Origin of the sequence: uncultured Thiothrix sp. (assembly GCF_937876535.1) — a bacterium.
GTDB lineage: Bacteria > Pseudomonadota > Gammaproteobacteria > Thiotrichales > Thiotrichaceae > Thiolinea.
Genome location: NZ_CALFHZ010000002.1, coordinates 55,508 through 113,178, shown reverse-complemented (window position 1 = coordinate 113,178; position 57,671 = coordinate 55,508). Strand labels below are relative to the sequence as shown.

58 protein-coding genes (2 of these 58 running past the window's edge) are annotated in these 57,671 nt (G+C 44.6%); 28 read left to right on the top strand and 30 right to left on the bottom strand.

Annotated features, from left to right (window positions below; translation table 11 throughout):
- Positions 1-948, top strand: partial view of a BamA/TamA family outer membrane protein gene (locus Q0230_RS00655; protein ID WP_298607113.1) — the 3' portion only. 687 nt of this gene lie to the left of the window's left edge; 948 of the gene's 1,635 nt are visible here — the last part of the coding sequence; its start codon lies beyond the left edge, outside the window; it ends in the stop codon at positions 946-948.
- A gap of 77 nt (positions 949-1,025) precedes the next feature.
- On the opposite strand, the gene Q0230_RS00650 is transcribed toward Q0230_RS00655, so the two are convergent.
- From Q0230_RS00650 to Q0230_RS00635, 4 genes are all read right to left on the bottom strand, one after another.
- Complete coding sequence (locus Q0230_RS00650; RefSeq protein WP_298607111.1) at positions 1,026-2,129, bottom strand: response regulator; 1,104 nt, start codon at positions 2,127-2,129, stop codon at positions 1,026-1,028.
- Positions 2,126-4,006, bottom strand: a complete 1,881-nt coding sequence (locus Q0230_RS00645; protein WP_298607109.1) for a DAHL domain-containing protein — start codon at positions 4,004-4,006, stop codon at positions 2,126-2,128. The genes Q0230_RS00650 and Q0230_RS00645 overlap by 4 nt, the downstream gene beginning before the upstream one ends.
- Positions 4,003-5,019: a cytochrome c peroxidase gene (locus tag Q0230_RS00640; RefSeq protein WP_298607107.1), complete on the bottom strand. Its 1,017-nt coding sequence runs from the start codon at positions 5,017-5,019 to the stop codon at positions 4,003-4,005. Before Q0230_RS00640 ends, Q0230_RS00645 begins: the two co-directional genes overlap by 4 nt.
- Positions 5,020-5,195: 176 nt before the next feature.
- Positions 5,196-5,699, bottom strand: coding sequence for a helix-turn-helix transcriptional regulator (locus tag Q0230_RS00635; RefSeq protein ID WP_298607104.1), 504 nt, complete (start codon positions 5,697-5,699; stop codon positions 5,196-5,198).
- Positions 5,700-5,773: 74 nt separating this feature from the next.
- Here Q0230_RS00635 and Q0230_RS00630 point away from each other — a divergent pair, with 74 nt between their 5' ends.
- The 4 genes from Q0230_RS00630 to Q0230_RS00615 all read left to right on the top strand — a co-directional run bounded on the left by Q0230_RS00630 (position 5,774) and on the right by Q0230_RS00615 (position 9,822).
- Complete coding sequence (locus Q0230_RS00630; protein ID WP_298607101.1) at positions 5,774-6,610, top strand: DUF6502 family protein; 837 nt, start codon at positions 5,774-5,776, stop codon at positions 6,608-6,610.
- On the top strand, positions 6,600-8,054 hold the full coding sequence (locus tag Q0230_RS00625) for a DUF5666 domain-containing protein (protein WP_298607098.1): 1,455 nt from the start codon (positions 6,600-6,602) through the stop codon (positions 8,052-8,054). The genes Q0230_RS00630 and Q0230_RS00625 overlap by 11 nt, the downstream gene beginning before the upstream one ends.
- Before the next feature lie 84 nt (positions 8,055-8,138).
- The gene (locus Q0230_RS00620) at positions 8,139-8,531 is read left to right on the top strand and encodes a c-type cytochrome (RefSeq protein ID WP_298607096.1); all 393 of its coding nucleotides are present in this window, start codon (positions 8,139-8,141) and stop codon (positions 8,529-8,531) included.
- Entirely contained in the window at positions 8,506-9,822 is a 1,317-nt protein-coding gene (locus Q0230_RS00615) for an FAD/NAD(P)-binding oxidoreductase (RefSeq protein WP_298607092.1), read from the top strand. The genes Q0230_RS00620 and Q0230_RS00615 overlap by 26 nt, the downstream gene beginning before the upstream one ends.
- Positions 9,823-9,895: 73 nt before the next feature.
- Here Q0230_RS00615 and Q0230_RS00610 read toward each other — a convergent pair whose 3' ends face one another.
- Positions 9,896-10,651: a zinc permease gene (locus Q0230_RS00610; RefSeq protein ID WP_298607088.1), complete on the bottom strand. Its 756-nt coding sequence runs from the start codon at positions 10,649-10,651 to the stop codon at positions 9,896-9,898.
- Between the two features lie 33 nt (positions 10,652-10,684).
- Positions 10,685-11,356 carry a cytochrome b/b6 domain-containing protein gene (locus Q0230_RS00605; protein ID WP_298607083.1) on the bottom strand — a complete coding sequence of 224 codons (672 nt, stop codon included), beginning with the start codon at positions 11,354-11,356 and terminating at the stop codon, positions 10,685-10,687.
- A gap of 218 nt (positions 11,357-11,574) precedes the next feature.
- Between Q0230_RS00605 and ccsB the strand changes: the two genes are divergently transcribed.
- From ccsB to Q0230_RS00570, 7 genes are all read left to right on the top strand, one after another.
- Positions 11,575-12,753, top strand: a complete 1,179-nt coding sequence (gene ccsB, locus Q0230_RS00600) for a c-type cytochrome biogenesis protein CcsB (RefSeq protein ID WP_298607080.1) — start codon at positions 11,575-11,577, stop codon at positions 12,751-12,753.
- 47 nt (positions 12,754-12,800) lie between these two features.
- On the top strand, positions 12,801-13,898 hold the full coding sequence (locus Q0230_RS00595) for a cytochrome-c peroxidase (RefSeq protein WP_298607077.1): 1,098 nt from the start codon (positions 12,801-12,803) through the stop codon (positions 13,896-13,898).
- Positions 13,899-14,015: 117 nt separating this feature from the next.
- Positions 14,016-14,435, top strand: coding sequence for a DUF1924 domain-containing protein (locus Q0230_RS00590; RefSeq protein ID WP_298607074.1), 420 nt, complete (start codon positions 14,016-14,018; stop codon positions 14,433-14,435).
- Between the two features lie 10 nt (positions 14,436-14,445).
- Entirely contained in the window at positions 14,446-14,979 is a 534-nt protein-coding gene (locus Q0230_RS00585; protein ID WP_298607072.1) for a diheme cytochrome c, read from the top strand.
- Between the two features lie 9 nt (positions 14,980-14,988).
- Complete coding sequence (locus Q0230_RS00580; RefSeq protein ID WP_298607070.1) at positions 14,989-15,609, top strand: cytochrome b/b6 domain-containing protein; 621 nt, start codon at positions 14,989-14,991, stop codon at positions 15,607-15,609.
- Between the two features lie 4 nt (positions 15,610-15,613).
- Entirely contained in the window at positions 15,614-16,282 is a 669-nt protein-coding gene (locus Q0230_RS00575; protein WP_298607068.1) for a response regulator transcription factor, read from the top strand.
- A gap of 1 nt (position 16,283) precedes the next feature.
- Positions 16,284-17,615 carry an ATP-binding protein gene (locus Q0230_RS00570; RefSeq protein WP_298607066.1) on the top strand — a complete coding sequence of 444 codons (1,332 nt, stop codon included), beginning with the start codon at positions 16,284-16,286 and terminating at the stop codon, positions 17,613-17,615.
- Here Q0230_RS00570 and Q0230_RS00565 read toward each other — a convergent pair.
- A complete protein-coding gene (locus tag Q0230_RS00565) occupies positions 17,605-18,705 on the bottom strand; it encodes an Lrp/AsnC ligand binding domain-containing protein (RefSeq protein ID WP_298607064.1) in 1,101 nt (366 codons plus the stop codon). The two genes, Q0230_RS00570 and Q0230_RS00565, sit on opposite strands and share 11 nt — an antisense overlap.
- Positions 18,706-19,005: 300 nt before the next feature.
- Here Q0230_RS00565 and Q0230_RS00560 point away from each other — a divergent pair, with 300 nt between their 5' ends.
- Entirely contained in the window at positions 19,006-19,176 is a 171-nt protein-coding gene (locus tag Q0230_RS00560; RefSeq protein WP_298607062.1) for a hypothetical protein, read from the top strand.
- A gap of 67 nt (positions 19,177-19,243) precedes the next feature.
- Here the strand turns inward: Q0230_RS00560 and Q0230_RS00555 are convergent, their stop codons facing one another.
- Positions 19,244-19,945: a DUF533 domain-containing protein gene (locus tag Q0230_RS00555; RefSeq protein WP_298607060.1), complete on the bottom strand. Its 702-nt coding sequence runs from the start codon at positions 19,943-19,945 to the stop codon at positions 19,244-19,246.
- Positions 19,946-20,173: 228 nt separating this feature from the next.
- Here Q0230_RS00555 and Q0230_RS00550 point away from each other — a divergent pair, with 228 nt between their 5' ends.
- Positions 20,174-20,506 (top strand): DUF2007 domain-containing protein, encoded by a 333-nt coding sequence (locus tag Q0230_RS00550; RefSeq protein ID WP_298607058.1) that lies wholly within the window; start codon positions 20,174-20,176, stop codon positions 20,504-20,506.
- On the opposite strand, the gene Q0230_RS00545 is transcribed toward Q0230_RS00550, so the two are convergent.
- From Q0230_RS00545 to Q0230_RS00530, 4 genes are all read right to left on the bottom strand, one after another.
- The gene (locus Q0230_RS00545) at positions 20,487-21,182 is read right to left on the bottom strand and encodes a 2OG-Fe dioxygenase family protein (RefSeq protein ID WP_298607056.1); all 696 of its coding nucleotides are present in this window, start codon (positions 21,180-21,182) and stop codon (positions 20,487-20,489) included. The genes Q0230_RS00550 and Q0230_RS00545 overlap by 20 nt on opposite strands.
- Before the next feature lie 63 nt (positions 21,183-21,245).
- On the bottom strand, positions 21,246-22,241 hold the full coding sequence (gene cmoB / locus Q0230_RS00540) for a tRNA 5-methoxyuridine(34)/uridine 5-oxyacetic acid(34) synthase CmoB (protein WP_298607054.1): 996 nt from the start codon (positions 22,239-22,241) through the stop codon (positions 21,246-21,248).
- Entirely contained in the window at positions 22,238-22,975 is a 738-nt protein-coding gene (cmoA, locus tag Q0230_RS00535; protein WP_298607052.1) for a carboxy-S-adenosyl-L-methionine synthase CmoA, read from the bottom strand. Before cmoA ends, cmoB begins: the two co-directional genes overlap by 4 nt.
- 2 nt (positions 22,976-22,977) lie before the next feature.
- The gene (locus tag Q0230_RS00530) at positions 22,978-23,760 is read right to left on the bottom strand and encodes an SDR family NAD(P)-dependent oxidoreductase (protein WP_298607050.1); all 783 of its coding nucleotides are present in this window, start codon (positions 23,758-23,760) and stop codon (positions 22,978-22,980) included.
- A 179-nt stretch (positions 23,761-23,939) separates the two neighbouring features.
- On the opposite strand from Q0230_RS00530, the gene Q0230_RS00525 reads away from it, so the two are divergent.
- Positions 23,940-25,505, top strand: coding sequence for an MFS transporter (locus Q0230_RS00525; protein ID WP_298607048.1), 1,566 nt, complete (start codon positions 23,940-23,942; stop codon positions 25,503-25,505).
- 54 nt (positions 25,506-25,559) lie between these two features.
- Here the strand turns inward: Q0230_RS00525 and Q0230_RS00520 are convergent, their stop codons facing one another.
- The 5 genes from Q0230_RS00520 to alaC all read right to left on the bottom strand — a co-directional run bounded on the left by Q0230_RS00520 (position 25,560) and on the right by alaC (position 30,525).
- Positions 25,560-26,033: a phosphatidylglycerophosphatase A gene (locus Q0230_RS00520; protein ID WP_298607047.1), complete on the bottom strand. Its 474-nt coding sequence runs from the start codon at positions 26,031-26,033 to the stop codon at positions 25,560-25,562.
- 91 nt (positions 26,034-26,124) lie between these two features.
- Complete coding sequence (locus tag Q0230_RS00515) at positions 26,125-26,484, bottom strand: hypothetical protein (protein WP_298607045.1); 360 nt, start codon at positions 26,482-26,484, stop codon at positions 26,125-26,127.
- A 4-nt stretch (positions 26,485-26,488) separates the two neighbouring features.
- Entirely contained in the window at positions 26,489-27,916 is a 1,428-nt protein-coding gene (thrC, locus tag Q0230_RS00510; protein WP_298607044.1) for a threonine synthase, read from the bottom strand.
- Positions 27,917-27,985: 69 nt separating this feature from the next.
- Entirely contained in the window at positions 27,986-29,296 is a 1,311-nt protein-coding gene (locus Q0230_RS00505) for a homoserine dehydrogenase (RefSeq protein WP_298607043.1), read from the bottom strand.
- A 26-nt stretch (positions 29,297-29,322) separates the two neighbouring features.
- Complete coding sequence (gene alaC, locus Q0230_RS00500; RefSeq protein ID WP_298607132.1) at positions 29,323-30,525, bottom strand: alanine transaminase; 1,203 nt, start codon at positions 30,523-30,525, stop codon at positions 29,323-29,325.
- Between the two features lie 108 nt (positions 30,526-30,633).
- On the opposite strand from alaC, the gene Q0230_RS00495 reads away from it, so the two are divergent.
- On the top strand, positions 30,634-31,002 hold the full coding sequence (locus tag Q0230_RS00495; protein ID WP_298607042.1) for an Mth938-like domain-containing protein: 369 nt from the start codon (positions 30,634-30,636) through the stop codon (positions 31,000-31,002).
- 33 nt (positions 31,003-31,035) lie between these two features.
- On the opposite strand, the gene rpoS is transcribed toward Q0230_RS00495, so the two are convergent.
- From rpoS to Q0230_RS00470, 5 genes are all read right to left on the bottom strand, one after another.
- Entirely contained in the window at positions 31,036-32,046 is a 1,011-nt protein-coding gene (gene rpoS, locus Q0230_RS00490; RefSeq protein WP_298607040.1) for an RNA polymerase sigma factor RpoS, read from the bottom strand.
- Positions 32,047-32,620: 574 nt separating this feature from the next.
- Positions 32,621-33,091, bottom strand: a complete 471-nt coding sequence (locus Q0230_RS00485; protein ID WP_298607038.1) for a DUF3106 domain-containing protein — start codon at positions 33,089-33,091, stop codon at positions 32,621-32,623.
- Entirely contained in the window at positions 33,088-33,309 is a 222-nt protein-coding gene (locus Q0230_RS00480; protein WP_298607036.1) for a hypothetical protein, read from the bottom strand. The genes Q0230_RS00485 and Q0230_RS00480 overlap by 4 nt, the downstream gene beginning before the upstream one ends.
- Positions 33,310-33,332: 23 nt before the next feature.
- Positions 33,333-33,740, bottom strand: a complete 408-nt coding sequence (locus Q0230_RS00475) for a DUF3619 family protein (protein WP_298607034.1) — start codon at positions 33,738-33,740, stop codon at positions 33,333-33,335.
- On the bottom strand, positions 33,740-34,375 hold the full coding sequence (locus tag Q0230_RS00470; RefSeq protein ID WP_298607032.1) for an RNA polymerase sigma factor: 636 nt from the start codon (positions 34,373-34,375) through the stop codon (positions 33,740-33,742). Before Q0230_RS00470 ends, Q0230_RS00475 begins: the two co-directional genes overlap by 1 nt.
- Positions 34,376-34,500: 125 nt before the next feature.
- Here Q0230_RS00470 and Q0230_RS00465 point away from each other — a divergent pair, with 125 nt between their 5' ends.
- Positions 34,501-35,343, top strand: a complete 843-nt coding sequence (locus tag Q0230_RS00465) for a neutral zinc metallopeptidase (protein WP_298607030.1) — start codon at positions 34,501-34,503, stop codon at positions 35,341-35,343.
- 47 nt (positions 35,344-35,390) lie between these two features.
- Here Q0230_RS00465 and Q0230_RS00460 read toward each other — a convergent pair whose 3' ends face one another.
- Positions 35,391-36,758: a M17 family metallopeptidase gene (locus Q0230_RS00460; protein WP_298607029.1), complete on the bottom strand. Its 1,368-nt coding sequence runs from the start codon at positions 36,756-36,758 to the stop codon at positions 35,391-35,393.
- A gap of 141 nt (positions 36,759-36,899) precedes the next feature.
- Between Q0230_RS00460 and Q0230_RS00455 the strand changes: the two genes are divergently transcribed.
- From Q0230_RS00455 to mscL, 8 genes are all read left to right on the top strand, one after another.
- A complete protein-coding gene (locus Q0230_RS00455) occupies positions 36,900-37,583 on the top strand; it encodes an RDD family protein (protein WP_298607027.1) in 684 nt (227 codons plus the stop codon).
- A complete protein-coding gene (locus Q0230_RS00450; RefSeq protein ID WP_298607025.1) occupies positions 37,580-38,560 on the top strand; it encodes a stage II sporulation protein M in 981 nt (326 codons plus the stop codon). The genes Q0230_RS00455 and Q0230_RS00450 overlap by 4 nt, the downstream gene beginning before the upstream one ends.
- Before the next feature lie 5 nt (positions 38,561-38,565).
- Complete coding sequence (locus tag Q0230_RS00445; RefSeq protein ID WP_298607023.1) at positions 38,566-40,119, top strand: hypothetical protein; 1,554 nt, start codon at positions 38,566-38,568, stop codon at positions 40,117-40,119.
- Positions 40,116-41,300 (top strand): DUF4350 domain-containing protein, encoded by a 1,185-nt coding sequence (locus Q0230_RS00440; RefSeq protein WP_298607021.1) that lies wholly within the window; start codon positions 40,116-40,118, stop codon positions 41,298-41,300. The genes Q0230_RS00445 and Q0230_RS00440 overlap by 4 nt, the downstream gene beginning before the upstream one ends.
- Entirely contained in the window at positions 41,297-42,283 is a 987-nt protein-coding gene (locus Q0230_RS00435; protein ID WP_298607019.1) for a MoxR family ATPase, read from the top strand. The genes Q0230_RS00440 and Q0230_RS00435 overlap by 4 nt, the downstream gene beginning before the upstream one ends.
- Complete coding sequence (locus Q0230_RS00430) at positions 42,280-43,587, top strand: DUF58 domain-containing protein (protein ID WP_298607017.1); 1,308 nt, start codon at positions 42,280-42,282, stop codon at positions 43,585-43,587. The genes Q0230_RS00435 and Q0230_RS00430 overlap by 4 nt, the downstream gene beginning before the upstream one ends.
- Positions 43,588-43,773: 186 nt before the next feature.
- The gene (locus Q0230_RS00425; protein WP_298607015.1) at positions 43,774-47,109 is read left to right on the top strand and encodes a DEAD/DEAH box helicase; all 3,336 of its coding nucleotides are present in this window, start codon (positions 43,774-43,776) and stop codon (positions 47,107-47,109) included.
- Positions 47,110-47,260: 151 nt separating this feature from the next.
- Entirely contained in the window at positions 47,261-47,638 is a 378-nt protein-coding gene (gene mscL / locus Q0230_RS00420) for a large-conductance mechanosensitive channel protein MscL (RefSeq protein ID WP_298607013.1), read from the top strand.
- Between the two features lie 44 nt (positions 47,639-47,682).
- Here the strand turns inward: mscL and radC are convergent, their stop codons facing one another.
- Positions 47,683-48,354, bottom strand: a complete 672-nt coding sequence (gene radC / locus Q0230_RS00415) for a DNA repair protein RadC (RefSeq protein WP_298607131.1) — start codon at positions 48,352-48,354, stop codon at positions 47,683-47,685.
- A gap of 38 nt (positions 48,355-48,392) precedes the next feature.
- Here radC and coaBC point away from each other — a divergent pair, with 38 nt between their 5' ends.
- Genes coaBC through Q0230_RS00400 form a run of 3 tightly spaced genes read left to right on the top strand, consistent with a single transcriptional unit; the run spans position 48,393 to position 50,575 of the window.
- Positions 48,393-49,613 (top strand): bifunctional phosphopantothenoylcysteine decarboxylase/phosphopantothenate--cysteine ligase CoaBC, encoded by a 1,221-nt coding sequence (gene coaBC, locus Q0230_RS00410; RefSeq protein ID WP_298607011.1) that lies wholly within the window; start codon positions 48,393-48,395, stop codon positions 49,611-49,613.
- Positions 49,600-50,055, top strand: coding sequence for a dUTP diphosphatase (gene dut / locus Q0230_RS00405; protein ID WP_298607009.1), 456 nt, complete (start codon positions 49,600-49,602; stop codon positions 50,053-50,055). Before coaBC ends, dut begins: the two co-directional genes overlap by 14 nt.
- 43 nt (positions 50,056-50,098) lie before the next feature.
- Entirely contained in the window at positions 50,099-50,575 is a 477-nt protein-coding gene (locus tag Q0230_RS00400) for a glycine zipper 2TM domain-containing protein (protein WP_298607007.1), read from the top strand.
- A gap of 1 nt (position 50,576) precedes the next feature.
- Here the strand turns inward: Q0230_RS00400 and Q0230_RS00395 are convergent, their stop codons facing one another.
- From Q0230_RS00395 to rluD, 6 genes are all read right to left on the bottom strand, one after another.
- Positions 50,577-51,542, bottom strand: coding sequence for a hypothetical protein (locus Q0230_RS00395; protein ID WP_298607005.1), 966 nt, complete (start codon positions 51,540-51,542; stop codon positions 50,577-50,579).
- 63 nt (positions 51,543-51,605) lie between these two features.
- Entirely contained in the window at positions 51,606-52,673 is a 1,068-nt protein-coding gene (locus tag Q0230_RS00390) for a homoserine O-succinyltransferase (protein WP_298607003.1), read from the bottom strand.
- Between the two features lie 2 nt (positions 52,674-52,675).
- The gene (locus Q0230_RS00385; protein ID WP_298607001.1) at positions 52,676-53,530 is read right to left on the bottom strand and encodes an ATPase; all 855 of its coding nucleotides are present in this window, start codon (positions 53,528-53,530) and stop codon (positions 52,676-52,678) included.
- 123 nt (positions 53,531-53,653) lie between these two features.
- Positions 53,654-56,494: a 2-oxoglutarate dehydrogenase E1 component gene (locus tag Q0230_RS00380; RefSeq protein WP_367274115.1), complete on the bottom strand. Its 2,841-nt coding sequence runs from the start codon at positions 56,492-56,494 to the stop codon at positions 53,654-53,656.
- A 152-nt stretch (positions 56,495-56,646) separates the two neighbouring features.
- On the bottom strand, positions 56,647-57,378 hold the full coding sequence (pgeF, locus tag Q0230_RS00375; protein ID WP_298606997.1) for a peptidoglycan editing factor PgeF: 732 nt from the start codon (positions 57,376-57,378) through the stop codon (positions 56,647-56,649).
- Positions 57,375-57,671, bottom strand: partial view of a 23S rRNA pseudouridine(1911/1915/1917) synthase RluD gene (gene rluD, locus Q0230_RS00370; RefSeq protein ID WP_298606995.1) — the final stretch only. It continues 657 nt past the right edge of the window; only the last 297 of its 954 coding nucleotides appear in the window; its start codon lies off the right edge, out of view; its stop codon occupies positions 57,375-57,377. The genes pgeF and rluD overlap by 4 nt, the downstream gene beginning before the upstream one ends.

Sequence of the window (57,671 nt, the reverse complement as noted above, 5' to 3'; positions counted from 1 at the left end):
GCTGAGCAACGAGCTTGGGGCTTAGAAAGCCTTGCCTTGCGCCAAGAAGTCTCACACTATCGTGATGGTGAAGTCACTCATAAAATCGGTGTAGATACTAAACAGGCTTCGATCTTTTATGGCTGGGCAAAGAACAAAACACCGCAACTGACAGAGCGCTATCGCTTAGGTTGGCAGCAAGAAAGTCGCAGCTATTTCCCAACCCAATCGACCCCTGCAATCCAGCCTGAATCTAAGCAAGCTTATCCGTGGCTTAGTTATGAACTGCTTGAAGATCATTATATTAAACGTGAAAACTTCAAAACGATGGGGCGTACCGAAGATATTGCGTTGGGGCAGCAGTTTTTAGTTGAAGCAGGTTTTTTACATCCCAATTTTGGTGCTGATGATAGTTATTTAAAGCTCTTCAGTCGCTATAGCCAAGGTTATAGCCCTGCTAGTAATCAACTCAGTCTAGTCGCGGCTGATGCGACTGCATGGATAGGTGATGGTTCTTATCGTGGCTTGCGCGCTAACCTTAAAGCTGAATGGAATTTATATAATGACTCGCGTGCGAGCTGGCATTTAAGTGGCGAATACCATACGGCTGATAACCTGCAACAGGGTGAGCAACTGCTTTTAGGTGGTGATAATGGTCTACGTGGTTATCCAACTGGCTATCGTTCAGGAGAACATAGTGCTTTAGTGAGTGCTGAGCGCCGCTTTTACTTTAAGAAAAATTTATTTGGAGTAGCTAAGCTAGGAGCTGCTGCCTTTATTGATGCAGGCACTACTTGGGGCAACGGTCAGAAAGCAGCTTGGTTTGGGGATGCAGGTATTGGTTTAAGAATCATTCCAACCCGTTCCAGTAGTGGCAAGATTATTCATGTTGATTTTGCTATGCCCTTCTCTGCAAAGGGCAAAATAGACAACTACCAAATTTTGGTTGGGACTGGCTTAGAGTTCTAATTGAATAATAAAACGCTCTTTATGAATTACCTAGACAAAGGTTAGTACCAGTCTAACCTTTGTTTATTAGGTGTTATCTAATGCTTAAAGAAACTTTTAATTGAACTCAAGCGAGTTTTAATGCGGGAGCTGAGTGTTGTCAGCACCGAACTAGTTGGAGCGATTTCTTTCGCAGCTTGCACCTTGAGTAACTCTGGCTGCGCACGAAACTCACTGACTTGTTTGATAGCTGCCTCTAAATGATGGCGCAGCACTTTAGGGCGTAATGGATGGAAAATAACCCTAAACACCCGTGCTGAATTAACCAAATCAATAATAGTTTCTGAGTCACCTAAACGTGCTACAGCTAAAGATACGACATGAGGATGTTCTTTCTTTAACAAGCACAAGAACCCAAAATTATCCCGATCTACTCCATCAATGCTGGCAACAATCACGCCTACTTCATGATGCTCCATTAACGCTAAAGCATTTTCTGGTGTACGTGCCCCTAATACCTGCCCACTACCTCCTTCAATACCCAACTCTTTGAAGGTATTAAACAAGTGCAAATCTTGATCAACAAACAAGAGAGATAAATTGTCTGGCCAAACCAAGGGTTCATACCCATGCTTTTCTGCTTCAGTAGACGCTTGCTCAGTAAGCTTGGGTTCTATTTTGGGATGGGCACCATTCGCTTCCACCAAGGCTAATTTGGACAAAGGTGCTAGTTCAGCCAGCTCTAGGCCAATCTTCACTGCACTGCCCACAACCTCTTGCAGCTCCTCACTCGCCCAAGGCTTACAGATATAACGATAGACCTCCCCTTCATTAATCGAACCGACAATTGCCGCCAGATCAGCAAAACCCGTCAAAAGAATACGGACTGTATGCGGAGAAATTTCCTTGGCTTGACGCAGTAACTCAACCCCTTGCATCAGTGGCATGCGTTGGTCGCTCACCAGCAAGTGATAATGATTTTGCTTAAGCAACTCTAGTGCGTGATGGGCATCCGTGGTGACGGTTACCTCATAATCCATCCGAAATAAAGCCCGCAAGCTATTAAGAATGCGTTCTTCATCATCTACACACAGAATTTTTGGCTTAGAGACAGCATTCACTTTTTCTTGTGAAAGGCGGCGCAAACGCGCTGCCTGAACAATGCTTGATGGTGACGGTGGGGTAGCTGCTACTTGGGTCATGCTGCTTCCCCTAGACTCAATTCATTGAACTCCTGATTAGACTCAGCTTGATACTCACGCGGCAACAAGATGGTAAAACAAGTACCAACACCGAGTTTAGAATCAATACTAATCTCACCCCCATGCTCTTTAATAATGCGCTGCACAATGGATAAGCCGAGTCCTGTACCTTCCCCAACTTTTTTGGTGGTAAAGAACGGATCAAAGATCTTCGATAAATGCTCTGGAGCAATACCGCTGCCATTGTCTTTGACCTGAATCGACACACCCTGCTCAGTTGCCTGAGTAATAATAGTAACTACACCCTCTTGGTCGGAAGTTGCTTGGCAAGCATTAGTGATTAAATTGAGTAGAACCTGGTTAATTTGTGAAGGTGAACACAGAATTGATGGTAACTGACCTAATTGCTGCTCAATACGGCGATGTTTGACAATATGATGAGCAATCTTCAGAGTACTCTTCACCCCATCATTCACATTAAACTCAGCCACTCGAGCACGATCAAGACGGCTAAAGTCCTTCAAATTACTAACAATTTCCGAAATTTGTCCAATACCATGTAAACCATCGCCTAACAGACCTTTAATCTCACTAACTGCTTCGGTTTCTATAAATGAGCTAGACAAATCTTGCACAGAAGCAAATTGCTCTGCCAACTGCTGTTCATGAGCTTCCTCATCGCCTTCAATGTCTTTAGTCATTAAAGTCATCAAATTTGAGGTTGCATTCACCAGCGTATCCACATCTTTCATCCGCGCATTGAGAATTTCTAAACCGCCCTTTACATAAGCCAAAGGTGTATTAATCTCATGGGCCACCCCAGCAACCATCTGCCCCAACGATGCCATTTTTTCGGATTGTACGAGTTGCAATTGAGATTCGCGCAAATTACCTAAGGCTGTGGATAAATCACGAGTACGCTCATCAACTCTTTGCTCCAAAGAGGCATTAGCTTGGTCTAAAGAACGGTAACTACGCCAAACTGCAAACATGGCAAGTGCTAATAACAAGAGCAATGCTCCTGAGTAACTCACTAAAGCAAGACGCCATTTATCCTTTTCTTGCAGAGCCAGATTAAAGCCCTGCTCAAATTGAGCACCCAAATGATCAATACGCGCTGTAATAGGCACTTGCTCGATACTAGTCAGGACTTGATCCTCACTTTCTTTTTGCTTCAAGATAGTGCGCGCATGATTAACAATCATATTGACTTGAGTCTGAATCTGCTCAGGATACTTACTACTAGGCTCTGCAGTTAAACTGTCAAGCAAACCTGTCACCCGAGTTTTAATAGCCTCATCCGGAGCCAAGTTATACTTTAATAACTCAGTTAACATTTCATTCGCCGTCACCTCTAACTTCGTTAAGTTCGGGCTAAAGGTTTTGGGCAGTGAGGGAGTTGTAGCATTATTAGAGACTGTTGAATCAGCAGATAAATTCACTGCTTCAACTTGATCACGCAGTTGCCCAACGGCAGTAGGTAAAAAACGCAGTGAGTTTTTCAATAATGCATTCTGCATTTTGAAACGGTCAACCAAACTAATCTTTTCATTAATTGCGGTCTTTAATTCATCTGCTGCTTGCTTAATAGCAGTTACATCAGCCTGCTTAACTTCTGCCATTAAGATAGGTTGATTTTTCTGTAGCCACTGTAAAGGAGTGGTTACTTGGTCATAGTTTTTATTGATACCAATTTTTGAACGTAAGATGTCCAAGTTCCAAGTCGCGTCGACCTGTTTCAGTTCACGCAATTGGCCATTAATTTGCTGAATATTGGTGGTATCAATAGATCGAGTTTTTTGTATCAAAGCCCCTAAGATAGCAATTAAACCGGCACTCACTAGGAATAGTGGCACGTAACGTAAGGAAGGTTTCATGATTTACCTCCCAAGTTTTCTCCAGTCAGGGTATTAAGAAACTTTACAATCAAGCGTTTATCCTCGTCAGAGGCTGTCCGGCCTAATTGATGACGAAACATCACATCAACAGCAGCATTGAGGGTATCAGTCGAACCATCATGGAAATAAGGGGCAGTCAAAGCAACATTCCGTAAGGATGGAACTTTAAATACAAATTTGTCGGCCTCTTGTTTAGTCACATTGAAACGACCAAAATCTGCTTCAGTGACAGACCCGCGCTTAGCAAAATAATCATCCATGACGCCAAATTTCTGGAACATGTTTCCACCGACATTGACGCCTTGATGGCAAGCGACACAGCCATAGTCCTTAAATAGCTGATAACCTTTTAGTTCGTCCTGATCTAGAGCCTTTGCATCCCCCAATAGATGACGATCAAAACGAGAGGGGGTTAGTAAAGAACGTTCATAACTGGCTAAGGCATTTTGAATATTAGCGGCTTGCAACCCCTCTTGCGGGTAAGCAGCATTGAAGTCAGCGACTAAATTAGCGTCACTTTTTAAAATTTTTACTAAGTCATCCCAATTCATATCCAACTCATGGGGATTATGGACAACCTTATCGACTTGATCTTCTAGGCTGTCTGAACGCCCATCCCAAAACTGGTGAAAATTGAGGCCACTATTAAAGATAGTCGGTGTATTAATTGTACCTAGTTGTTGACGCACACCTATTGAATTCTTCCGCCCATCAGCACCACCTTTGTCTAAATTATGGCAGGAAATACAAGCGGTACTATTGTCCTTAGAAAAGCGGGTATCCTGAAATAAGCGTTCACCTAACTTAATTTTCTTAGGATCTAATTGTAAGGAATCAAGCGTTGGTAAAGGGCTAATCGGTTCACCAACTAAAGGAGTGCCTGCTGCAATCACCACAGCTGAACTACCAAGAACCACTGATGATAAAACTAAAGAAGTAGCAGAGACTAATAATCGCTGCCTTAGCCAGCTACAAACTAGATGAGTAGACATTTTTACCACCATTATTATTTTGCATTATTAGAAGGAAATAAGATTGTATAAAAAAGCTACTTTTTATATACAAATCATAGACAAGCGGTCAGCCTGCCTGTTATAGGCCTAGCAGAGTAAGGGATGTTGAATAAATAGGCTATTAGGAGAATGAGTGCTAAAAGGAAAAATAGTTGCTACAAAAAGTCCTCAAAGAACCAAGCTGCAAACTCATGGCGGCTGCCTAAACCAGATTTACGATAAATCGCTGTTGCTTGTTGGCGTACTGTTTTTTCCTTGGTATTGCGTACATTGGCAATTTCGTCAAAGCTCAAGCCCTTTAATAATAACGAGGCAACCTCCTTTTCACTCGGAGTAAGCTGCCAAGTTTCAAATTGCTTTTGAATCACCTGCGAATATTCTTGCCCCACTGCACTAATTTGTGCTCGTGCTTCAGACAAATTGTCCTTAGTTTCCAACAACTGGGCTTTGACTGTTTCTAGTTCACGCTGACGCTTACTAAATGCCTGCAATAAGTAGGCAATGCCTCCCACCGACATCAGTACTACTAAAGCTTCAATGGCTAAATGCCAAGCCTCTGTCCCTTCTAAATAGTCACTAATCAGATCACTGGTGGTGAGTACTGTGATTAAGATTAATAAAGCAACAAAAAATACTTCCTGACTTCGAAATTTCAACATGTTTACGCGTCCAACCATGTTATTAGACATTTATCTCATTGCATTATAGTAAATTTGGGAATAAATTCCCACAAATGAATACCACCTTGCATCAGATCGTGCTGCATATCTTGCGTCCTTTAATACGCATTTTGCATCGTAAAGGCTTAGCCTTTGGCGAGTTCAGTCTGTTAGCACGCAAAGTATATGTAGAGATTGCTGAAGAAGCGTTAACCCAGGCAGAAGAAAAGCCAACCAGTTCACGTATCGCGATCAGTACAGGATTGACTCGCAAGGAAGTTGCGCAATTACGCCAGCATGATGCTGAAACCTTGGTCGATGTGGCGCGCTATAACCGCAGTGTGCGTGTGATTGGTGGCTGGATTAATGATCCAGACTTTAATACACCAACAGGCCAACCAGCTACTTTGGTTTTACAAGGACCTTTGCCAAGCTTTGAAACCCTAGTTGGGCGCTATAGCGGTGATATGCCCTGTCGTGCCATGTTGCGCGAGCTATTACAAACCGGAGTTGTGAGTCAAGCCAGCGATGATAGCGTAACTCTATTAACTGATGCCTATATCCCGCAAGGCAGTGAAACCGAAAAGCTATCGATCCTAGCTACTGATGTGGCTCTACTAGTGAATACGATTAACCATAATCTGTTATGCGAAGCGGAGGAACGCCGCTTTCAGCGGAAAGTGAGCTACGACAATTTACCTGCAGAAGCCTTGCCGCAGTTCAAACAAATGGTGAATGAGGATGCTATGGCCTTACTCCTCAAACTAAATGCTTGGCTCGCACAGCAAGACCGTGATCATAACCCTCAGGTCAGTGGTAGTGGACGCATGCGAGCAGGCTTAGGTATTTATTATTTCGAGGAGCCTGTGCAATCCTCCTCAGCTCAACAGGATAAACAAGATGAAGTTTAAGCATCTTATCTCGATTGGCGTTTTAGCGAGTAGCCTAATTCTCGGGGCTTGTGCTGAAACACAATTAGCTGAAGGTGGCATTGGTGGTACAGGTATTTCGGTCGGCCCTATCACAGGCTTCGGGAGCATTATCCAAAATGGTGTGCGTTATGATGTGAGCCAAGCACGTTTTACCCGTGATGGTGTTACTGCTCCCGATCAAAGCCAATATCGCATTGGTGAAATCGTCAAAATTCAAGGCATCATTAACCCAGATGGGGTCACTGGCACAGCCACTCAAGTTGATTATGGCAGCCTCTTACAAGGGCAAATCACCGCTTTAGGCGCGGATGGCAAAAGCTTATATGTATTGAATCAACTAGTGCGTGTCGATAGCCTCACCCTGCTACATGGTGTCAAACTGGTTAGCGATTTAGCCGTGGGTAATATCGTCCAAATTTCCGGTGCACGCGATGCACAAGCAGTAATCCGTGCGAATAGCCTCACTTTGCAACAAAACAGTTTTCTCAGTGGTAGCTCTGTACAGTTAATTGAAGGCCGTATTACCCAAGTCGATCCTCTTACCCAAACATTTAGCGTGAATGGCCTAAAAATTGATTACAGTCGAATAGCACGTGGAGTTTTACCAGTGGTGAATCAATATGTGCGTGTCACCAGTAAACAGAGCTTACAAAATGAGCTGCTCATCGCTAGTGATTACCGCTTAGCCCAAGAGTTTGTAGAGTTTGTGCCTGGGGAAGAAGCCGAGCTAGAAGGCTTAGTGACTGCGTTCATTAGCCCTAACCGCTTTGCTATTAATGGGCAATTAGTGGTAACCACCGCCAAGACCGAGTTTGAAAATAGCCTTGCTACCGATATTAAGCTCAATGCCTTGGTTGAGGCTGAAGGTCAAATCAATAATCAAGGTGAACTCATCGCGGAAGAAATTTCGGTTCGCCAAGCCAGCCGCGGGCAAACCCTTGAACTAGAAGGCAAAATCACTGCTATTGATCCTACCACCCAAACCCTGAAGCTCCTTGGTAATACCCTAGTTGTAGATGCCTCAACGATTCTTTTACAGAAAAACGAAGACCAAGAAACCACTATGCGTTTTGCTGATTTGCAACTGAATGATCATCTAGAAATTAAAGCACGCCAACTTGGAGATGGGCGTTTACTCGCTTTACGGATTGAGCGCGATCTTGAAGACCTCAACTCACCGGATATAGAAATCAAAGGTATCGCTACTGCCATTGATCGAACTCAAGGTAGCTTAAAAATTCTAGGCCTAAGTGTGACTAGTGATACGCACACTGAATTTGAATTGAATTCAGAGGAAGTCAGCCAAGCTGCCTTTTTTGCACGCCTGGTTGCAGGAAAAAGCGTGGTGAAAGTTGAGGGTACACAATTGACGAATCAAGTTTTGAAAGCTGACTCTTTAGAACTCGATACTGAAGATGACTAGAGCGTCAGTAAAAAGCCCAGCACTGGTACTGCTGGGCTAGCTAACCTGCCCTTAGGGGCAAGCATGTAAAAAAAGGAGTGTTGAATGAAACACAATAAACTGCCCTACTTAGGTGCTTGGCTTATAGGTTTGAGCCAAAGCTTTTCTTTTAATGCGACTGCTGCCGATTATACAGGCGGCCAATTAAGCAATCCAAAAATCACTGCTGCGGGCGTGGTTGTTCCAGATGGAGCACGCTTACTGGCCTCACAGTGTTTTCAATGTCATGGCACTGATGGCAAATCCACTACAGGTATCGATAGCCTTGCAGGGGAAAGCCAAGCTGAACTCATCAACGAAATGCGCGAAATGAAAGCTAAAACCAAAGCCGATCTAATGCATTACCAAGCCAAAGCTTATACCGATGCCCAGATTCAACTCATTGCTGCGTATTTCGCTAGCGTAAGCGGTGGTGGCACTAGCCATCACGACGATTAAGCCTAAACCCCAAGCGCCTGAAGAGATCATGATTATGAACGATATTTCTCGCCGCAAGTTTTTAAAAACCTTAGGCTTAAGTTTAGGGGCAACTGCACTACCTATCAGTTTCGCCAAAGCCGCACTGCGCCCCCGCGTGATTGTGGTAGGTGGCGGCTTTGCAGGTGCCACCGCAGCCAAGTATTTACGTCTATGGTCGAATAATACCGTCGATGTCACTCTAGTAGAGCCAAATGCAGTCTACTATTCGCCCATCCTGAGTAATTTGGTCTTAAGTGGCCAGAAACAGCTAAGCCAGCTTGGTTTCAAATACGATACCCTAGCACAAAAATACGGTATTACGGTCACTCGCAGCACAGTCAATTCAATTAATAGTGCTAACCGTACTGTCAAACTAGCTAATGGCAAAACACTGGGATATGAACGCTTGATTCTTGCGCCTGGTATTCAATTCAAAGCGATTCCTGGTTTAGATGAAACTAAAATTTTACATGCTTGGCAATCAGGTAATCAGGTACAGCAGCTACGCCAGCAAATCCAAGCGATTCCTAACAGTGGAACTTATGTTTTAAGTATTCCTAAAGCACCTTATCGTTGCCCACCAGGACCTTATGAACGGGCTTGTGTCATTGCCGATTATTTAAAACGCAATAAACTTGGGGCTAAAGTCATTGTACTCGACGGGAATCCAGACATTACCGTTGAACGTGATACTTTCAATGCTGCTTTCACTAGTACTTATGCGGGCATCGTTGAATATGTACCGAATACCATCCTGCAATCTGTCGATTCTGCAAAAAAAGTGGCGATTACCAGTTTTGGCGACTATCGCGCTGATGTATTGAATGTGATTCCGCCTCATCAAGCAGGCGGCATTGTACTCAATAGTGGTTTAGCCAATAGCAGCACTGGGGATTGGGCAAATGTAAATCCATTAAGTTATGAATCTACTGCTGTTAAGGGCATTCATATTATTGGTGACTCACAAGGAACTGGACAGCCAAAAGCCGGTCATATAGCCAATGCGGAAGCGAAAGTGTGTGCAGATGCCGTGTTGCGTTTGTTATCAGGTAGCCAACCTTTTGCTGCCCCGATGACCAATTCAGCGTGTTATAGCCCCATCAGTGCGACGACAGCATCGTGGTTAACAGCAGCCTTTGCGTATGACCCAGCTAGCCAAACAATGCAATTAGTCCCTGCTTCCTATGGTGCTTCAAGTGGTGCTAGCACTTCGAATTACCGAAAAATGTTTGAGTGGGCCAATAGTCTATTCGGCGATACCTTCGCCTAAAATAAGTTATTGATCCACAAGCAGTTCGGCAGCGGCTATCCCGCTGCCTATTTTTTCAGCTTAAAGCTTAAACCTAGAGCCGTGTGCCCAAGAGCTGAATACTCCAAAACACTAGAAAACCCGCAAATAACACTAAGGTTGAAACGGGTTTTTCCTCAACTTCATGCGCTTCAATCAACAACTCTTCAGTCACTAAATACAATAAAGCCGCCGCACTAAACGCCAAAGCTGCTGCAATGACATCATGTGAAGCACCGGCTAAGAGCCAACTGCCCAATATAGCAAACACTAATACAGTCACCCCTAACGCGGCTGATAGAGCTATAATCCGCCAGCCTTTAGTATTTTCAGCCGCAAGCGATAAGCCTAAAAACAATAACTCAACGGATAAGCCCAAAGCCAAGATCAAACCGGTTTGCCCACCAGCCGCAAAGCCTGCACCGATAATAAAACCGTCAACTGCAATATCCACAAAAGTCGCGATCACCAAACCATGGGACAGATTATCACTTGCTCCATGCTCAGCCCCTGCTTCTAACTGTAGCGTCCAGAGCTTCATGGCGTACATGAATAAGCTCCCTAAAGCAAAGGCCGTGATAATCACTAAACCAGAAGCATGCTCGCCTTGAATATCCGGCAAAACCTCAACAGCTAAGGCGGCTAACACTACACCCGCTGCAAAATGTTGAATTAAGCTACGGGTTTGGCGACTGGGACTCCAAATCATCGCTAAAACCCCACCTGCTAAAGCGATCAAGGCAGGAATCAGCATAATTAAATAATCTTGGTTAACTTGCAGCCAAGAGTCTAAGTTGAAACTGGTTAGCATAGCTTGCTCACTTTATGAAAATTCCAAACTGGCTTAAACATCAGTTTCCTTATTAAGGGTTTTATTCCCAGTCACCATAGCCCGTGCCAAATTTTCTTTATGCAAATGGCTACTAACGATCACACCTAAAATATGCACAATCACTAAGAATAAAGTGAAATTAGCAAAGAATTCATGTATCTCTTTCCAAGCACTTTCATTTTCCTCACCCTCGCGCCCTTCATTCTCAGCCTGTTCACCGCCCATTCGCCGTGCTTCCGCGACTGAAATTAAACTAGGCAGTTGTAATTCGACCTTTGCTAATGGTCCTTCTTGGTGGTCATCAGCCAATACTTTTAAACCAGTGATTGTAGTTGCTAGTAAACAAGCTAATAATATCATTACCATCCAACCACCTGCTGGGTTATGCCCTAAATAATGGCGTGGATGAGTGCTTAACAGAGACTTTAAATATTCAATTACTACTTTAGGCGAGTAAATAAAATCACTAAAACGTGCACATTTACTCCCCACAAACCCCCAGATAATTCGAAACACCAATAAGCCTAAAATCAGATAACCACTGATTTCATGTACACTCCCCCACTCCTCCCACTCGTCCCCAGTTAAATAGGAAGTGGCGAAAGCAAGCACTAGAGTCCAGTGGAAGATTCTAACCAAAGGATCCCAGACCTTAAGTTGATTATTGCTGGGCTTAGTATCCATAAACTACACCTATTTTAATTAAAAATTTATCCTTAAAGGGTAGTAAAAATGACTCAAAAGCACATCGGACAAACCTCTAATTCAAGTTCCAGAAAACAAACACTTAGCGCCCCATAAGAGACTAAACAGACATTTGCCTAATTGCCTACCACTGCTGCCTTGCCTAAAAGTTTTGTAAGCAATCCCCAAATCTTAGGGGTGTAGTGGAGTTTTGAGTGATGAATAGTTTTGACAAAGCAACCAGCCCCTTGAGCTTCGAGCCAAGCCGCCATTGGTTACAAAGACTTGGCTGGCTAGATTGGCTATGGGCTGCCTTGCTTCTATGTGGTGCAGCTGTCTGGTTTTATAGACAACCGCTAGATAGTTTTGAGCTAGCCATTTTAGCAGGCACTACCCCTGCTTTAATTGGTTTAGGTTGGTTCTGGAAATCTATTCGAACTTACACTTTAGCTGTTATTAGTTTAAGCCTACTCGCCCTATTTTTATATAGCGGTCAACATGAAGTAGCTGAGGCTAATTTTTTCTTAAAATATCTACTCTCTAGCCAATCCGCAATTATGTGGATGAGCACCTTATTTGTGATGGCAACTCTCACCTATTTTCTAGGTTTATTTACTAATAGTGAAATCACTTTAAAAACTGCCAGCTATTTAACTTGGGCAGCACTCATAATGGGTTTAACTGGCCTAATGGTTCGCTGGTATGAATCTTATTTAATTGACCCAAGCTTTGGACATATTCCGGTTAGCAATTTATATGAAGTATTTATTCTTTTCTGCATTTTAACCGGCTTATTGTACTTATATTACGAGCAAGAATATCAACAACCTAGTTTAGGTGGTTTCGTTTTATTAGTGATTAGTGCGGCAGTTGGTTTTTTACTTTGGTATAGCTTTGAGCGGGGTGCTCACAAAATTTTACCTTTAGTACCTGCACTACAAAGTTATTGGATGAAAATCCATGTGCCTGCGAATTTCATTGGTTATGGCTCGTTTGCGCTCGCCGCCATGGTAAGCATTGCCTACTTAATCAAACAAGAAGCCAGCCTGCACGGATCTGGGAATTTCTTCGCTCGCGCCCTGCCTTCCTTAGATTTAATGGATGAGCTGACTTATAAGGCCATCGCTTTAGGTTTTGCGTTTTTCACGGTTGCAACCATTCTGGGAGCCATGTGGGCTGCGGAAGCTTGGGGTGGTTATTGGTCATGGGATCCGAAAGAAACTTGGGCGTTGATTGTCTGGCTGAATTATGCCGCTTGGTTGCACTTTCGCTTCTCCAAAGGCTGGCGCGGAACAGCGATGGCGTGGTGGGCGATTCTTGGCTTGTTTATCACTCTATTCGCGTTTTTAGGGGTGAATATGTTTTTGTCGGGTCTGCACTCTTATGGGCAACTTTAATATTAAAAAACAAATGGAATTTACTTTAAATATTCAAGGAGTTATCCATGAAGCTATCTTATATAATTAGCGTGTTATTAATGACAACTAGCAGTAGTTTAGTGTGGGCAACGGATGCCAGCACTCATGCACCCGCAACTGCTGCCAGTACTATGGCCGCCAGTCCCGCTGCAACTGCCGCTGGTGCTACTTTGCGTGATGAGCCAATTAAACCTATCGAGCCTTATGTGGTTAAAGACCCAGCACGAGTTGAATTGGGTAAAAAACTCTATTTTGAACCACGCCTCTCTAAATCTGGTGCTATCTCCTGCAACTCTTGTCACAACTTATCGATGGGTGGAACTGACAATATCACTAGTTCCATCGGCGATCATTGGCAACAAGGTCCGATCAATGCGCCTACGGTGTTAAATTCAAGTGCGAATGTGGCGCAATTCTGGGATGGACGCGCTAAAGACTTGAAAGAGCAAGCGGGTGGCCCTATTGCTAACCCGAAAGAAATGGCCTCTACACATGAGTTAGCAGTCAGTGTGCTTAACTCGATCCCTCAATATCAACAAGAGTTCAAGACTGTTTTTGGCAAAGAGCAGATTGATATTGCAATGGTACAAGATGCAATTGCGGCTTTTGAAGAAACTTTAGTAACCCCCGATTCTCGCTTTGATCAGTGGCTGCGTGGCAATGACACAGCGATGAATGATACTGAGCTGAAAGGCTACCAACTGTACAAAACTAGCGGTTGCTTGGCCTGCCATAATGGGGTTCCGATGGGCAGTGGTAGCTTCCAAAAAATGGGGCTAGTCACACCTTTTAAAACCGACAACCCTGCGACCGGTTTAGCAGGCGTGACTGGTAAAGAAGAAGACAAGATGAAGTTCAAAGTGCCTACTTTACGCAATGTTGAACTGACTTACCCCTACTTCCATGATGGCAGTGCTAAAACCTTAGAAGAAGCAGTGAAGGTGATGGGTAATGTACAACTAGGCCGTCAATTTACTGATGAAGAAGTGAATCAATTAGCAGCGTTCTTACGCACCTTAACCGGCAAACAACCACAGATTGCCTTGCCGATATTGCCACCCTCCAACAATAACACCCCACGTCCTGAGCCTTTTGCAGTGACCGTGACTAAGCCTGCGTCTTAATCTTCTCCTTGAAATTAGCCCTGAGCTTTTGGGGCTAATTAACCCCATCCATTTCAGAATCCCTTAAGAATCCCCCTTCACAATCAACTCATTCAACAATGATGAAGGTAAATAATCATGTTCCAGCTAAAAACACTCCTCACCAGCCTAAGCTGCGCTCTAGTTTTAAGCGCGAATCTTGCTCAGGCGGAAACTCCACAAGATTTCTTAACTACTTATCAAACAGCTGCTAAAGCAGCCGATGCTAACTTCCAAGGCTTTTCAGCTACACGTGGTGAGCAGTTCTTTAAAACCACTCACGGCAATGATTGGAGTTGTGCCTCTTGTCACACCAGTAATCCTGCCGCTGCTGGTAAACATGCATCCACTGGTAAAGCAATTGATCCGCTAGCACCTTCAGCGAATCCGGAACGTTTTACTAGCACCCGTAAGGTGGATAAATGGTTTAAACGTAATTGCAATGATGTGCTCAGCCGTGAATGTACTGCTTTAGAAAAAGGCGACATTTTGACTTTTTTAATGGCGATCAAACCTTAAGGAACAGAAAATGCAACCTTGGAAAAAGTGGAGTTTAGGTACTTTCGGTGCCATCGTATTATTAATCGGCGCGATGCAAGTATTTGCTGATGAAGATGAAGAAGGTGAAGAGCACGAAGGTCGTGAACGCACCGCATACCATGAAGGCAGTATGCAGGGTTTACGTGCGACTAATGCGACTTGGAAAGCCGAGTGTAGTGCTTGTCACATGGCTTATCCGCCCGGCTTATTGCCAGCCTCTTCATGGCAAGCCATGATGGGCGGTTTAGATAAACATTTCGGCACGGATGCTAGCCTTGACGAAGCAGCCGTTAAAGAGATTTTACCGTTTTTAGAAGCGAATGCAGCGCCAGAGCCAAGAAAATCCAGTGCTGAACCGACCTTACGCATCACCGAAACTGCGTGGTTTAAGCATGAGCATGATGAGATTTCGGCACTGACTTGGAAAAATCCCAAGATTAAAAGCGCTGCTAATTGTGCGGCCTGTCATACGCAAGCCGAACAAGGCAATTTCGATGAAGACACGGTACGTATTCCCCGCTAAGGAGTTGGTATGCAGGAACGTATTCTAGTTTGGGACTGGCCAACTCGGATCTTTCATTGGTCATTTGCACTAAGCTTTGCGGGTGCTTATGTCACGGCAGAATCCGAGCGTTATCGAGATATTCATCTAGCGCTCGGCTATCTATTGGCGGGCTTACTGCTCTTTCGGATGATTTGGGGATTAATCGGTACACGCTATGCCCGCTTTAGCGCATTTAGCTTTGCACCAAGTACGGTAGTGAGTTATCTAAAATCCTTGATACAGCGCCAAGTCCAGCATTTTATAGGCCACAATCCTGCTGGAGCTATCGCCATCTTTTTACTCTTAGGCTTAGGTTTGCTCATTAGCCTCACTGGCCTTGCCTTAGATTGGGAATTTGGTTCAATCGACTGGGAAGACCTCTTTGCTGAAACCCATGAGTGGAGTGCTAACTTTATGTTATTAGTCGTCTTCATGCATATTGGCGGTGTCATCCTTAGTAGTTGGCTACATCATGAGAATTTAGCAAGGTCAATGCTAACTGGCTACAAACAAGGTGAAGCGGGTCATGCTATCCAAAAGAGCTTTTTCTGGTTAGCTGTACTCATGCTTGCTGCTATCCTTGGATTTTTAGTCAGTTATTTAAGCTAAGCCTATGCGTCTTTTAGTGGTGGAAGATGATGCGGTCTTGGGGGATGCCCTACAACATGGGCTAACCCAAGCTGGTTATGCCGTTGATTGGGTGCGAGATGGTTTGCAAGCTAAGCATGCTTTGAGTAGTGAACCTTATGCAGCCGTTATCTTAGACTTAGGTTTGCCCCGTTGCTCCGGCTTAGAGGTTTTAAAAGAGCTGCGGCAGCGCCGTCAGCAATTACCTGTGCTAATCCTTACAGCACGCGATACTGTGCAAGATCGTATTCAGGGCTTAGATGCGGGTGCAGATGATTATCTGGTCAAGCCTTTTGATATGGCTGAACTTAGCGCCCGCTTACGGGCTTTATTACGGCGTGCACACGGTTTTACCCAACCGCATTTACAAATCGGTGAAGTCCAACTAGATCCTGCGGCCCGGCAAGTTAGTTATCAAGGGCAAATGATTGAATTATCTGGACGTGAATTTACCGTCTTACATACGTTAATGTTAGCAGCAGGTCGAGTGTTGTCACGCGCCCAACTGGAAGAAAGCTTGTACGCTTGGGGACAAGAAGTGGAAAGCAATACCGTAGAAGTGCATATTCATCATTTACGCCGCAAGCTTTATCCTGAACTAATTCAAACTGTACGGGGTGTGGGTTACTTGCTACCCCGCCCAAAGACGGTTTGACATGTCCCTAAAACAACGTTTACTCCTTCTAGTTCTAAGCACCGTGTGTTTAGTCTGGCTAGCAGCAGCAGTTTTTACCTATTGGGATGCTAAACAAGAACTTGAACAAGTGTTAGATGCGCATCTAGCCCAAGCGTCAACTTTGTTGGTCGCGCAAAGCACTGAAGAATTAGATGATTTAGAGGAAGAAAAAGCGCCGCTGCTACACAAATACTCACGGCGTGTTGCTTTTCAAATTTGGGAGGCTAGCGACAAGCTGTTGTTCCATTCCGGTAATTCTCCCACTACTCCACTGGCGGGATCAAAAACCGGCTTTAGCGATATCAGGATTGCTGGACAAGATTGGCGCGTCTTTACTAGCCAAGCTCAAGGTGAGCATGATCATCAATTAATTATTCATGTTGCCGAACGCAAGGACGTACGTGAGCAACTTGCGAATAGTATTATTGCCAATCTACTCACGCCGTTATGGTTCACTTTACCCTTATTAGCGATTTTATTATGGTGGGCAGTTGCGACTAGCTTAAAACCCTTAGTTAAACTCACTCAAGCGGTCGCTCAGCGCAAACCGGACAATTTAAGTGCTATCGCACTACAAACACCTGTTGAAGTACAACCCTTAGTTGAACGTCTGAACCAACTTTTTAGCAGAACCAAAGCACTCATTGAAAATGAACGTCGCTTCACTGCCGATGCCGCACATGAATTACGCACACCGATTGCTGGTATCCAAGCGCAAGTTCAAGTCGCTCAAGCTGCTTTATCCGCAGAAAATCGCGAACATGCTTTGACACAAGCTTTGCAAGGCTGCCAGCGGGCAAGCCATTTAATTGCCCAGCTGCTCACGCTAGCCCGCTTAGAAAGTAATGCCAGCACCAGCTTTCTAAGCTGCGATTTACAAGAACTCGCCAAGCAGCAAATCAGCGAATTAGCTCCTAGTGCGTTAGAGCAAGGTGTCCAATTAGAACTAGCCGAAGGTGAACCTGTGCACATTCAAGGTTTAGCGACTTTACTGGAAGTACTACTGCGCAATCTGTTGGATAATGCTATTCGTTATACTGGAGCAAACACCGAAGTTGTAGTCACAGCTAGCTCTATAGACCAGCAAGCTTGCCTAACCATCTGTGATACAGGCCCAGGCTTAGCGCCTGAGGAAATAGCCAAAATTACTGAGCGTTTTTATCGTCCCGCTGATACGACAGGTACTGGTAGCGGTTTAGGTTTATCAATCGTAAAAAGAATCGTTGAATTGCATGCAGGGAGTCTGCAAATTAAGCAAGGTGCTACTGGGCGAGGTTTATGTGTGAGTATTTACTTTCCCACTAGGACTTAAAATCTTTTAAATGGAGTTGTATCGTTTCATAAGTCGTCGCCTCTTCCCAATTGGCTTTAAAAATCGCACGATATATTTTCAACTCCTCTTCGCTTTCATGTAAGACACTCTTTTCTAGGCGCTTTTCCCTAACATATACAAAAGCATTATCTACAATCGCAAAGCATTCTGGTTTAACATGATGATCACGATGCCGCCATTTGCCCTCTGCCATAAAACGCACCTCACAACCAATAGCAGCAACCTCTGCTGCACATTGCATAAATAAGTCTAACTCAGTTTTATGCTGTTCAAATTTAATAAGCTGATCTGGGAAAATAAAAATCCGCCGAGATTTTACTCCTGCTTGAATTCTTTCTCTTTCAGCAGCGACATACTGCTGATATTCTTGAATATTTTCTTGATACTCGCGTACAGAATCATAACTAATACGCGTAGATTGAATCATGTCTAATAGGCTAATACGATCAAAGCTGCTGTCGTAGGACTCGACCTTACCTTGTTCAAGGTCATAAATTTTTTTTAGCAAACTTTCAATCCGCGTATTACGAAAATGGTCTAAATAAGTTTTAGCTTGATGCGGGTCTTTAACATGATAGTGCGCGGTTTGGTTACGTTGCCAACGTGCAGAATCAATGGAAGAAAAGGTTTCATTGCGCTTAATTTTGGGAAAGCGGCTGAGGCGATTAAAGAAATCCTCCAAATGAGAATAATCATCCACCGACACTTTTAGAATGACATCAAACTGACCTAGTACCGCTGAGCAATCCACCACTTCTGGAGCATTATCGTACAGCCATTTGACTAAAGAGTAAGTATTATTCTCTTTAACTTGAATCATTATATAATAAATTTTCTTATCAGCGTGGCTAGTGGCCTCCAAATAACCACTAGCTAGATCTAGAGCTTCTTCTATTTCTCGCGCCACATCCAAAGAAATTGGCCGCCCACTTCTAGGCATAAGATATTTGCGTAAAGTACCCTCAGACTTGCCAATGAGCCTTGCTACCTCAGCGTAATCGCCCATAAACTTTTCTTGAATAATTTTTTTTAAGTTTTCTCGTCGAGTCACATTTTCGTCTACTAGCATCAATGCCTCCTCACAACTTAGTATAAGTTGGATGTTTTTTGTTCTTTTTGCAACTAATTAATGGCCTATCTTGTGCACGTAAGGTGAGAGAGATTTTTTTACTTAAGAACATACTTGTCCTATTAAGTGAATTTAAGGACAGTTTTTAGATAATACTCTTTTTAAAACAATAATTTAGGCACTTGACCAGGACAGTAATGTCCAGTTTAATGAGCTTAATGCTGGATTAAACGAGATTAGGAGAACGTTAACAGCAGCTCAAATAATCACTTATCGACTCAAATATTTAAGGAGGTAAGCATGGATATGTTTGAAAGAGTCATCATCTCTATCTGCCAGTTATTACTGGCATTAACCCTAGCTATTGGAGTGTCATGCTTCATCTTCTTATTAATATGGGTGATAAAGATACTAGCTATTCCAGCGGTACGTCACTTAATAGCAGCATCTACCGCAATCAATACGGTTTAACCTGAGGACGAGAAGCAACTTGCCTGCTTCTCGTCAAATCAATTTCTTAAAGTGAATATCTTTCTGATTAAGCCAAGCGCCCAATATTCAACTGATCATGAATACTATTACGCTCTGCTACAGAAATATTTAGACCCGCTGATAAATCCTGCATATATTTAACTTCGCGCGGATCATCTAAAGTCATCGCCAGCAAAGACATTAGATACACTTGTTTCTCCATGCCTTGTGGAACATTTTGAATCAAGCCTTGCAAATCTAAAGGTTTTCTTAGTTCAGTGGTTACAAAGTCAATATCTGCTTGTGAAGCATCTTTGAGGTGCTCTTTAATTTTAGCCTGTTCATTATCATCAATGACGCCATCGGCTTTTACGGCACTGATCATGGCACGCAATAAAATAGCAGCGTGCTTTTCATCCTCTGCTGTAGCATGCACTGGCTCATCGTTTAAGGCTGCTTTAAAGACTGAACCCATATCGGTATTTTTAGTGGGCGAACTACCGCCAAGCATATTGAAGAGGCTACCAAGGATATTGCCACCTGAACTACTATTTGAGCTACTGCTTGCTTGAGCTGTTTTTCCTGCCAGCATACTGGTTAAGAGGGCACCAATCCCACCTGCAATTGCTGTGCTGCGAGTCGCGCCACCGCCTAAAACTGCACCTAATAAACCACCTAAGACACCACCACGCCCTCCTAATAATTTTTTCGAGGCTTGTGCAACAATTAAACCAAACGCAACCCGCCCTAAGGTTTTGACTAAACTCATTATCTACTCCACTATTTTTTAAAGTACATTCAATTAAAACTAATCAGTTGGTACTGAGAACTAGCTGTTGAAGCTTAGCATGTAACTTATCTGAACATAGCTCAAGATTCCGTAATGATTAGTGCCGTCATTCCAAAGATCAATCCTATCCAAATAACTTGGTATTTTTTGCAGAGCTTGCTAATAATTTCACAGCTAAGTCTTTCGTAAACTACCGAGCCAGTTTCTATGTTAAAAAAAGTTTACACCGCTGCAACGCCACTCATGCCGGGGTTTATTCAAGAGGTGTTAGAAAATGCAGGCATTCCTTGCCAACAACGTAATTATTTTTTGAATGGTGCAATGGGTGAATTGCCGTTTGTTGAAACTTGGCCTTCACTATGGGTTGACGAAGCCTATGAGCAACAAGCGCTTGAATTAATTCAGGCAACTTTAAAGCAACCTAGCGCAGGTGTCTGGGTTTGCCAAAACTGCAAGGAGGTTTTAGAAACTCAATTTCAAAACTGCTGGCAGTGTGGACAAGCTGCACCACCTAGCATCCCTATTGGCGATGGAAAGTAAGCACTAACACATCCCGCCAAGCCGCTTGGCTTTTGTCTTCAGGCAGAATCGGTGTCACTCCGTGATAAACCTTATGATCATTCACTAAAAGCAAATCGGTACTCGTACTCAAAATGCATTGACCAAGCGCTTGCATCTGATTGTTATAAATATGACTCACCCCACCCTGCACATTATGCCGATCTAGTAACATAATTAGGATGTAATCAGCCCCATCTTTATGCACACCCTCCGGTGTTGGCCGTCCCTCTGCTAAAGCAGAAGCCACAATCCGAAACTGATGCGCTTGAATCCGCCAGAGCTGGCTCGGATTCGTACTAAATTGCTCTATCGACCATGCAATCAGAGTTTTAAATACAGGATTCGACACAGTAGTCGGCAGCCATGCGCGGAAATGGCGATTAAAACCACCATGCACTGCATTGTGGTAACTGCTTTGATAATGCGGCTCATGTGGGAGCTGCTTTAACTTGCCATATTGCCAATGGAAGACTGAATAACGGCGCAAGCGATAGCGCCCACCATCGCGCAGATAAGGATCAGGCAAGAGTTGATTCCAGCTTCGACAAAAGCGCTGATACGCATGCGCCATCTGCTGACGCAATTGAGTTTGTAAGCGATTCTGAGAGTCACCCACGGCTGCAATAAAGCCGAGTTGATTAAGCTGTGCGTTCACGATCCTTCCATATTATTTCGGTCAAGACTAATAATTTACTCGTCTTCGAGTGAATTGCCCAGATCACTTAGGGGCTGTGGCAATTATCACTGCACGCACAGGCGCTGGATAGCCTTCTATAGTACGTTTGGCATCCTGCGGATCCAGAAAGTCCTTTAAAGACTCAAAACGCATCCAATCAGTTGAGCGCTGCTCAGCGGTGGTAGTGGGGGTAACATCCACCGTACGAATATCTTCAAAACCTAAACGCCGCAGCCATAACTCCAACATCGCCACTGAAGGAATAAACCAGACATTACGCATTTTACCATAGCGATCTTCGGGCATCAGTACCGTGCGCTCATCACCGTCAATAATCAGAGTCTCCAAGACTAATTCACCCCCTACACGCAGGGCATTTTTTAATTCTTGCAAATGATCCAAAGGTGAGCGCCGATGATAGAGCACCCCCATCGACAGCACTGTATCAAAACCCTTGCCTTGGAAATCAGGCAAATCTTCGCTTTTTAAAGGCAAGAAATGCACAGGCTGTTGCCCTGCATAATGCTTGATAGCTTGAAACTGCATCAAGAAAAATAAACTAGGATCAATTCCAATCACTTGCTGAGCACCTGCGCCCAACAGCCGCCAGAGATGGTATCCACTCCCACAGCCAACATCTAAGACTAAGCGTCCTTGCAAAGATGATAAATGCGGCGCAACCCGCTCCCATTTCCAATCCGAGCGCCATTCTGTCTCAATTGGAATCCCAAAGACTTCAAACGGGCCTTTACGCCAAGGAATAAAAACCTCTAAAGCTGACCTTAGTGCAACGGCTTGCGTTGTATTTAGATCACTTGCTTGCCCAATTCTTACCGTGCCTTGAGTAAAATCGATACTACTAGCAGCTAACTTCGGTAATTGCTCTAAAGTCTCTAACCAAAGCTCGCGTTTACCATGCGGCGCTTCATAAACTGCGGCCTGCACTTGTTGCGGCAAAGTCGTTAGCCAAGCTGCTAAGCGGGTAGCTGCTAAATCCTGATAAGCTTCTGCCAAGCGTTTATCGAGTAGAGCACTCATGCTTTCACCGCTAAAATAGACGCAAATACGAAATTTTGAAACCAAACTAAGCTTTCACCGAACCCAGCCAATTTCAAGCGCTCTTGATGCATTTCGATAGTATCTGGCAGCAGCACATTTTCTAAAGCAGAACGCTTTTGGCTAATTTCTAGCTCGGAATAGCCATTGGCGCGTTTGAACTCCATATAAAGCTCAGTCATTAAAGCTTGTTGCTGTACATCGGTGAATTTGATTTTTTCAGAAAGAATCAACACTCCACCCGGCAATAAGGCTTCATAAATACGTTGCATTAAAGCTTGGCGCTGAGCTGATTCAATAAATTGCAGAGTGAAATTCAACACAATCACCGAAGCGGATTGCATGGGTACTTGGCAAATATCTGCGCAAAGTGTTTGGAAGCTACCTGCGGGTAGTTGCCGCTGCAAACGCTGCTCACAGCGCTGAATCATCGCCTCAGAATTGTCTATGCAAATGTACTGCACTTGTGGCTCTCGCACCTGTAAAGCCATCGCTAAGGTCGAAGCGCCCAAGGAGCAACCTAGATCATAAACTGCACTGTTGGCCTGAGCATAGCGCCGCGCTAACACCCCCAATTGGCTAATCACCGTTTCATAGCCGGGTACTGAGCGGCGCACCATATCGGGAAAAACATCGGCAACCGCAGCGGTAAAGGCAAAATCCACCACCTGTTGCGGCTTTGCAAAAATCTGATCGCGTGGAGAGTCAGTAGCCATCACTAGCCTTGCTCACCCACCCAACGAAAATCGGCAGGCAATTTATCCAATTGCAAACTTTCCCCTGTGCGTTGCGCAGCATCCGGCCCCATGAAATATAAATAAGGCCCAACCACTGCTTCAGGGCGCACATTGCTATCGGCATGCTCACCGGGGAAGTTTAAGACGCGTAGACTAGTGCGTACCGGTCCCGTGTGAATCCGATTCACCCGAATAAAAGGCTTAGCATCATATTCTTGGGCTAAAATATCGCAGAAAGCATTCATGGCGGCTTTACTCACCCCAAAGCCACCGTAATAAGCACGGTCAGTCGTGTCAGTAGAAAACACAATCGCAGCATCGGGCGACTGTTCTAATAAAGGCAAACAAGCACGCACCAATAGGAAATTAGCATTCAGATTGACTTGCAGCATTTTCGTCCACAAATCTAAATCATGCTGGCGTATGGCCATAAAAGCGCCTAACCAAGCCGCATTCAGGAGTAGCCCATCTAAGCGCCCTAGCTCCTGCTTAATCATTAGAGCCAAACTTGAATAAGCGTCACTCGTCGCTTCAGCTAAATCCAACTTACAAATTACTGGCTCAGGATAGCCTGCCTGTACAATCTCGTCATAGACCGCATCGAGCATCAATTCTTGCTTATCCACCAAGACAACCGTTGCGCCCAAACGAGCATACTGAATGGCTACCGCTTTACCAATCCCCATCGCAGCGCCGGTGACGACAATCACGCGCTCATGTAACAACCCGTCGGCGGGTAGATAATTGAGTAACTCGCTCTGCATGGAAACACTCCTGACCGCTGGAAAAGTTCGGCATGATAACGCGAAATGTGCCCTGCTTATATGAAAAGGATCAAAAATAGGTGACAGCTTAAAATCTTTGGTTAATCATGCTTACACAGTAAACTTTAGCGGCTTGGTGTCCGTTAACTCAATCACAAAATAAGCGGGCGATTGCATCTATGACTGAAGCCACAAATACCCCTATCAGCTGGAGCGAGACTTTGCGCAATTTTTTAGATGCGCGCGTACTGACTATGCTGTTTTTAGGTTTTTCTGCAGGGATTCCGATTTTACTGATCTTCTCATCCCTGTCTTTATGGCTGGGTGAAGCAGGTATCGAACGCAAAGCAGTCACCTTTTTTAGCTGGGCAGCCTTGGGTTATTCCTTCAAATTTGTCTGGGCACCACTGATTGACAAACTCCCCTTGCCCTTTTTAACCCGAGTTTTAGGTAAACGCCGCGCATGGCTGTTGCTCTCACAAGGGATGATTATTCTAGCGATTATCGCGATGGCTAGTATTGACCCTGCTTTGAGTAAAAACAGCGTCACTTTAATGGCCTTTGCAGCGGTTTTACTCGGATTTTCCTCAGCTACTCAAGATATTGTGATTGATGCTTATCGGATCGAATCGGCTGAAACCCGCTTACAAGCTTTAATGTCTTCAACTTATATCGTCGGCTATCGGTTAGCGATGATTGTGGCCGGTGCAGGAGCTTTATATTTAGCCTCTTATTTTGGCTCAGAAAAAGACCATTATGTTTACACTGCTTGGCGTTGGACTTACTTCATTATGGCCGCCATCATGCTAATCGGTGTACTGACTACCTTGGTTATCCCCGAGCCAGCGCATAAAGAAAGCCAGCTAGCTTACACCACCAGAGATTATTTCCGCTTAGTGTTGGTGTTTGCTTGCACCGTTACTAGTTTTGTCCTGACTTTTTTCTTTACCGATGACATCTTTATCAACTTAAAAAATCTGTTTGGCGATGGGGTCTTAACTGGTTTTATTTTAGAAACTCTGCGCTTCGCTTTAGCGGTAGGCATGGCTTTTCTAGCGGGTTATTTACTCGTCCGTGCGGGTTTAGTGGATCGCAGCATTGCTATTGAAACTTGGGTAGCTCCAATTGCTGAATTTTTTAAACGCTATGGTATCAAGACTGCCACCCTCTTATTAATCCTGATTGGCTTTTATCGGATTAGCGATATTGTGCTCGGCGCTGCTTCTAATGTGTTTTACCAAGACCAAAATTTTTCCAAAGAGGAAATCGCGACTGCTGTGAAAACAGTAGGTGTCTTAGTCAGTGTCTTGGGTGGAATCTTAGGTGGCCTATTCGCCACACGCTTTGGCGTGATGAAAAGTTTACTCTGGGGGGCTATGTTAGCGGCTTTAACCAATCTAGTCTTTGTAGGCCTAGCCTTAACTGGACACAACTTGCCTATTTTTTATTTAGCTGTGATCTCAGATAATTTAGCAGCGGGCTTTGCGAGTGCAGCTTTTGTCGCCTTTCTATCCGCACTAACCAGCGTGTCTTTTACAGCAGTTCAATACGCCATTTTTAGCTCGCTCATGTCTTTATTTCCTAAAGTGCTTGGCGGCTATTCCGGTACGATGGTTGATGCGATTGGGTATCCGAGCTTTTTTACTTTCACCACACTGATTGGCTTACCAGTGATTGGGTTAGTATTAATTGCGAGTAAAAATTTGGTTATTCAGCCAGCCGACAATAACTCTACCCAAATTTAGCTGAGGCCAAGGGCAGTTTTTTAAAAAAGTTACCTAAACTGGTATATTTGCGTCTTAAGCGAAGACAAACGCTAAAATCTGCATAACCACCAGTGAATACACACCGGCAAGCACATCATCCAACATAATGCCTAAGCCACCTTCTACTTTGTCATCCACAATATAAATCGGCCAAGGTTTCCAAATATCAAAAATCCGAAAGACAATGAAACCCACCAAGACCCAAACGAGTCCACTAGGTGCAGCAAACATCGTAATCCAAAAACCAACAAATTCATCCCAAACGATGCCACCGTGATCATGCACCCCCAACCGTTTAGCTGATTCGCCACAGACCCAAATGCCAACCACAATGGCAAGCACAATCACGGTAAAATAAAACCACAGCGGAAATAGCGACAAAATCCAATAAAACGGAATCGCTGCTAAAGTACCGAAGGTTCCAGGAGCAACAGGTGCTAAGCCACTACCTAAGCCAAAAGCAGTGATATGAATCGGTGATTGAAAAACGGTCTTTGCTAAACTCATAAGGAAATCATGGTTAGAAATAAAATTATTAGGCTAACTGCCTAACTCCATCTAAAAAACAGGCCTCAAACTCAAGTCAACAGCCTTAATCCTATGGTTTAGGATTAAGCAAATGCTTAAGTACGGGATGCTCTAAACAAAGTTGGTGGATTAGGCGATCATAATGCAACATTTTCTTCATCGAATGCAGAATCAAATAAGCCCCTAAAACTACTAATAATAGATTTAATAGCATTAAGGGCAGCAGAAAATACCAGATATTCAACCATTGATAATGGCTAGAGGTTGCGATCAAAAAGCTAGTCACCGTCATCGGCAGCACCAGTACTGCCAAACCGGTGCGCAAAATCGACAAGCTGGTGCGCTTCTCTGCTAACAGAAGCTGCACCTCATTAATCGCTAGGGCTTCATGCTGCTCAAAATTTGCAGCAGAAACCTGAGTCTCTTTCATCAATTTAGATATGTGTCTGAATGAAACGCTTCACCGCTTCTGCATCCGCAGCCATGACTTCAAAACGCTGTGGCAAACGCTCCAATTGCTCCATCCCTTGTGGGCGCATGGGTGTTTGGCCTAAAGCCTCTTGAATAGTTTCTTCAAACTTAGCTGGTAAAGCGGTTTCTAAAACTAACATAGGTACATCCGCTTCACGTAGCTCCAGCGCAACTTGCAAGCCATCTGCGGTATGTGTGTCGATCATCAAACCATATTGTTGCCAAATCTTACGGATCATTTCAATCCGATGGGCGTGGCTACTTGCACCTGATTGGAAACCAAATTTGCCTACCTCTTTAAATAAGCCTTGTGCTGCTAAATCAAAAGCTCCACCTTGCTCGATCTTCGTCCATAACGCCCGGACTTGCGAGCCATCTTGACCTGCTAAATCATAAATGAAACGCTCGAAATTAGAGGCTTTAGAAATATCCATCGACGGGCTACTGGTATGATAAGTGTTCGCTGCACCGCGCGGACGATAGACGCCTGTTTTGAAAAACTCATCGAGCACATCATTTTCATTGGTAGCCACAATCAAGTGCTTAATCGGTAAACCCATCATGCGCGCAATATGCCCAGCGCAGACATTACCGAAATTCCCAGAAGGGACAGCAAAGCTTACCTGTTGGTCATTGCTAGTGGTGGCTGCAAAGTAACCTTTAAAATAATAAATAATTTGGGCAGAAATGCGCCCCCAGTTAATTGAATTGACTGCCCCAATTTTATAATCAGCTTTAAAGGCATGATCATTCGAGACTGCTTTGACAATATCTTGGCAATCATCAAATACGCCTTTAATCGCAATATTATGAATATTCGGATCTTGCAGGCTAAACATTTGTGCGGTTTGGAAACGGCTCATTTTGCCGTGAGGCGAAAGCATAAAGACATTCACACCCTTTTTACCACGCATTGCATATTCTGCCGAAGAGCCGGTATCCCCCGAAGTCGCACCGAGAATATTAATTCCCTGCCCCGCCTTCGCTAAGACATATTCAAATAGATTACCCAAGAGCTGCATCGCCATATCTTTAAACGCGAGCGTTGGCCCATTGGATAAACATAAAAGATGCAGATTCGGCTCTAAAGTATGTAGTGGTGTAATATCTTCAGGATTTTCACCCTCACGTACATTGCAATACACAGCCGCTGTGTAGGTTTTATCAATGATGGCTTTTAAATCTGCCGCAGGAATGTCGGTCGCAAAGCGTGATAACACCGCAAAGGCTAATTCGCGATAATTCATCGTGCGCATAGCAGTTAAATCAGCATCACTAAGCTGCGGGTAGCTGTCCGGCAAATACAAACCACCATCCGGCGCTAAGCCACCAAGTAGAATTTCACTAAAAGATTGAGCGGGCGACTGACCGCGAGTCGAGATGTATTTCATAACTGGAACCTTGTAACTCCCCTCAAGAATTGAGAGGAGTAGAGAATTTTCATGGATTTTAGTTGAGGGCTAATTCAGTGCTTCCACACGCAAGCTAGTGACTGAGCCGCAAATACTATCGAGTTGCTCAATAGCAGTAATCGCCTCATTCATATTGCCTTGGCGTACCCGTTGCGTCAGCATAATAATATCCACTTCAGCACCCGCTTTAGCAGGCTCTTTCTGTAAGAAGGCTTCAATGCTGATAGAGCGATCACCTAAGATGCGGGTCACATCCGCCAGCACACCCGGCTTATCGACTGCTCGCATGCGCAAATAAAAAGCGGTTTCCACTTCAGTAATAGGCAGAATCGGTGTATCGGCTAAAGTGCTGGCTTGGAAGGCTAAATGCGGCACGCGATTATTCGGGTCAGAAGTCATCGCACGTACTACATCAATGATGTCCGCTACGACTGCAGAACCTGTTGGTTCAGCACCCGCACCACGCCCATAATACAAGGTAGAACCGACAGCATCACCTTGTACCATTACGCAGTTCATGACTCCATCCACACTTGCAATCAATTGCTTGCGGGGAATTAAGGTCGGATGTACCCGCTGCTCAATGCCTTTTTCAGTACGGCGGGCAATTCCCAGTAATTTAATCCGATAGCCCAAGTCAGACGCATAGCTCACATCCTCTGGAGTGATCTTAGAAATCCCCTCCACATAAGTTTCACTGAACTGTAAAGGCACACCAAACGCAATCGAGGACAGAATGGTGAGCTTATGCGCTGCATCCACACCTTCCACATCAAAGGTCGGATCAGCTTCGGCGTAACCCAACGCTTGAGCTTCAGCTAAGACATCCGCGAAGCTGCGCCCTTTATCGCGCATTTCGGTCAAAATGAAGTTACTAGTACCATTAATAATCCCTGCTAACCACTCAATCCGGTTAGCCGCTAAGCCTTCACGCACCGCTTTAATGACCGGAATACCACCTGCAACGGCTGCTTCAAAAGCGACAATTACACCTTTCTTCTGCGCGGCCGCAAAGATTTCATTGCCGTGGAGCGCAATCAGTGCTTTGTTGGCAGTGACAACATGCTTGCCATTTTGAATCGCTTGTAAGACCAAATCTTTAGCTAAGTTATAGCCCCCGATTAGCTCCACGACGATTTCAATATCCGGGTCTTCGACCACATCCATCGCATTGTTACTGAGACGCACACCCGATAAACCGAGCTTGGCGGCGTGACTGGTATCGAGAGCAGCCGCATAGTCAATCACAATACCGCGCCCAGCACGACGGGCAATCTCTTCAGCATTACGTGATAAAACCGTTGCAGTACCACCACCGACGGTGCCCAGCCCTAACAAACCCACCTTAACAGGCTTCATGTGTACTCCTTAAATCTAATTTTTACTTATGATTGCGCCGGACTGCTTAACTCGTCCTGACGGAACATTTGTTTTATCCCGCGAATTGCTTGACGGGTGCGGTGCTCATTTTCAATTAAACTGAAACGCACATGGTCATCACCATATTGCCCAAAGCCAATCCCTGGAGAAACCGCCACATGCGCATCATTTAATAGTTTTTTAGCAAACTCAAGTGAACCCATCGCGCGATAACGCTCAGGAATTTTTGCCCAAACGAACATACTCGCTTTTGGACGCTCTACCTGCCAGCCTGCTGCATTTAAACCATCACACAAAACATTGCGGCGGGCTTCATACATGCTACGAATTTCATCCACGCAATCTTGTGGGCCATCTAAAGCAGCAATCGCAGCGATTTGGATCGGTGCAAACATGCCATAGTCTAAATAAGACTTCATACGCTCTAAGGCTTTGACTAAGGTCGGATTACCGCACATAAAACCCACCCGCCAGCCCGGCATATTGTAAGTTTTGGAGAGCGAGTAAAATTCGACCGCAATATCCTTCGCACCCGGAATTTGCAGAATCGACGGTGCTTGATAGCCATCAAAGCAAATCTCGCCGTAAGCGATGTCATGAATCACCCAAATATCATGCTCTTTAGCAATCGCAATCACCCGCTCAAAGAAATCTAGCTCAACGCACTGTCCGGTTGGATTGCCGGGGAAGTTAATAATGAGCATCTTAGGCTTCGGCCATGAATTTTTGATGGCAGCTTCTAATTCAGCAAAGAAGTCTTTGCCTTCAATTAAGGGCACATGACGAATATCCGCATCCGCAATAATGCTGCCATAGGGATGAATCGGATAGGCAGGATTGGGCACTAATACCGTATCACCACGACTTAAAGTGGCTAAAGCTAGATGCGCTAAGCCTTCTTTTGAACCAATCGTGACAATCGCTTCAGTTTCAGGGTCAATATCGACATCAAACCGACGCTTATACCAATTGCTAATGGCTTTACGTAAGCGTGGCACCCCACGAGACATGGAATAACGATGTGTATCAGGCCGCTGAGCACTTTCCACTAATTTGTCGACGATGTGTTTAGGCGTTGGTTGGTCTGGATTTCCCATACCAAAATCAATAATATCCTCACCACGTGCACGCGCTTCGCGCTTCAAGGCATCGGTAATCTTGAATACATAAGTCGGTAAGCGGTTTATTCGTTGAAAATCGTCTTGCACGATATTGAAACCCATCTATGAATACTACCCATCGCTGGGGCCATTTGCAGCCGGTCACATTACAATCGACTATACAGTTCTGTCAATGCTGCCACCGAGGAGCCACTCATGCAGTTTAGCGAAGATCAACCTCAAGCGACTTACCTCATTCAAGCTTATGATAGGGGTTGGGTGCAAATCCAGAATCAGCGCCTAACTCAGCCGTTTATTGTGAGTGGGCAAACTTTAATAAGTGATTGGGTGACCGGAAGCTTTGAAGAACTAAGCCCTGAACAACTAGACCCTTTATTTGCTTTAAAACCTGAGGTCATTTTAATAGGTTGCGGTGCTAGTGCGAGTTTACCCACTCCCGCCATCTATCGTGCTTTAGTGGAGCATGGGATTGGATTTGAACTGATGACCACTGACGCCGCTTGCCGGACTTACACAATTTTGTTAGTCGAAGGCCGTACTGTGGCAGCCGCCCTATTTCCATAAAAATAGGGCATGAAGGGACTAACAGTTACTTGACTAGATACCTAACAAGCTTTCGCCGGATAAACCTTTATTTTCTAAGATACGGCGTAAGCGTTTTAAAGCATCCATTTGAATTTGCCGCACGCGCTCACGGGTTAAACCTAGCTCTTCGCCGACTTGTTCTAAAGTAGAACGTTCATAGCCATGCAAACCAAAACGACGCACGATCACATCCTTCTGCTTCACATCCAACTGGCTCAACCAATTTTCAACTGAATGACTGATGTCTTCATCCTCTAAGACCGCTGCTGGCTCGCGTTCTTCTTCCATTGGAACAAAATCGACCAAGGGGCTGTCGCCATCTTTGCCAACTGGGGTGTCTAGGGAAGAAACATGCTCGTTGAAACTTAAGAGTTTACGCAAACTGTCAATCGGGCGTCCTAAAGCTTCAGCCATTTCTGGCAAACTTGGTTCTCGACCTAATTGCTGCGTCATTTCGCGCAATTTGCGCATATACGCATTCAGCTCTTTATTCACGTGAATCGGCAAGCGAATCGTGCGGGTTTGATTCATCAAGGCACGTTCGATATTTTGCCGAATCCACCATGTTGCATAAGTGGAGAAACGAAAGCCACGCTCAGGATCAAATTTTTCTACCGCATGAATCAGGCCTAAATTACCCTCTTCAATTAAATCCGGTAATGGCAAGCCTCGACCTAGATAACGACGGGCAATTTTTACGACTAAACGTAAATTGCAGGTGATCATTTTCTTTCGGCCTAGCTCATCGCCTGCACGTGCCAGACGCCCATAGTGAATCTCTTCTTCAGGGGTTAATAAGGGTGAAAACTCAATTTCACGCAAATACAATTGGGCAGCATCACGTTCTGTGGATTGACTAACACGTTCCGAGGTGGAATCAGCTAGTACATCGGAACCATCGACACTTAGCAAATCTTCTGACTCATCGGTTAACTCATCAAGCTCTTCAAGCTCAATGCTGTCGTCCTCACCCAAAGTGAAGTTTTCTTCCTCTGGGTTGGAATGAGTCTGTAGGCTATGCATTGCATCACTCCTCTGTGGGGTTGTATCAGGCCAACAAGCTAGTTATGGCGTTGTTAACGCACTTTTTGACTCCCTCAGTCGACACCTAAGCTTAAACTTTCCTATTTATTTTTCTGCAAAGTAGCACAAAGCTTTCGAGATTTAAAGACCTTAACGAAAACTTAACAAAAATACAAGATTATGATTATTATAGAGAATTATTAAAAACGTCAAAAATCGCTGTAAATTTAATCTGAATGCAGGCTGAATGAAATCAGCATTTCATCGGAAATTTGGTAAAACTCAGCTTCTTTGCTCAGACTAACCCACTAAGCTTGCTGAAATATAAAAATAGCTAAGTTATAAGCTTTCTAGATTTTTTCTTAAAAAATCTACTTATTTTGGTAACTACACAATTTATTATACAAAATGTGTTTGATAGAGAGAATTTTTGGCCTTGATTAGCATGATCAATACTCAAAGCCGCTGCCAGCAGATACCCAAAGTGGATTGTTTTTTAATAGGTAGGTATAAGCCAAGAAAAAGTCAGAGGAGCTGACCGTTTTTAGAGACAAACGGTTACAAACAGCTAAGCCTATAAAGGCGGTGCTCCGTATTGTTTAGCAAGATCTTGAATATAACGCTTACGCTCACTGCTACTCATAGCCGACCATTGTTCACGCAGTTTTTGCTGCTCTGCCATTGGTAAGCTTTTGATCCAACTCCGCCATTTTTTAATTTTTTCCCGCTTATCAGTGGGTAAGCTACGGTAATGATCTAATTTCTGCTGCAAAGCAATACGACGAGTGAGAGGTAAATTTTTCCACTGTGTATATTGAGAGCGAATCTGTGCACGTTGACTAGCAGGTAAAGCAGCCCAACGCTTCAAATTGCTTTGCTTCTCAATCGAAAACCCTGACCATTGCGACTGATACTCTTGTAAGACTTTGCGTTCTTGAGAGCTTAAACTCTCCCAACTTAGGCTTCCTGCCCAACTAAAAGTGCATAAACTGCCAAGCCATAAGCCTAGGCTTAAACGTAATAGCCACCCAGTAAGTGATTTCATTGAATCGCATCCTTGAGGGGAACGCGCTCACCATCCAATAAGGAAAACATCATCGTATCGCTACTAGAATCAGGGTTATCTAGTTCACTCCAATAGCGACCGTAGTCGTCCCACCATTCAATCATCGCTGCTAATTCATCAGCCGACTCTTCGGCATAAGCAGGCCATAAACTCAGTCCTAAGATAAAACCGAGAGAAAGGAATCCTTTCCTTAACATGATGTGCTCCCTAAGCGAGCGGCTTAACTGTATTCAGCGGCTAGCCACTCATAAATATCCATATTGTCTAAAAACTCAATGTCTTCATTAGACATTAGCACATCTGCAGAATTTTTGGACGACACCTCTGAATTGCTCAAAGAATTGTCAGACAAATGGTTAAAGAATAGCTGCAAGCCTAAACTAATCACTGTTGCTCCTACTAAACCTGCAAGCACTGCTCTCGGTCTAGCATCTACGAAACTCCAAGCACCTAACCAAGCTGCAAAGCCCGTTTGAGACTTAACTGTACGCGCTTTATTTAACTCTAATAAAGCTTTTTGCCGCGCTTGTTGTAGCCTGCCTTGAATCTGCGGGCTTAAATGCTCGGCTTCACGGTTTAAACCTTGTTCAAGTGCTTTTAAGCTCTCCGTATCCCGCCTGTTCTCCATTAATTTTCTCCCAGATAATCGCGCATTTGGCGCATCGCACGCGCCAAATGGGTTTTCACGCTACCTTCTGAACAGCCCATGATTTTTGCTGTTTCTGCAATGTCATAACCTTCCCAAGCACGCAAGAGTAAAGCCTGCTGCTGGCGCAAAGGTAGCTTGCCAATCAACTCCACCAAGCGTTGGCTTAGCTCATCATTTTGTAGTTGTCGGTCAGGTTCTAAAAACTGTGTCTGTGCAACTAGTTCATCAGGCTCTGGTCTTTCCTCTGATTCGGTAGAATCATTGAAAAAGACTCGCCAACGCTGCCTAACTTGGCGACGCCGATGCCAATCATTGATTTTGCTATGCAAGACACTATGAAAAAGCGCACCCCATTCAGCTTGTGGATGTTGGCTATAGTTTTGTACCAAGCCCAACATCGCATCTTGCACAATATCGAGAGCATCTTCTTCATTTTGAGTGGCTAGTCGCGCTGTAATAAAAGCCCTTTTTTCTACACTTGCTAAGAAGTGATTCATTGTCATGCTTGAGCTCAGATCATGCTCCTTTGCCTCCTTACTCCCCAACGGGTCGCCTGACATGACTAGCTTATCGCCAGAAACGAACCCTTGTTGTTGAATTCCTTGTACTAACATGATGCTTGGTTCATCCTTGATAACGGTTTACCACACCAAACGTTGACACTAGTAGTGTTTAAGTTCTTTCTGTGAAAGAATTCTTTGGCAAAAGTTCCTCGAAACCCTCATTAGGAGAGTAAGTCATGCTTTGGAAATCTGGCAGACGCAGCAGCAATATTGAAGATAGACGTACTGGCATGGGTGCGCCCGCCAAAGTGGGTGGTATTGGTTTAATTTTGATGTTGGTCGTGGCTTGGCTCATGGGCGCTGACACCATGCAGCTATTAGGTATTGCGGGTAATAACCTCGCTGGCACGACTATGACCGTACAACAGCCTACACCTGAAGAACAAGAAGATGCTGACTTCGTTTCTGCTATTGTCGCACAAACTGAAGATGTCTGGGGGCCGATGTTCCAAGCAGCAGGTCGCAAATACCAAGAGCCAAGCCTAGTGCTATTTAGTGAACAAATCGAATCGGCCTGTGGTTATGCTTCAGCAGCGAGTGGCCCCTTTTATTGCCCAGCGGATCAAAAAGTTTACATTGACTTAAGTTTTTTCCAAGAATTACGCCGTTTAGGTGCACCCGGGGATTTTGCGCGTGCTTATGTGATTGGGCATGAAGTGGCTCACCATGTGCAGAACTTAATGGGAACCTCTACTAAAGTTAGCCGCCTACAGTCACAAGTAAGTGAAGCCGATTCAAATTCGCTTTCAGTGCTACTAGAGCTACAAGCGGATTGTTATGCGGGAGTTTGGGCAAATCACGCACAAAAAAACTTCAATACACTAGAAGCGGGTGATATTGAAGAAGGCTTACAAGCGGCTGCATCGATTGGCGATGATCGTCTACAACGCATGTCTGGACGGCGTGTGAACCCAGATGCCTTTACGCATGGGACTTCTGAGCAACGGGTTAAATGGTTTAAAACCGGTTTGCAATATGGCGATATGAATCGTTGTGATACTTTTGCGAGCATTCGCTAACTTCACAAGCACTAGCCTCTCCGTCTTGAGAGGCTAGTGCTTAGGCTTTACTCCGCAAAATTCATTTCTAAATACTTAAACACGGCAAATAAGCCCATCGCTTCGCCGCCTATCGGACGTCCAGGGCGAGCGCGTAAATTCCAAGCCATCACATCGAAATGCGCCCACGGAATCCGATTGGGGACAAATTCATTTAAAAATAAAGCGGCGGTAATCGCCCCACCATAGCTATCACCACTATTACTTAAATCAGCTACCTGACTACGCAGCTTTTCTAAATAAGGTTTATGCAATGGCAAATTCCAAATCAGATCATTACTCATCGTAGACGCCGCTTGCAGCTTTTGCATCAAGGAACGGTCATTAGCAAAAAAGGCCGGAACTTCTGTTCCCATCGCCACTCGTGCAGCCCCTGTGAGAGTAGCAAAATCAATAATCACATCCGGATCATTTTCAGCCGCATAAGCGAGTGCATCACACAAAATTAAACGCCCTTCCGCATCGGTATTATCAATTTCAACCGTTTTCCCTAAGCGAGTATGGAGCACATCACCAGGGCGGAATGCATCACCACTAATCGCATTATCCACGGCAGGAATGAGTACCTGTAAACAGATGGGTAGCTCAAGCTGCATGATTAATTTAGCTAAACCTAAAACATGCGCCGCACCACCCATATCTTTTTTCATTAAACGCATATTCGAAGAAGGCTTAATATCGAGGCCACCAGTGTCAAAACAAACCCCTTTACCCACTAAACAGACTAAAGGATCGTCTTGATTCCCCCAATTTAATTCAATTAAGCGTGGCGCATGCACACTCGCGCGCCCTACCGCATGAATCGTTGGGAAGTTTTCTTTTAATAAAGCACTCCCGGTAATCACATCCACTTCTGCGTCATGGACTTCGGCTAAGCGGCGGGCAACTTGCTCTAAATCCTGTGGCATCATGTGATTAGCAGGCATATTAATCAGATTACGCACTAAACTAATCGCCTCAACCATCGCATTAATACGCGCAGCGCCTTGGCTTACATATAAAATCGGTTTGGTGGGTTCTTCTGTAGTTCGAAATTGATCAAACCGATAATGGCCTAAACCCCAACCCACCAACATTTGCGTGAGATCTTCATCGTTCCAATCCCCTTCGAGGAAATATTCACCCGTTGGCAATAAGTTGGGTAAACCCGCTAAAGCCCAGAGCATACCCTCGCTATCATTCAGTCCATAAAAAACATGTACTAAGCGCCCAGCTGAATCAGGCACTAAAGAAACGGTATTCGGTTTGCCACGATAACCCTGCACCGTGAGCCAATTCCGACCTGATTCATGAATACCTGTTTTAATTTCGGCTAAACTAGTTTCTGTAACTAAACGAATAGGGATGGCCGTCTCAGTTTTTTCATAGGTGAACATAAAATGACGTCTCTACTTATTGTGAACTTTATCGTGTTGTAATTGACAAGCCAGCAGCCTGACTTCATGCTTTGGCTAAAGAATTTACAAGCATAAGGCATTTGCCCAAAACTAGCACTCTGATATCAACAAGAATTAATCATGCGATTGGATACCACTTATACAGTGAATACACCGGAGGGCATTGCTTTAGAGCTATCACCAGCAGGCCCTGTGCCACGCACCTTAGCGTGGTTAGTGGATCTCATGATTCGTGCAGGTGTCAGTTTACTCATCCTCATTCTATTAGCCTTCCTAGGCAGCCTAGGTATGGGTCTTGCCATGATTTTAATTTTTTTATTAGAGTGGTTTTACCCAGTTTGGTTCGAACTACGTTATCAGGGCCAAACACCAGGCAAACGCTTACTTAATATTTATGTAGCACAACTTGATGCCAGCCCGATTTCACCAGCAGCGTCAGTGGTTCGGAATCTATTACGGGTGGTTGATTTCCTACCATTTTTTTATGGATTTGGTTTAGCCAGTACATTATTAACTAAACGTTTTCAGCGTTTAGGTGATTTAGCGGCAAATACTGTAGTGCTTCATAAGAGTTTACCTGTCTTAAGCCAACGTGAAATCTTAGCCAACCCAGAGCCAGCGAATGTGTCTTTATCTTTACCCGAGCAACAAGCATTGATTTTATTTGCGCAGCGGGAGGCCACTTTAACCATCGAACGCCAACAAGAACTTGCACAGTTCACAGAAAGCTTAGTGAAAAATAAAAAGGATCCAGCCGCGCATTTACGCAGCATTGCTAGCTGGCTGATAGGAAAACAAGCATGAAACAATCTATTTTCGTGCAAACTAATGAGCCTTTGTGGAGCCAACTTGAAGCTTGGCTAGATTTTCAGGACTTACCACGCAAAGAACGCAATAAACGACAAGCTGAACAGGCCACGCTCGATTTTCCAGAAGTTTATCGGCATGTCTGTCATCACTTGGCTTTAGCGCAATCACGCATGTATAGCCCTTTATTGATTGAGCGGTTAAATCAATTAGTGATCCGTGGGCATAACCGCCTTTACTCAAGTCGTCTCCATTTTTGGCAACGCCTCGTTGAGTTCTTTTTAAGAGCCTTACCACAGCTGGTGCGGCAAGAACGTAAAGTTGTGTATTTAGCAGCGGCGTTATTTTTTGGCAGCCTGATTAGCATGATTATTGCCATTCAAATCCAACCCGAACTGGTTTATTCAGTCATCGATGGTGAGCAAGTGGCGGGAATGGAGATGATGTACGACCCCAAAAACACCTCACGTTTTGGGCGAGAACGTGAAGCCGATAGTGATGTGCTGATGTTTGGCTATTATATTCGTAACAATACAGGCATTGGTTTTCAGACCTTTGCGGGTGGTTTAACCTTTGGGCTAGGTACCTTATTTTTCTTGTTATATAACGGCTTAGTGATTGGTGCAGTCGCGGGGCATTTAACCGAAATTGGTTATATCGAGACCTTCTGGAGCTTTGTCGCGGGGCATAGTGCATTTGAATTAACAGCCATTGTGCTTTCCGGTGCAGCGGGCTTGAAATTAGCTGAAGCCTTAGTTATGCCGGGGCGTAAATCACGCCGTTTAGCTTTATTGGATAATAGCCGCATTGCTATTCAAATTGTTTACGCGGCTGCGACCTTGTTCATTATGGCCGCTTTTATTGAGGCTTTTTGGTCCTCTCAAGCTATTATTCCTCCGCAAGTTAAATATGCAGTGGGAGTTAGCCTCTGGGCCTTGGTAATTCTCTACTTTGTGCGTGTTGGACGTGAGTAGCGCGCATGAAATTAACTGATCTCAATATTCAAGTTCGTCAACGCTCTGCTTGGGAAGCAATTGATTTAGGTTTTGCCTTTGTACAGCAACATTGGAAAGCCCTAATCTTGCCCTATGCGCTCTTGATGTTGATGCTCGCGCTGCCTATTTGGTTATTGTTACCAGAAGCCTATTTACCGATTGCAGGCTTAGTAGTGTGGTGGTTTAAGCCACTGTTTGATCGCCTCTTACTTTATATACTTAGCCGTCAGTTGTTTAATGAAACGACGAGTCTCGCTGAAGCCTTCTCGGCTTTACCGCAGTTAATTCGCCAAACAGGCTTATTGAGTGGATTAACTTATCGGCGCTTTTCTTTATCACGTAGTTATGTCTTACCGATTTGGCAATTGGAAGGTTTGCGTGGCAAACCCTTAAAAGAGCGTAAAGAACTGATGTATTTACAAGGCCATAGCAATGCGATATGGCTTACTCTGGGTTGCATTCATTTAGAATTTATCGTTGTGCTATCGCTTTATGCTTTAATTTTAATGCTTGATCCCACTGGCGCTGCTTGGGAGCATATTAAAAGTTTATTTCGCGGCGATCTAGATATTGATACTCAATATTGGCGCATGTTGATGGATTTTGTTTTTTATCTGCTAGCCGTTTTAGTGCTTGAACCTTTCTATGTAGCAGCAGGTTTTATGCTGTATATCAACCGGCGTACACAACTAGAAGCTTGGGATATAGAAATCGCTTTTCGTAATCTCGGTGGGCGTTTAAATCAGTTAGCTAAAACTAGTAGCTCTGTTTTATCCAGCCTCTTAATAACTTTAGTCATTGGTAGCTTGTACTTAAGTACTAACACTCCGGTATATGCCCAATATTATGAATCACAACATGAATTTTTAGCTGAAGAACGATTAACTCCTGAGCAAGCCGCTGCAAAAATTCAAGAAGTGATGGCTTTAGATGAGTTAAATAAGCGCATTAAAGTGAAAACTTGGGTGGCTAAAAATCAGCAAGAAAGCAAGCAGTCAAATGATAGGATTTCAGATGAATTTATTCAGTTATTTGCAAGTATCTTTAAAGGTTTGCTGTGGGTAGCCGTCATTGTGGCAGTTATTCTAGCTATTATTTACCGTCAAAAAATTCTGGCTTATCTTTCACCTTTGCGCAAACAAACCAACATAATCACTACACCGGAAGTTTTATTTGGTTTAGATATTCGTCCCGAATCCTTACCCGATGATATTGCCGGAACTGCTCATCAATTATGGCAAGCCGGAAAAACCCGCGAGGCTTTAAGCTTATTGTATCGTGGCGCTTTGGTAATTTTGACCCATGAAGAAGGTTTAGCGATTCAAGCCAGCCATACCGAAGGTGACATCCTCAAACTTGCCAAACCGACCACTGTAGCTGAGCGCTATACCTATTTGCGTACCCTTACTAAGCTCTGGCAAACCATTGCCTATGCCCATCGTAGCCCAAGCTTTCAAGAAATTGAGCCTTTATTTACAGGCTGGAATCAATTCCAAACTCCTCGCTTAGATGCCAACGCTGTTGAGGTGCGCACATGAGGATCAAGTGGGAAAGTTGGGTTGTGGGTCTACTGGCTATCGTCATCTTTGGTGTCGGTTGCCTTTGGTTTGTACAGAACTACGAATTGAAGGAAATTGATAGCTATACCGGCTATCGAGGTGAAGCTGGTAGCAATGACTTGTTCGCTGCACGCTTATTTTTAAAGCGCATGGGCATCCCTACTCTGCGCCAAGATGGCTTGTTATCGTTACCCGATACAGATACCGTGATTGTGCTAGACACTGACCGCTATACAATGACACAGCAAAAAACTCAAACACTCTTAGATTGGGTCGCAGCTGGTGGACATTTAGTAACGCGTGCACGTGTTGATTATACAGATGCTACAGAAGAAGCTAATGACGAAGAGCAGCACAAACCAGAAACTGAAAACCGTGATCATCTGCAACAGGCTTTACAGATTGAAATTGGTACTAGCCAAGTCTTCGATGAAGAAGACTTACCTTTTAGCTTGCAACTAGCAACCCAGCCTAAGTCCCTAAAGGTGGATGTAAGCTTCTTCAACGAGCTACTGACTAACAATCCCAATGCGCAAATTTATCAAGCCAATGCAAAAAACTTCCTCCTGCAAATTAAGCATGGACAAGGCTTAATTAGCTTAGCTGCGACTTTAGAATTTGCTGAAAATCATCAGATTGATAAGGTGGATCACGCCGAATTTTTTTGGTGGCTATTGCATAGCCATAAGCCTGACTTCAAGCAAGTTTGGCTGATTAATCAAGATACTTTACCCGGCTTAAGAACCTTATTAATGCAATATGCTTCGCCAGTATTATGGATGGTCGCCTTATTATTACTGGCTAGTTTCTGGGCTTTAATTCCACGCTTTGGAGCGTTTATTCCAGAGCCTATTCCTGAGCGGCGGCGTATTCTTGAGCATATTAAAGCCAGTGGTCAGTTTATGTGGAAGCGCCAAAATGAAGGTAAAAAGCAACTGTTAGAAAGCACTCGTCAAGCTATTCGCCAAACCGCACGTACACAGATTCCGGGCTGGCAATGGTTAGCAGCACCCCAACAAACCGAACAATTAACCCAGCACTTAAAACTCCCCTTGGAGCAAACTTCATCTCTGCACCATTTGTTAACAGCGTCACAATTAACGGATGCTGAGTTTATAAAATTGGTACAACTTGCTAATTCGCTAAGGAAAACAACATGAATGCAATTCTGCCAACTCCTAGTTTGAGTTTGGATCAAGCCAGCCGTTTAGCTGAGCAAATTCATACTGAAATCGCTAAAGCGCTCATCGGCCAGCAGACTGTGATTCGTGAAACCTTAATTGCACTGTTAGCGGGTGGACATGTGCTGATTGAAGGTGTTCCGGGTTTAGGCAAGACTTTGTTAGTACGTGCTTTAGCCAAGACGATTACAGGGCAGTTCGCTCGTATTCAATTCACGCCTGATTTAATGCCCGCGGATATTAGTGGGCATGTGCTATTTGATATGCATAATCAGCGCTTTGATGTACGCAAAGGCCCAGTATTTACTAATCTGCTCCTTGCGGATGAAATTAACCGCGCCCCGGCGAAGACCCAATCCGCTTTGCTAGAAGTTATGCAAGAGCAGCAAGTGACTATTGAAGGCACTGCTTATCCAGTCCCGCTGCCCTTTATGACTTTAGCTACCCAAAACCCGCTGGAGCAAGAAGGCACTTATCCACTGCCAGAGGCGCAACTCGACCGTTTTTTACTGAAAATATATATCGACTATCCAAATCTAGAAGAAGAAATTGCGATGGTGAATGCTGTCACTAAGCAGCAAGTGGGTGATCGTTTCCAATTGGAGCAATTGAAAGCGATTGTGACCCCTGAGGCAATTTCAGCCATGCAACAAGTGACCGCGCAAATTGCAGTGGATCATGCCGTGGTTGATTATGCAGCGCGTATCACTCAAGCCACTCGCAAAGGCCAAGGTTTACGTTTTGGCGCAGGACCACGGGGCAGCATTGCGTTAGTGCGTGCAGCGCGAGCACATGCTTTATTAGAAGGCCGTGACTTTGTACATCCCGATGATATTAAACAAGTAGCTTTACCTGTGTTACGCCATCGTGTGTCCCTAGCCCCCGAAATGGAACTGGAAGGTTATAACACCGATCATGTCCTAAGTTCCGTACTGGAAACAACGGAAGCACCGCGCCAATGATTTTGCCTGCTCGCCGCAGCTTCTATCTGCTGGCTGTTAACCTTGCCTTAGCTGTTTTAGTCAGCTTCCTACCTAACTTATTGCTAGTCTGGTATCTGGTCTTAGGGTTAAGTTTAGGCTTATGGATAGTAGATGGCTTCTTGTCTTTAGCGAAACATGGCTTAGAAATCGAGCGGGAGTTACCAGCTAGTTTACCAGTCGGTATCAAACGTTTAATTCAATTACGTCTACGCCATACGGGTAAACAGGCACTAAATTTAGTCATTTATGATCATTACCCGCAACAAGTGCAAGCACAAGGTTTGCCTTTGCAGTTGAGTTTGCCAGCCGGTCAATATGCCGAACCGGTTTACAGCATTCTTCCTTTAGAGCGCGGTAAGTTTATCTTTCCACAAGTACAAGTGCGTGTACGCTCCCCACTGCAATTATGGTGGCATGATTACAAAATCCAGCGGGAATCCGAAGTACGCATTTATCCCAATTTCGCGGCGATTTCCCAATATGCTCTGCTCGCCACCGATAACCATTTAAGTCATTTAGGGATTATGAAGCGTAGACGGCGGGGAGAAGGTCAAGATTTTCATCAACTTCGGGAATACCGAGCGGGCGATAGCTTACGGCAAATTGACTGGAAAGCCAGTGCCCGCATGCATAAGGCTATCTCACGTGAGTATCAAGATGAACGCGATCAAGATATTGTGTTTTTGCTCGATTGTGGACATCGTATGCAAGCTAAAGATGGCGAGCTTTCGCATTTTGACCATACGCTGAATGCAATTTTGCTGATGTCTTATGTAGCCTTGAAACAAGGTGATGCGGTGGGCTTAGCCACTTTTGGAGGAGCGGAACGTTGGTTGCCTGCCAAGAAAGGACAACTCAGCTTAAATCAAATCCTCAATGCGCTGTATGATTTGCAGCCGACCCTACAAGCACCAGACTATAGTCAAGCCGCAGCGCAACTGTTAATTCGCCATAAAAAACGCGCCCTAGTCATTCTAATTACCAATTTGCGTGATGAGGACACTGACGATTTGCTACCGGCTTTAAACTTACTGCGCAAACGTCATTTGCTTTTGCTGGCCAGTATGCGCGAACTCGCTCTAGACCAAAAACTAACCGAGCCAGTTGATCATTTAGAAGAAACGCTTGAGCAATCAGCCACCCAACATTATTTGCAATTACGCCAACAAACCCTAGAGCGCGTGCGTGCTACGGGAACTTTGTGCTTAGACGTACCTCCAACAGAGTTATCGACACAATTGATTAATCGTTATTTAGAAATTAAGCGCATTGGTGCTTTATAAAGAATATAATTTTATTGTTAAGCACTGTACAAGGGCTTGATTTAAGGCTTGATTTAAAATCATTACGGGGCTTTTTAAATAAAAATCAACGTGAAAATTCACATCTACAATCCGAGAGGCTTGCTTGCCTAGCTTAGCTATGAATGGGAATATTGCCGCTTTTCCAGCGGGTGACGCGACATCTTTATGTTGAGACCTGAACACATACGGGCCTTACGTCAACACGGCTTTCCCCCGGAAATGGTGTTGGTTAGTTTCGATGCCACGACCATTCAACGGGGAGTGCACTATTTCGAAGCTAAGCGTGTCATTGAACTCAGCAGTGATTTCCCAAGCCTCAGTGAAGTGCGCTTGAAAGGTTTAGTGCTAGGCAATAGTAAATATAGTACTGATGTTTTATTAGACTTAAATAATCACCAAGTCATCAGTAACTGTAGCTGTCCGGTTGGACATCAATGTAAACATGCGGTTGCTACTCTTCTCCAATATGTTGGCGACCGTATTCAAGCCACTGCTACCAAAACGATTACCGAGAAACTTGAAGAACCCACGGCTATTCAACTGTGGTTAGCTGATCTCAATACCGCACCGCGTGAAGCAGAAGATAATACTGTGGATGAATCTGCCGATGCCGTGCGCATGGATTTGATTTATCTCTTAGAGCAGCGCAATAAGTTAAGTAACCACGTCGAAATTACTCCACGGAAAGCAACTCGCCTCAAGCGCGGTGGATATGGTCAAGCCTATCAAGTGCAACTTGAGGATTTAATTTACGCTTGGAAAAACCATCCCTTTCACTACCAAGAAATCGACTCAGATATTAGTCAATTGATTGTTCCCCACACCAGCTATTACAGCTCTAACTCACGTCAATTAGAGCTCAAAGGTAGTGTCGGTTTAATTGCACTAGAAATGTTATTGAAAACGGGGCGTACTTTTTGGAAAACCACTGAACATCTGCCACTTAAAGCGGGCGCAGCACGCAACTTAGATATTTATTGGGAAGAAAAAGGTAATACTAGCCAAATTCGGCACCGCACTATTCCGCCGATACAGGATTATTTTTGGCTCGAAAAGCTGTTTTATGTTGATCAGTTGCGCGGTGAATGTGGGGTATTAGAACACGGCTCCATGACTGCTGTGCAAGTGCTCAAACTATTAAGTGCACCACCCATTCCTACTAGTGATGCCAACCTAGTCAGTCAGCGCTTGCTGGATATTCTACCGGAAGCTGAAATTCCGCTCCCGGATGCTAGTATGAATCCACAAGTTGTTGAATTAGACGACTTAGTACCAGTTGCCCATGCGCTCTTGTATATTCCGGCTGATCAGACCGCAAGCTTTGGGCAGCATCGCATTCGCCTCAGTTTTAAATATGGTGACCACCACCTTCATAATTACAGCACGCAAAGTATCCAAACCCTGCGTGACGATAATATTCGTTATCGCATTCATCGTGATTTGGATTTCGAACAAAATGCCTTAGATCAATTACAGCTCTTAGGTTTTGAAGGTTCTGGGCAAAACCCACTCGAATTACGCGTGCCTAGTGATAACCCGAGCTTGCAAGCTTTACGCTGGAATTATTTGCTAGAAAAAGGTTTGGCTGATTTAGAGCTGGATGGCTGGGAGATTGAATACTCGGACAATTTTAGCCTTGAATTCACCACGATTGATGATTGGGAAGCTGAGCTTGCTAGCAGTGGCGAAAATTGGTTTGAAATTAGTTTAGGCTTTGTGGTTGATGGCAAACGCATTAATTTACTGCCAATTCTAGTCGATATGATTGCGCAAATGCATGATCCACAAGAGCTCAAAAAACTGCTACAAGATCAACAGCATTTACTCATCCCCTTAGATGATAAACATTGGGTCAAACTGGACTCTCAGCGCCTTACTAAAATTCTTGATACCTTAATTGAGCTTTATGATCATGCCCCCTTGAATGCGGAGGGTAATCTGCTCATCCATCAGGTACAGGGTTTAGGCTTAACGGATCTACTGAATGACTCACGTTTGATTTGGAAAGGTGCAGAAGAGTTGCGCACCCTTAGCAAGCAATTAGTGCACTTCCAAGGGATTCGCCCAGTCGACTTGCCAAAAGAGTTAAGAGCTGATTTACGCCCTTATCAATACGAAGGTTTGAACTGGCTGCAATTTTTACGTGAATACCATTTCAATGGCGTGCTAGCTGATGACATGGGTTTAGGTAAAACCTTGCAAGCTTTAGCGCATTTACTGATTGAAAAAGAGGCCGGACGTGCTGATCGACCTAGCTTAGTGATTGCGCCTACTAGTTTAATGAGTAACTGGCGGCGTGAAGCAGAGAAATTTACGCCCTCTTTAAGAGTTTTAACACTGCATGGCCCCGAGCGCGAACAGCATTTTGAGCAATTAGCTCAATATGATTTAGTGTTAACGACCTATGCACTCGTGTTGCGTGATGAAGAACTTTATCGTCAGCACCAATTTCATTATTTGATTTTGGATGAAGCACAAGCAATTAAAAACGCTAAGGCTAAAACGACTCAAGTTATTTACGAGCTGAATGCACGGCATCGTCTGTGCTTAACTGGCACACCCATGGAAAATCATTTGGGCGAACTATGGTCTATGTTCCGCTTCTTAATGCCGGGATTTTTAGGACCTTTAGATCGCTTTGGCCGTTTATTCCGCGTACCGATTGAAAAGCATGGCGATCCTGAGCGACAACTCCAACTGCGTAAACGCTTACAGCCTTTCATGCTGCGACGTACCAAAGAGCATGTGGCTAAAGAATTACCGCCAAAAACAGAAATTATCCGTACCGTTGCACTCGAAGGTGTACAGCGTGATCTGTATGAAAGCGTGCGTTTAGCAATGGATAAAAAGCTGCGTGAGGAAATCAATCAAAAAGGCTTTGCACGTAGCCAAATTATGATTTTGGATGCACTATTAAAATTACGGCAAGTTTGTTGTGATCCGCGCTTACTCAAGCTTGATAGTGCTCAAGGTATCCAAGCCTCTGCTAAGCTTGAAATGCTAATGGAAATGCTGCTTGAGATGTTGGATGAAGGTCGCAAAGTCTTACTTTTTTCGCAATTCACGTCGATGTTGGAATTAATTGAGCACGAGCTGGTTAAAAATAATATCCCCTTCAGCAAACTTACAGGGCAAACTCGTGACCGTGAGACGGCGATTAATTATTTCCAAGAAGGCGCTGCCAAAGTATTTTTAATTAGCTTAAAAGCGGGTGGAACAGGTTTAAATCTAACTGCAGCAGATACCGTCATTCACTATGATCCGTGGTGGAATCCTGCTGTTGAACAACAGGCTACTGATCGTGCTTATCGGATTGGTCAGGAGAAGCCCGTGTTTGTTTACAAGTTACTAACCGAAGAAACCGTTGAGGAAAAAATTCTCAAACTACAGGAACGTAAACAATCGCTTGCCGATGGTTTATATACTGGAGCCAATCAAGCAGAAAACAATTTTAACCAAGATGATTTATTAGAATTACTGAAACCACTTAGCCTGCCTTAAAAGGTGAATTCGTGAATATTTACCGTTTGTCGTTTTTTTTCTAAGTTCTACAGACAAATTGTATGTTTTACTAGCAAATTATCTAGACTTTAAACGGCCTTTCAATTCAGTCTTTTGGAAATATGTCTACTAACAAGATGGAGATTAATCAATGAGCTTAATTAGTGAATTTAAAGAATTTGCCATGCGCGGCAATGTGGTCGATCTTGCTGTTGGCGTGATCATTGGCGCGGCCTTTGGCAAAATTGTTAGCTCGCTGGTCAATGATATTATTATGCCACCAATCGGTTGGGTTTTAGGTGGAGTTAACTTCAGCGATCTTGCCATTGCTTTAGATGATGCAGGCAAAGTGGTTATTAAATACGGTGCATTTGCTCAAACCATCGTTGATTTCTTAATTATTGCCATGGCAATTTTCCTAATGGTCAAAGCCATTAATAAAGTGAAAAAACCTGTTGAAGCACCGCCATCTGGCCCAACTCAAGAAGAATTACTCACGCAAATTCGTGATATTCTGAAAAATAAATAAATTTCGAACTTACTAGGGTTATCCGAAAAATCAGTAAGATAGCCCTAAAGTAAACCGCGCTCTGCAAACGACACTACCTGTTCTCCCACTACAAAGTGATCCAAAACTCGCACATCAATCAAGGCTAAAGCTTCTTTAAGCTTTTGGGTAATGCGCTCATCGGCTTGGCTTGGTTCAGCAATCCCTGAAGGGTGGTTATGGGCAAAAATCACCGCCGCCGCATTGTGCTTAATCGCATTACGTACTACTTCCCGTGGATGCACCGTAGCGCTATCAATCGTACCTTGGAACAACTCTTCGTATTGAATCACTTGATGGCGATTATCTAAAAACAAACAAGCAAAGACTTCGGCAGGTTTGTGGCGTAAACGTGAGCTTAAATAAAAACGCACCGAATCAGGATCAGATAAAGCTGCTCCACGCGCTAAACGTTCTTTTAAATAGCGGCTTGACATCTCTAGCACGGCTTGCAACTGCACATATTTGGCTTGACCTAAACCATTAGCCTTACAAAAATGCGCTTCATCCGCTTCAAACAAAGCACGCAAACTGCCGAATTCGTGCAATAATTCGCGAGCCAAATCGACTGCTGTTTTGCCGCGGGTGCCAGTGCGCAAAAAGATCGCCAGTAACTCAGCATCGGAAAGTGCTTGAGCACCCCGCAATAATAATTTTTCGCGTGGGCGTTCATCAACTGGCCAATTTTTTATCGGTATCATGAGACTCAGTGACGGGGTTAAAACGGACTGATTGTATGACACTCCAAGGTAAACAGATTCTTTTAGGGATAAGTGGCGGCATTGCTGCTTATAAAGCGGCGGAGCTGACGCGCTTGCTGACCAAAGCAGGTGCAAGTGTGCGGGTGTGCATGACGGCAGGGGCTTGCGAATTTATTACCCCTCTCACCTTACAAGCACTCTCAGGTCATCCTGTACATACGACCTTACTTGATCCTGCTGCAGAGGCTGGGATGGGGCATATTGAACTAGCGCGCTGGGCAGAGCATATCTTGATTGCGCCTGCTACTGCAGATTTAATAGCCCGCTTAGTCGCTGGCATGGCGGATGATCTCTTAAGCACACTCTGCTTAGCTTCGGCAGCGCCCGTAAGTATTGCACCTGCCATGAATCAACAGATGTGGAAACATCCAGCCACGCAGCAGAATATCCAGACATTACAGCAACGTGGTGTGCAGATTCTCGGCCCTGATCAAGGCGCACAAGCTTGTGGCGATATTGGCCCAGGACGCATGCTTGAACCGGCTGCATTATTACAAGCAATGCTCGATTTTTATCAGCCGAAAGATTTGCCTTTAGCAGGCTGTAAAGTCCTGGTCACAGCAGGCCCAACGCGTGAACCGATTGATCCAGTCCGCTTTATCACTAATCGCAGCTCTGGCAAGATGGGTTATGCGGTGGCAGAAGCCGCGCGGGATTTAGGCGCTGAAGTGACTTTAGTCTCGGGGCCTGTGCATTTAGCCGTACCCAAAAACATCTACTGCGTTTCTGTCGAAACGGCTCAACAAATGCTAGAAGCTTGCCAAGTCGCTGTACAAGATGCGGATATTTTTATTGCTACTGCTGCGGTTGCAGATTACACACCTGCTGCAGTGGCCAGCCAAAAAATTAAAAAATCGGCGAATGACTTAAGCTTAGCACTCACTAAAACCACTGATATTTTGGCGACCTTGAGCCTTGCTAACCCTAAACTATTTAGTGTGGGCTTTGCAGCGGAAACGAATGATGTGCTTACTTATGCACGCAGCAAATTGGAGCGTAAAGGCTTGCAAATGGTCGCTGCCAACTTAGTGGGTGAAGGTAAAGCTTTTGATCAAGCCACTAATGCTTTAGAAGTAGTATGGCAAGGTGGCTCGACTTCTTTACCCGAAATGGATAAAAAGCAACTTGCACATGAGTTGATGCAACTGATCAGCGCCCGTTATCACATTTGGAAGCTGCAAGATGGCACGCATTGAATATAAGATTCTTGATCCACGTATTGGCAAAGAATTTCCTTTGCCCACTTATGCCACCAGTGGATCAGCCGGCATGGATTTACGTGCTTGCCTAGATCAAGCTTTAACCTTGAATCCGGGGGACACTCAACTGATTCCTACGGGGCTTGCGATTCATATTGGTGACCCAAGTTTAGCAGCCGTCATTTTGCCACGTTCTGGTCTAGGGCATAAACATGGGGTAGTACTTGGGAATTTAGTCGGCTTGATTGATTCTGACTATCAGGGACAATTAATGATCTCGTGTTGGAACCGTGGACAGCAAAGCTTTGTCATAGAACCGGGTGAGCGCATTGCGCAAATGGTGTTTGTGCCTGTGCTGCAAGTTGAATTGGCGGCGGTCGATGATTTCGATCAATCCGCACGCGGCACAGGTGGATTTGGGCACTCAGGCCGACAATAATTATTTTAGAATTGAGCGAAACTATAACAAACCGGGGCTTATTATGAACTTCAAAGCATTTTTGGATAAAGGCTTAATTGCCTCATCTTTAGTCGTGATAGCAGTTACCGTAACGAACTGCTCGAATCCAGCACCCTCCAGCAATATCTATAGCACCACTCAAGCAGGTACTTTGCAAGAAGTGCAATTTGGTACTGTAGTTGCGGTACGCCCAGTCAGTATTCAGCAAAACAGCTCAGAAACAGGGCAAGTGGCTGGTGGCATTATTGGTGGGGTTGCGGGCAGTGATTTAGGCCAAGGGAAAGGCCAAGTAGTGGGTAGTGTAGCAGGTGCTGTGGCGGGTGGTGCGATCGGTAGCTTGATTGATCGGGCTACTGAAGTGAAACCCGGCCTTGAAATCACAGTTAAATTGCAAAACGACAAGATTGTGGCATTAGCACAAATCGCGGATGAAATATTTCAAGTGGGCGATAGCGTTAAAATTCTCACCAATAATGGCAAATCGCGAGTGGTACATTAATTTAAGCGGCTTTTGGGCGTAACCAAGCACTTAAAGATATTAAGCTCGCCAGTAAAGAAACCAAGCTGGCGAGTGCTGCGACCATCAATTCAGTGACATGCCGCAATAAACGCACTGTACCAATCGCTGATTTCCCTAAAAACTTTAAAACTCCTTTGGTTTCAGCACCATATTTCATACTTAATTTTTCTAAACGCCGCAAATCATCCGTTGATTCTGCATAGCGTAAAATATCTAAAGTATCCACCAAGGAAGTTGATTTACGAATCGTATTCACTTGATTAGCGGTTTCACTCAGAGCATCTAGTGCTTTTGGGTTATAAGCCTTTAGGGCTGCTTGGCGTAAATTATCTAAATTTTTCTCACCACGCGTTGCCCACAGAAAAGCTTTATAATCAAACAAGTCAGTGGCTTGCTTGATTAAAACAGCTTGCATTTTTGGAGAAAGTTTATTCGCGCGCGTTGCCAGCTTTAAAGTAGAAGAACCCGTTTTTACGGGTGCGGCTGTACCTGAACTTAAGACCGCAATCGCGGTTAAACCTACGCCTACTCCAGCTAAAGCAGTGATAAGCTCATTGACCTCTTTACCGGCTTGCATATTTTGATACTGCTCATACAGATCACGAACATCGCCGATCAGGGTAAAATCAGCTGTCACGGCCCCAGCAACCCCAGCACCCGTTTCACCACTGCCATCGATAAAGCCATTCGCAAACTGTTCCGCTTGCCGACGTGCCACTTGCCAAGGTGTTTCTAAAGCCTCAATACGCGGCATAAAGGGTGCAGCATCGAGTTTATAGCCAAAGGTTTGGGCTAGGCGTAAATACATGCGTGCGTCATCTGGATTATCGTTTTGAATAGAGGTTTCTATCTGTGCTTCTAAATCCGCTTGCTTGACTGTTTTAGTCATTAAAGCAGCAATATCAACTGGGACTTCAGTGAAGTCCCAATATTTAAAGACTGCCATGAGGCTATAAACTAGTAGAGCAAAAGCAACAATGAATAAAAAAGGTCTTAGCATAGAGATAGTTTAGCGCAAACCCAATGGATTATTTGGGTCAATCCCCTCCATAAAGGGTAAATGACGCTCATTATTGGTGAGTTGATACACTTTACCAATCCAATTACTCACCATTCCTTTAGCAGTATCGCGCCAAGTATTCGGTAAGAGCGAGATCAAATTACTTTCTGGAAACTCAGGAATCTCTGTACCCTGCGCACGGGCATGCTCTAAACGAAGACGGTATTCATTCAAAATCGCTTTCACTTGCGGGCGGAAATAATTTTGTGGAAAGGGAGGATAATCCGGCCGCCGCCCCAGATACCAAGCATTCACCTCGCGCCGAAACTCCTTCATCAAACTAATACCATCGTATTCAGGATGGCCTTGGAAGAAGACAAAGCGGAATAGATCAGGACTCACCGCTAAATGCACCCCAGCCTTATGGCTCTCGGCTAGCACCCGCAAACCTTTCGCTTCTAATTGCTCACGATCTACTTGATTAAAGCGTGAATGGGGTACATCGAAGTGTGTATTCAGATTCGAGACTAACGGGTGCTCCAGCATAGTCAGCGCATGTTTATACACCCCCCAGCGTTTAAAGCCTAAAGGTCGGCGGCGAATGCCATATAAATGTTGCACAATCGCATGGCTGGCTAAGCAGGAGCATAAAGTTGAGGTCACATGCTCCTGTGCCCACTCGACTACCTCCATCAAACCCTCCCAGAATGGCTCATCCTCTAAGCTCGCATGGACTGGATTAGCACCCGTAATAATCAGTGCATCCAAACCTTTTTGCTTAAGATCAGAGAATTTCTCATAGTATTGGGCAATATGCGCTTGGGCTGCTTCACCTCGTGGCAAACTATCTAAGGTGAAGACATGCATGTGGAATTGAGCAATCTGGTTAGACATACCTACCAAACGGAAGAACTGCCGCTCCGTAGCAGCCAAGGCAGCATCTGGCATCATATTCAATAAGCCAATATGCAGCTCACGAATATCCTGATGTTCCGCATAGTCTTCGCGAAGAATATCCTGCCCTTCTGCTCGTAGGCGTTGAAAGGTGGGTAAGCCTGAATGATCAACCAATGGCATGCTTAAGTACCCTGATAACGTTGAATAGCAGTTTCAACTAACTGATTAAAATCGTGTTCATTACGCACTTTTGCAACCTCTTCTGAAGTCACTGTATAACCATAATTACGCGCAATCGTTTCATAGCGTGGAATCCGCGAATGGAATAAGCGCGGGAAAATCCAGCGAGTAAACTCATCTGGGTCCATTTCTGCCGCGTATTTCAAACCGGTTTCTTGTAAATAAACCGCAAGCTGTTCTTGCAAGAATTGTGGGCGATAGTACAAAGGTTTCGGATCACTTTTAGCCCGATCAATCAGCTTTTGCTCTTCCGCGGGAGTGGTGACTTGAATATACAGAATCAGCGAATGCTCAGCCAATAGCTCAATCACACCCGGCTCATCCAACTCACAAAGACTCCCACCCACATCATTCACAAAATGTGGATAACCATAAATACTATGCGCTTTGCGAATAAATTCCGGTACATCATACATCGCGCGAATTTCAGCTAAGCGATATTCCGCTTGATGACGCACGAATTGATCAAGTGCAACGCCCCCTAATTCTGGATTACCTAATTTACCGACATATGACAGCACTGGCCCCGGATCATCAATCGTGATGTTATTGGTGATAAAGATCCAATCTTTGCGCAAAAGATCTTTTAAGAACGGCACTTTCATCGCCTGCTCTTTGATTAAATCAAGAATAGCTTCATCTAAATAGCGCTTACCAATCCGGTAATCACCCGAATAATGGAACCAATCATGTTGCCGTAAAGTAGTGGAAAGGTGGGTTTTTCCTACTCCAGACATGCCTAATAAAGTAACGCTTTTATTTTTCCATTGACGGTAATCTTCAACCGAGAGTCGCACAGCTATTCCCCAAATAAGTAAAAAAGTTAATGCCGAATTGTAAACAAAAAAGGCATCTGTTTGCACAGATGCCTTTAATTTGAGCTAAGAGTAGTACTTACACTACTCGTGATCTAGGTAAAATTACTTTTGACCTAAACCTAAAGCTTCTTTCACCAGCGCTTGTTGCTGAGCTTGGTGCACATAGAGTGAACCTACTGCTGGCGCTGCTGCTGCTGGACGACTTACACAAGAGATTTCCGCCAACTCATAAGCCTCGAAACGGTGACGAATACCGTCCCACGCACCTTGATTCACTGGCTCTTCTTGGCACCAAATCAGTGTTTGCAGATTTGGATAAGCAGAAACAATTTCACGCAACTCAGGTGCAGGGAATGGATAAATTTGCTCAATCCGCACAATCGCCACATTGTCCATATTGTTTTTCCGGCGCTCTTCTAAGAGGTCGTAATAAACTTTACCGCTACACATGATCACGCGATCAACTTTCGCTTTATTTGCTGTGATATTGCTATCCACTTCATCAATAACTAACTGGAACTCACCCGCAGTGAAATCCTTTAGCTCATTGACAGCCAATGGATGACGCAACAAGCTCTTCGGTGTGAACACGATCAAAGGCTTACGATAATTACGCAGCACTTGGCGACGTAGCATATGGAAAGTTTGTGCAGGTGTGGTTGGAATCACAATCTGCATATTTTCCTGTGCGGCTAATTGCACCATCCGTTCAATACGAGCAGAAGAGTGCTCTGGGCCTTGGCCTTCAAAACCGTGTGGTAAAAACATGACTAGACCGCATAAACGTTGCCATTTTTGCTCACCAGAACTGATGAACTGGTCAATTACCACCTGTGCACCATTCACGAAGTCACCAAATTGGGCTTCCCAAATAGTTAGATTTTCTGGCTCAGCAGTGGCATAACCATACTCATAGGCTAATACTGCTTCTTCAGATAACACCGAGTCGATCACATTGAAAGAACCCTGCGTTGGGGTCAGATTCAATAAGGGTAACCATTGCTTACGTTCTTCTTGATGATGCAGGACTGCATGACGATGTGAGAACGTACCGCGACCACAGTCTTGACCGGACAAGCGCACATTACGCCCTTCTTCTAATAAAGTCGCATAAGCTAAGGTTTCACCGAAGCCCCAATCGGCAGGCTTTGCACCTTTACCCATCTCCACTCGATCTTCAATCACTTTCAGTACACGGCGATGTACTTTGAAATCGGCAGGAATATTGTTTAACCAACTCGCCGAAAGCGACGCAACACGTTCAGCACTGACTGCTGTGTTAACTTTATCGCGCCATTTCCCTTCTAAATAGTTTTTCCAGTGAGTTTGTAGCTCATTGGGCAAGCCCTCAACGACAGGCTGACCAAAATAACCACGCACTACTTCACCGGCATCCATTACCGCACGGAATTCAGCAACCATTGCGTCTGCTTCTTCGCGAGTAACCACACCTTCTTTCACCAACTTATCTGCATATTGCGTGCGCGTGGTTGGCAAGTTACGGATGATGCTATACATCACTGGCTGAGTCATGGCTGGCTCATCCGCTTCGTTATGACCTAAACGGCGATAGCAAACTAAGTCAATCACCACGTCTTTCTTGAAGCGATTGCGATAATCTAAGGCCACTTTCGCAGCATAAATAACCGCCTCTGGATCATCACCATTCACGTGAATGATCGGTGCATTGATCATCTTTGCCACGTCGGTGGGATAATGGGTAGAGCGACTGTCTGTCGTGGTACTGGTGGTGAAACCGACTTGGTTATTGATCACGATATGGACCGTACCGAGCGTGCGATAACCACGGGTCTGTGCCATATTGAAGGTTTCCATCACCACGCCTTGACCTGCAAACGCAGCATCACCGTGGATACTAATCGCCATCACCTGTTCGCCTGTACGATCACCACGCCGCTCTTGACGAGCACGCACTGAACCGATGACGACGGGGCTGACGATTTCTAAGTGAGATGGATTAAAACCTAAAGCCAAGTGAACGGGGCCACCGGGGGTCATGACATCGCTAGAATAGCCTTTATGGTATTTCACGTCGCCCGTGTATTGTCCATCGCTAACCTTGCCTTCGAACTCACTGAACAGCACGCCGGAAGGCTTGTACATGACGTTGATTAATACATTCAAACGGCCACGATGCGCCATACCGATCACTGCTTCTTTCATGCCTGCCGCGCCGCCTTCTTGCAGAATGCGATGCAACATTGGAATTAAGCTTTCACCACCTTCCAAGCCGAAGCGTTTTTGACCGACGAAACGGCGATGCAAATACTGCTCAAACCCTTCTGCGGCCGTTAACTGCTTAAGCAGCATTTTCTTTTGATCTTTGCTGAGTACTTCGCGCCCCATTTCAGGCTCAATCCGTGCCTGAATCCAGCGCTTTTCTTCCAGATCCATAATATGCATATACTCAAAACCAATCGTGCGGGTATAGGTTTCTTTTAATGCATTAAAAATATTCCCCAAAGTCGGCGTAGCTTTCAGATTGAAAGAACCGGGATCAAAGGCAATATTGGGATCAGTATCTTGTAACTCATTCGCTTCTAAGGTTAGCTCAGGCACATTCATGCGAATGCCATAATCCCCTAAAGGATTAGTATTCGCTGCCAAGTGACCAACATAACGATGAGAGTTAATTAACCGTGACACACGTACTTGGAAACTACGACGTTCTAAGACGCTTTGTGGCTGATAAGTCTCACCGCCAGCCATGGCAGCGCCTGCAGCACCATTAGCTTTGGTTTTACCACCACTATTTAGGCCAGCATTCTGCTCTAAGAGATCGAGGTTTTTAAAGTAGTCCCGCCATTCAGCAGACAGGCTTTCTGGGGATTCTTGATATTGCTGATAAATCTGTTCCAAGAGAATGGCTTGCTCGCCATCTAGAAAAGACTCATCGAGCAGGGCGTTACCTGGTTGGCTCATCATCCGTACTCCTTCGTGCTCCTAGTAGATGCTGCTAGTTATGCTTATTTAAGCCTAATGTCGACAATCTTAATGATTCAGGGGGGCAAGTATATCCCAAAGGGACAGTAATTCCATCCCTTAATCGTGAAGTTTTGACAAGAAAAACGGGGTTAATTTAACCAAATTAAGCTAGCCATACGCCCAGTTTGGTTGTCTCTACGGAACGAGAAGAATAAATCTTGTTGGGTATAAGTGCATAAACCGCCACCATAAACCGCTTTCACACCACTAGCTAGCAAGCGTTGCTGGCCTAACTGATAAATATCAGCCAACCATTTACCTGTTTTAGTAGCTTGGAAAGCTTTAGTGGCTTGTGGATCATGAGCCATAAAGGCTGTACGTACTTCATCGCCCACCTCAAAAGCTTGTGGCCCAATCGCTGGCCCCATCCACGCAAGGATTTCTGCAGGATCACAGTCTAAAGCATGGACTGTTGCCTCAAGTACTCCATCACACAAACCGCGCCAACCAGCATGCGCAGCCGCTACCCGAGTGCCAGCCCGATTACAGAATAAAACCGGTAAGCAATCAGCCGTCATCACCACACAGACTTCATGCGTTTTGAACGAAACAGAAGCATCTGCTGGGCAGCCCAGATTGTCGACATTCTGCCGCGCGACTTTCACACCATGTACTTGTTGCAACCAAAAAGGCGTACTGGGCAAATCTAAGACTTCAGCCACCAATTGACGATTACGTGCTACGGCTATTGGGTCATCGCCGACATGCTCGCCCAAATTTAAGGAATCGAACGGTGCAACGCTAATCCCACCCGAGCGCGTGGTGCAGACAGCATGGACATTTTCAGGGGCAGGCCAATCAGGTTTGAGCCAATCCTTCATACAGCCTCCTCCATTCTTAATAGTGCCAATAACACTTCCATATCTTCAGGTACAGGGACTTCCCACTCCATTGCTTCTTCAGTGATAGGGTGGATCAAGCCTAAGTGTGTTGCATGTAAAGCTTGGCGGGGGAAAGTCCTTAAAGCTTCACGTAGCTCTTCACTAATGCCGGCCGGTACACGCGGACGTCCACCATAAAGTTGGTCACCTACAATCGGCATATGATTCGCGGTTAAGTGCACACGAATTTGATGGGTGCGGCCAGTTTCTAAGGCCACACGCAATAAAGTGTG

Excerpts from the sequence above, each read along its gene's own strand:
- Q0230_RS00650 (WP_298607111.1), bottom strand. The coding sequence starts at position 2,129 with ATGACCCAAGTAGCAGCTACCCCACCGTCACCATCAAGCATTGTTCAG.
- Q0230_RS00645 (WP_298607109.1), bottom strand. The coding sequence starts at position 4,006 with ATGAAACCTTCCTTACGTTACGTGCCACTATTCCTAGTGAGTGCCGGT.
- Q0230_RS00640 (WP_298607107.1), bottom strand. The coding sequence starts at position 5,019 with ATGTCTACTCATCTAGTTTGTAGCTGGCTAAGGCAGCGATTATTAGTC.
- Q0230_RS00635 (WP_298607104.1), bottom strand. The coding sequence starts at position 5,699 with ATGTTGAAATTTCGAAGTCAGGAAGTATTTTTTGTTGCTTTATTAATC.
- Q0230_RS00630 (WP_298607101.1), top strand. The coding sequence starts at position 5,774 with ATGAATACCACCTTGCATCAGATCGTGCTGCATATCTTGCGTCCTTTA.
- Q0230_RS00625 (WP_298607098.1), top strand. The coding sequence starts at position 6,600 with ATGAAGTTTAAGCATCTTATCTCGATTGGCGTTTTAGCGAGTAGCCTA.
- Q0230_RS00620 (WP_298607096.1), top strand. The coding sequence starts at position 8,139 with ATGAAACACAATAAACTGCCCTACTTAGGTGCTTGGCTTATAGGTTTG.
- Q0230_RS00610 (WP_298607088.1), bottom strand. The coding sequence starts at position 10,651 with ATGCTAACCAGTTTCAACTTAGACTCTTGGCTGCAAGTTAACCAAGAT.
- Q0230_RS00605 (WP_298607083.1), bottom strand. The coding sequence starts at position 11,356 with ATGGATACTAAGCCCAGCAATAATCAACTTAAGGTCTGGGATCCTTTG.
- ccsB (WP_298607080.1), top strand. The coding sequence starts at position 11,575 with ATGAATAGTTTTGACAAAGCAACCAGCCCCTTGAGCTTCGAGCCAAGC.
- Q0230_RS00595 (WP_298607077.1), top strand. The coding sequence starts at position 12,801 with ATGAAGCTATCTTATATAATTAGCGTGTTATTAATGACAACTAGCAGT.
- Q0230_RS00590 (WP_298607074.1), top strand. The coding sequence starts at position 14,016 with ATGTTCCAGCTAAAAACACTCCTCACCAGCCTAAGCTGCGCTCTAGTT.
- Q0230_RS00585 (WP_298607072.1), top strand. The coding sequence starts at position 14,446 with ATGCAACCTTGGAAAAAGTGGAGTTTAGGTACTTTCGGTGCCATCGTA.
- Q0230_RS00580 (WP_298607070.1), top strand. The coding sequence starts at position 14,989 with ATGCAGGAACGTATTCTAGTTTGGGACTGGCCAACTCGGATCTTTCAT.
- Q0230_RS00575 (WP_298607068.1), top strand. The coding sequence starts at position 15,614 with ATGCGTCTTTTAGTGGTGGAAGATGATGCGGTCTTGGGGGATGCCCTA.
- Q0230_RS00570 (WP_298607066.1), top strand. The coding sequence starts at position 16,284 with ATGTCCCTAAAACAACGTTTACTCCTTCTAGTTCTAAGCACCGTGTGT.
- Q0230_RS00565 (WP_298607064.1), bottom strand. The coding sequence starts at position 18,705 with ATGCTAGTAGACGAAAATGTGACTCGACGAGAAAACTTAAAAAAAATT.
- Q0230_RS00560 (WP_298607062.1), top strand. The coding sequence starts at position 19,006 with ATGGATATGTTTGAAAGAGTCATCATCTCTATCTGCCAGTTATTACTG.
- Q0230_RS00555 (WP_298607060.1), bottom strand. The coding sequence starts at position 19,945 with ATGAGTTTAGTCAAAACCTTAGGGCGGGTTGCGTTTGGTTTAATTGTT.
- Q0230_RS00550 (WP_298607058.1), top strand. The coding sequence starts at position 20,174 with ATGTTAAAAAAAGTTTACACCGCTGCAACGCCACTCATGCCGGGGTTT.
- cmoB (WP_298607054.1), bottom strand. The coding sequence starts at position 22,241 with ATGAGTGCTCTACTCGATAAACGCTTGGCAGAAGCTTATCAGGATTTA.
- cmoA (WP_298607052.1), bottom strand. The coding sequence starts at position 22,975 with ATGGCTACTGACTCTCCACGCGATCAGATTTTTGCAAAGCCGCAACAG.
- Q0230_RS00530 (WP_298607050.1), bottom strand. The coding sequence starts at position 23,760 with ATGCAGAGCGAGTTACTCAATTATCTACCCGCCGACGGGTTGTTACAT.
- Q0230_RS00525 (WP_298607048.1), top strand. The coding sequence starts at position 23,940 with ATGACTGAAGCCACAAATACCCCTATCAGCTGGAGCGAGACTTTGCGC.
- Q0230_RS00520 (WP_298607047.1), bottom strand. The coding sequence starts at position 26,033 with ATGAGTTTAGCAAAGACCGTTTTTCAATCACCGATTCATATCACTGCT.
- Q0230_RS00515 (WP_298607045.1), bottom strand. The coding sequence starts at position 26,484 with ATGAAAGAGACTCAGGTTTCTGCTGCAAATTTTGAGCAGCATGAAGCC.
- thrC (WP_298607044.1), bottom strand. The coding sequence starts at position 27,916 with ATGAAATACATCTCGACTCGCGGTCAGTCGCCCGCTCAATCTTTTAGT.
- Q0230_RS00505 (WP_298607043.1), bottom strand. The coding sequence starts at position 29,296 with ATGAAGCCTGTTAAGGTGGGTTTGTTAGGGCTGGGCACCGTCGGTGGT.
- Q0230_RS00495 (WP_298607042.1), top strand. The coding sequence starts at position 30,634 with ATGCAGTTTAGCGAAGATCAACCTCAAGCGACTTACCTCATTCAAGCT.
- rpoS (WP_298607040.1), bottom strand. The coding sequence starts at position 32,046 with ATGCATAGCCTACAGACTCATTCCAACCCAGAGGAAGAAAACTTCACT.
- Q0230_RS00485 (WP_298607038.1), bottom strand. The coding sequence starts at position 33,091 with ATGAAATCACTTACTGGGTGGCTATTACGTTTAAGCCTAGGCTTATGG.
- Q0230_RS00480 (WP_298607036.1), bottom strand. The coding sequence starts at position 33,309 with ATGTTAAGGAAAGGATTCCTTTCTCTCGGTTTTATCTTAGGACTGAGT.
- Q0230_RS00475 (WP_298607034.1), bottom strand. The coding sequence starts at position 33,740 with ATGGAGAACAGGCGGGATACGGAGAGCTTAAAAGCACTTGAACAAGGT.
- Q0230_RS00470 (WP_298607032.1), bottom strand. The coding sequence starts at position 34,375 with ATGTTAGTACAAGGAATTCAACAACAAGGGTTCGTTTCTGGCGATAAG.
- Q0230_RS00465 (WP_298607030.1), top strand. The coding sequence starts at position 34,501 with ATGCTTTGGAAATCTGGCAGACGCAGCAGCAATATTGAAGATAGACGT.
- Q0230_RS00460 (WP_298607029.1), bottom strand. The coding sequence starts at position 36,758 with ATGTTCACCTATGAAAAAACTGAGACGGCCATCCCTATTCGTTTAGTT.
- Q0230_RS00455 (WP_298607027.1), top strand. The coding sequence starts at position 36,900 with ATGCGATTGGATACCACTTATACAGTGAATACACCGGAGGGCATTGCT.
- Q0230_RS00450 (WP_298607025.1), top strand. The coding sequence starts at position 37,580 with ATGAAACAATCTATTTTCGTGCAAACTAATGAGCCTTTGTGGAGCCAA.
- Q0230_RS00445 (WP_298607023.1), top strand. The coding sequence starts at position 38,566 with ATGAAATTAACTGATCTCAATATTCAAGTTCGTCAACGCTCTGCTTGG.
- Q0230_RS00440 (WP_298607021.1), top strand. The coding sequence starts at position 40,116 with ATGAGGATCAAGTGGGAAAGTTGGGTTGTGGGTCTACTGGCTATCGTC.
- Q0230_RS00435 (WP_298607019.1), top strand. The coding sequence starts at position 41,297 with ATGAATGCAATTCTGCCAACTCCTAGTTTGAGTTTGGATCAAGCCAGC.
- Q0230_RS00430 (WP_298607017.1), top strand. The coding sequence starts at position 42,280 with ATGATTTTGCCTGCTCGCCGCAGCTTCTATCTGCTGGCTGTTAACCTT.
- Q0230_RS00425 (WP_298607015.1), top strand. The coding sequence starts at position 43,774 with ATGTTGAGACCTGAACACATACGGGCCTTACGTCAACACGGCTTTCCC.
- mscL (WP_298607013.1), top strand. The coding sequence starts at position 47,261 with ATGAGCTTAATTAGTGAATTTAAAGAATTTGCCATGCGCGGCAATGTG.
- coaBC (WP_298607011.1), top strand. The coding sequence starts at position 48,393 with ATGACACTCCAAGGTAAACAGATTCTTTTAGGGATAAGTGGCGGCATT.
- dut (WP_298607009.1), top strand. The coding sequence starts at position 49,600 with ATGGCACGCATTGAATATAAGATTCTTGATCCACGTATTGGCAAAGAA.
- Q0230_RS00400 (WP_298607007.1), top strand. The coding sequence starts at position 50,099 with ATGAACTTCAAAGCATTTTTGGATAAAGGCTTAATTGCCTCATCTTTA.
- Q0230_RS00395 (WP_298607005.1), bottom strand. The coding sequence starts at position 51,542 with ATGGCAGTCTTTAAATATTGGGACTTCACTGAAGTCCCAGTTGATATT.
- Q0230_RS00390 (WP_298607003.1), bottom strand. The coding sequence starts at position 52,673 with ATGCCATTGGTTGATCATTCAGGCTTACCCACCTTTCAACGCCTACGA.
- Q0230_RS00380 (WP_367274115.1), bottom strand. The coding sequence starts at position 56,494 with ATGAGCCAACCAGGTAACGCCCTGCTCGATGAGTCTTTTCTAGATGGC.
- pgeF (WP_298606997.1), bottom strand. The coding sequence starts at position 57,378 with ATGAAGGATTGGCTCAAACCTGATTGGCCTGCCCCTGAAAATGTCCAT.